The sequence below is a fragment of the Hyphomicrobium sp. genome (genome assembly GCF_041659645.1).
Taxonomy (GTDB): domain Bacteria; phylum Pseudomonadota; class Alphaproteobacteria; order Rhizobiales; family Hyphomicrobiaceae; genus Hyphomicrobium_B.
On sequence record NZ_JBAZXX010000003.1, the window covers coordinates 739,388 to 795,100 of the forward strand.

General features: G+C 59.8%; 57 protein-coding genes and 1 tRNA gene (1 of these 58 running past the window's edge). 22 read left to right on the plus strand and 36 right to left on the minus strand.

The features are described 5' to 3' along the window. Nucleotides 1–19: 19 nt before the first annotated feature. Both WC811_RS13510 and WC811_RS13515 read left to right on the plus strand, forming a co-directional pair. Nucleotides 20–247 carry a DUF1674 domain-containing protein gene (locus WC811_RS13510; RefSeq protein WP_372645387.1) on the plus strand — a complete coding sequence of 76 codons (228 nt, stop codon included), beginning with the start codon at nucleotides 20–22 and terminating at the stop codon, nucleotides 245–247. 132 nt (nucleotides 248–379) lie between these two features. After that, nucleotides 380–832, plus strand: coding sequence for a hypothetical protein (locus WC811_RS13515; RefSeq protein WP_372645389.1), 453 nt, complete (start codon nucleotides 380–382; stop codon nucleotides 830–832). 19 nt (nucleotides 833–851) lie between these two features. Here the strand turns inward: WC811_RS13515 and acs are convergent, their stop codons facing one another. The 5 genes from acs to WC811_RS13540 form a co-directional block, all read right to left on the minus strand. Then, entirely contained in the window at nucleotides 852–2,798 is a 1,947-nt protein-coding gene (gene acs / locus WC811_RS13520; RefSeq protein ID WP_372645391.1) for an acetate--CoA ligase, read from the minus strand. A gap of 149 nt (nucleotides 2,799–2,947) precedes the next feature. Beyond that, nucleotides 2,948–3,619 carry a methyltransferase gene (locus WC811_RS13525; RefSeq protein WP_372645394.1) on the minus strand — a complete coding sequence of 224 codons (672 nt, stop codon included), beginning with the start codon at nucleotides 3,617–3,619 and terminating at the stop codon, nucleotides 2,948–2,950. Continuing rightward, entirely contained in the window at nucleotides 3,616–4,053 is a 438-nt protein-coding gene (locus tag WC811_RS13530; RefSeq protein WP_372645396.1) for an EVE domain-containing protein, read from the minus strand. The genes WC811_RS13525 and WC811_RS13530 overlap by 4 nt, the downstream gene beginning before the upstream one ends. A gap of 173 nt (nucleotides 4,054–4,226) precedes the next feature. After that, nucleotides 4,227–4,733, minus strand: a complete 507-nt coding sequence (locus WC811_RS13535) for a GtrA family protein (protein ID WP_372645398.1) — start codon at nucleotides 4,731–4,733, stop codon at nucleotides 4,227–4,229. Between the two features lie 4 nt (nucleotides 4,734–4,737). Then, the gene (locus tag WC811_RS13540) at nucleotides 4,738–6,258 is read right to left on the minus strand and encodes an NAD(P)/FAD-dependent oxidoreductase (protein WP_372645400.1); all 1,521 of its coding nucleotides are present in this window, start codon (nucleotides 6,256–6,258) and stop codon (nucleotides 4,738–4,740) included. A gap of 244 nt (nucleotides 6,259–6,502) precedes the next feature. On the opposite strand from WC811_RS13540, the gene WC811_RS13545 reads away from it, so the two are divergent. Next, entirely contained in the window at nucleotides 6,503–8,356 is a 1,854-nt protein-coding gene (locus tag WC811_RS13545) for a hypothetical protein (protein WP_372645402.1), read from the plus strand. On the opposite strand, the gene WC811_RS13550 is transcribed toward WC811_RS13545, so the two are convergent. Beyond that, the gene (locus WC811_RS13550) at nucleotides 8,316–9,311 is read right to left on the minus strand and encodes an NAD(P)H-dependent glycerol-3-phosphate dehydrogenase (protein ID WP_372645404.1); all 996 of its coding nucleotides are present in this window, start codon (nucleotides 9,309–9,311) and stop codon (nucleotides 8,316–8,318) included. The genes WC811_RS13545 and WC811_RS13550 overlap by 41 nt on opposite strands. Nucleotides 9,312–9,370: 59 nt before the next feature. Beyond that, complete coding sequence (gene tsaD / locus WC811_RS13555) at nucleotides 9,371–10,474, minus strand: tRNA (adenosine(37)-N6)-threonylcarbamoyltransferase complex transferase subunit TsaD (protein ID WP_372645406.1); 1,104 nt, start codon at nucleotides 10,472–10,474, stop codon at nucleotides 9,371–9,373. A 141-nt stretch (nucleotides 10,475–10,615) separates the two neighbouring features. On the opposite strand from tsaD, the gene hemC reads away from it, so the two are divergent. The 5 genes from hemC (at nucleotide 10,616) to WC811_RS13580 (ending at nucleotide 16,143) form a co-directional block, all read left to right on the plus strand. Then, nucleotides 10,616–11,548 carry a hydroxymethylbilane synthase gene (gene hemC / locus WC811_RS13560; RefSeq protein WP_372645408.1) on the plus strand — a complete coding sequence of 311 codons (933 nt, stop codon included), beginning with the start codon at nucleotides 10,616–10,618 and terminating at the stop codon, nucleotides 11,546–11,548. Next, entirely contained in the window at nucleotides 11,548–12,285 is a 738-nt protein-coding gene (locus WC811_RS13565; protein WP_372645410.1) for a uroporphyrinogen-III synthase, read from the plus strand. The genes hemC and WC811_RS13565 overlap by 1 nt, the downstream gene beginning before the upstream one ends. A 136-nt stretch (nucleotides 12,286–12,421) precedes the next feature. After that, on the plus strand, nucleotides 12,422–14,137 hold the full coding sequence (locus WC811_RS13570) for a hypothetical protein (RefSeq protein ID WP_372645412.1): 1,716 nt from the start codon (nucleotides 12,422–12,424) through the stop codon (nucleotides 14,135–14,137). Nucleotides 14,138–14,156: 19 nt separating this feature from the next. Next, a complete protein-coding gene (locus tag WC811_RS13575) occupies nucleotides 14,157–15,926 on the plus strand; it encodes a heme biosynthesis protein HemY (RefSeq protein WP_372645414.1) in 1,770 nt (589 codons plus the stop codon). Between the two features lie 141 nt (nucleotides 15,927–16,067). Then, nucleotides 16,068–16,143: transfer RNA gene (locus tag WC811_RS13580), tRNA-Thr, on the plus strand. A gap of 34 nt (nucleotides 16,144–16,177) precedes the next feature. Here WC811_RS13580 and WC811_RS13585 read toward each other — a convergent pair. Both WC811_RS13585 and WC811_RS13590 read right to left on the minus strand, forming a co-directional pair. After that, a complete protein-coding gene (locus tag WC811_RS13585; RefSeq protein ID WP_372645416.1) occupies nucleotides 16,178–16,681 on the minus strand; it encodes a hypothetical protein in 504 nt (167 codons plus the stop codon). Further along, nucleotides 16,668–17,063, minus strand: coding sequence for a hypothetical protein (locus WC811_RS13590; protein ID WP_372645418.1), 396 nt, complete (start codon nucleotides 17,061–17,063; stop codon nucleotides 16,668–16,670). Before WC811_RS13590 ends, WC811_RS13585 begins: the two co-directional genes overlap by 14 nt. Before the next feature lie 230 nt (nucleotides 17,064–17,293). Here WC811_RS13590 and WC811_RS13595 point away from each other — a divergent pair, with 230 nt between their 5' ends. The 3 genes from WC811_RS13595 to WC811_RS13605 all read left to right on the plus strand — a co-directional run bounded on the left by WC811_RS13595 (nucleotide 17,294) and on the right by WC811_RS13605 (nucleotide 18,316). Next, nucleotides 17,294–17,548 carry a hypothetical protein gene (locus WC811_RS13595; RefSeq protein WP_372645420.1) on the plus strand — a complete coding sequence of 85 codons (255 nt, stop codon included), beginning with the start codon at nucleotides 17,294–17,296 and terminating at the stop codon, nucleotides 17,546–17,548. A gap of 237 nt (nucleotides 17,549–17,785) precedes the next feature. Continuing rightward, a complete protein-coding gene (locus WC811_RS13600) occupies nucleotides 17,786–18,034 on the plus strand; it encodes an EF-hand domain-containing protein (RefSeq protein ID WP_372645422.1) in 249 nt (82 codons plus the stop codon). 129 nt (nucleotides 18,035–18,163) lie between these two features. Continuing rightward, complete coding sequence (locus WC811_RS13605) at nucleotides 18,164–18,316, plus strand: hypothetical protein (RefSeq protein WP_372645424.1); 153 nt, start codon at nucleotides 18,164–18,166, stop codon at nucleotides 18,314–18,316. Between the two features lie 18 nt (nucleotides 18,317–18,334). On the opposite strand, the gene WC811_RS13610 is transcribed toward WC811_RS13605, so the two are convergent. Both WC811_RS13610 and WC811_RS13615 read right to left on the minus strand, forming a co-directional pair. Beyond that, complete coding sequence (locus tag WC811_RS13610; protein WP_372645426.1) at nucleotides 18,335–18,511, minus strand: hypothetical protein; 177 nt, start codon at nucleotides 18,509–18,511, stop codon at nucleotides 18,335–18,337. Between the two features lie 604 nt (nucleotides 18,512–19,115). Next, a complete protein-coding gene (locus WC811_RS13615; RefSeq protein ID WP_372645429.1) occupies nucleotides 19,116–19,616 on the minus strand; it encodes a hypothetical protein in 501 nt (166 codons plus the stop codon). 63 nt (nucleotides 19,617–19,679) lie between these two features. Between WC811_RS13615 and WC811_RS13620 the strand changes: the two genes are divergently transcribed. Together WC811_RS13620 and WC811_RS13625 are read left to right on the plus strand one after the other, a co-directional pair. Next, on the plus strand, nucleotides 19,680–20,189 hold the full coding sequence (locus WC811_RS13620; protein ID WP_372645431.1) for a hypothetical protein: 510 nt from the start codon (nucleotides 19,680–19,682) through the stop codon (nucleotides 20,187–20,189). 136 nt (nucleotides 20,190–20,325) lie between these two features. Next, the gene (locus WC811_RS13625) at nucleotides 20,326–20,682 is read left to right on the plus strand and encodes a hypothetical protein (RefSeq protein ID WP_372645433.1); all 357 of its coding nucleotides are present in this window, start codon (nucleotides 20,326–20,328) and stop codon (nucleotides 20,680–20,682) included. Between the two features lie 84 nt (nucleotides 20,683–20,766). Here the strand turns inward: WC811_RS13625 and WC811_RS13630 are convergent, their stop codons facing one another. Beyond that, nucleotides 20,767–21,036 (minus strand): hypothetical protein, encoded by a 270-nt coding sequence (locus WC811_RS13630; RefSeq protein WP_372645435.1) that lies wholly within the window; start codon nucleotides 21,034–21,036, stop codon nucleotides 20,767–20,769. A gap of 197 nt (nucleotides 21,037–21,233) precedes the next feature. Here WC811_RS13630 and WC811_RS13635 point away from each other — a divergent pair, with 197 nt between their 5' ends. Next, on the plus strand, nucleotides 21,234–21,950 hold the full coding sequence (locus WC811_RS13635; protein WP_372645438.1) for a YARHG domain-containing protein: 717 nt from the start codon (nucleotides 21,234–21,236) through the stop codon (nucleotides 21,948–21,950). A 36-nt stretch (nucleotides 21,951–21,986) separates the two neighbouring features. Here the strand turns inward: WC811_RS13635 and WC811_RS13640 are convergent, their stop codons facing one another. The 3 genes from WC811_RS13640 to WC811_RS13650 form a co-directional block, all read right to left on the minus strand. Further along, entirely contained in the window at nucleotides 21,987–22,313 is a 327-nt protein-coding gene (locus WC811_RS13640) for a hypothetical protein (protein ID WP_372645440.1), read from the minus strand. Between the two features lie 81 nt (nucleotides 22,314–22,394). Next, entirely contained in the window at nucleotides 22,395–23,609 is a 1,215-nt protein-coding gene (locus tag WC811_RS13645) for an efflux RND transporter periplasmic adaptor subunit (protein ID WP_372645442.1), read from the minus strand. Then, nucleotides 23,599–26,790 carry an efflux RND transporter permease subunit gene (locus tag WC811_RS13650; protein ID WP_372645445.1) on the minus strand — a complete coding sequence of 1,064 codons (3,192 nt, stop codon included), beginning with the start codon at nucleotides 26,788–26,790 and terminating at the stop codon, nucleotides 23,599–23,601. The genes WC811_RS13645 and WC811_RS13650 overlap by 11 nt, the downstream gene beginning before the upstream one ends. Before the next feature lie 286 nt (nucleotides 26,791–27,076). Between WC811_RS13650 and WC811_RS13655 the strand changes: the two genes are divergently transcribed. Continuing rightward, a complete protein-coding gene (locus tag WC811_RS13655) occupies nucleotides 27,077–28,000 on the plus strand; it encodes a LysR family transcriptional regulator (RefSeq protein ID WP_372645447.1) in 924 nt (307 codons plus the stop codon). Between the two features lie 3 nt (nucleotides 28,001–28,003). On the opposite strand, the gene WC811_RS13660 is transcribed toward WC811_RS13655, so the two are convergent. The 6 genes from WC811_RS13660 to WC811_RS13685 all read right to left on the minus strand — a co-directional run bounded on the left by WC811_RS13660 (nucleotide 28,004) and on the right by WC811_RS13685 (nucleotide 33,720). Then, entirely contained in the window at nucleotides 28,004–30,304 is a 2,301-nt protein-coding gene (locus WC811_RS13660; RefSeq protein ID WP_372645450.1) for an ABC transporter substrate-binding protein, read from the minus strand. A gap of 170 nt (nucleotides 30,305–30,474) precedes the next feature. After that, entirely contained in the window at nucleotides 30,475–31,317 is an 843-nt protein-coding gene (locus WC811_RS13665) for a putative DNA-binding domain-containing protein (protein ID WP_372645452.1), read from the minus strand. Nucleotides 31,318–31,325: 8 nt separating this feature from the next. Beyond that, on the minus strand, nucleotides 31,326–32,216 hold the full coding sequence (locus WC811_RS13670; protein ID WP_372645454.1) for a DUF692 domain-containing protein: 891 nt from the start codon (nucleotides 32,214–32,216) through the stop codon (nucleotides 31,326–31,328). Between the two features lie 15 nt (nucleotides 32,217–32,231). Then, the gene (locus WC811_RS13675) at nucleotides 32,232–32,951 is read right to left on the minus strand and encodes a cytochrome c biogenesis CcdA family protein (RefSeq protein ID WP_372645456.1); all 720 of its coding nucleotides are present in this window, start codon (nucleotides 32,949–32,951) and stop codon (nucleotides 32,232–32,234) included. A 12-nt stretch (nucleotides 32,952–32,963) separates the two neighbouring features. Continuing rightward, nucleotides 32,964–33,359 (minus strand): thioredoxin family protein, encoded by a 396-nt coding sequence (locus WC811_RS13680; RefSeq protein ID WP_372645459.1) that lies wholly within the window; start codon nucleotides 33,357–33,359, stop codon nucleotides 32,964–32,966. Between the two features lie 103 nt (nucleotides 33,360–33,462). Continuing rightward, nucleotides 33,463–33,720 (minus strand): hypothetical protein, encoded by a 258-nt coding sequence (locus WC811_RS13685; RefSeq protein ID WP_372645461.1) that lies wholly within the window; start codon nucleotides 33,718–33,720, stop codon nucleotides 33,463–33,465. A gap of 265 nt (nucleotides 33,721–33,985) precedes the next feature. Between WC811_RS13685 and WC811_RS13690 the strand changes: the two genes are divergently transcribed. Together WC811_RS13690 and WC811_RS13695 are read left to right on the plus strand one after the other, a co-directional pair. Beyond that, entirely contained in the window at nucleotides 33,986–34,474 is a 489-nt protein-coding gene (locus WC811_RS13690) for a DoxX family protein (protein ID WP_372645463.1), read from the plus strand. 108 nt (nucleotides 34,475–34,582) lie between these two features. After that, complete coding sequence (locus tag WC811_RS13695) at nucleotides 34,583–35,467, plus strand: SDR family NAD(P)-dependent oxidoreductase (RefSeq protein WP_372645465.1); 885 nt, start codon at nucleotides 34,583–34,585, stop codon at nucleotides 35,465–35,467. Nucleotides 35,468–35,717: 250 nt separating this feature from the next. Here WC811_RS13695 and WC811_RS13700 read toward each other — a convergent pair whose 3' ends face one another. Next, entirely contained in the window at nucleotides 35,718–36,623 is a 906-nt protein-coding gene (locus tag WC811_RS13700) for an alpha/beta hydrolase (RefSeq protein ID WP_372645467.1), read from the minus strand. Between the two features lie 336 nt (nucleotides 36,624–36,959). Here WC811_RS13700 and WC811_RS13705 point away from each other — a divergent pair, with 336 nt between their 5' ends. Continuing rightward, nucleotides 36,960–38,075 (plus strand): beta-ketoacyl-ACP synthase III, encoded by a 1,116-nt coding sequence (locus WC811_RS13705; RefSeq protein ID WP_372645469.1) that lies wholly within the window; start codon nucleotides 36,960–36,962, stop codon nucleotides 38,073–38,075. Nucleotides 38,076–38,107: 32 nt separating this feature from the next. On the opposite strand, the gene WC811_RS13710 is transcribed toward WC811_RS13705, so the two are convergent. Beyond that, nucleotides 38,108–38,728, minus strand: coding sequence for a DUF1345 domain-containing protein (locus WC811_RS13710; RefSeq protein WP_372645471.1), 621 nt, complete (start codon nucleotides 38,726–38,728; stop codon nucleotides 38,108–38,110). Between the two features lie 346 nt (nucleotides 38,729–39,074). Here WC811_RS13710 and WC811_RS13715 point away from each other — a divergent pair, with 346 nt between their 5' ends. Next, a complete protein-coding gene (locus WC811_RS13715; RefSeq protein ID WP_372645473.1) occupies nucleotides 39,075–39,503 on the plus strand; it encodes a response regulator in 429 nt (142 codons plus the stop codon). Nucleotides 39,504–39,534: 31 nt separating this feature from the next. On the opposite strand, the gene WC811_RS13720 is transcribed toward WC811_RS13715, so the two are convergent. From WC811_RS13720 to ahpC, 6 genes are all read right to left on the minus strand, one after another. Next, a complete protein-coding gene (locus WC811_RS13720; protein WP_372645475.1) occupies nucleotides 39,535–40,200 on the minus strand; it encodes a response regulator in 666 nt (221 codons plus the stop codon). 13 nt (nucleotides 40,201–40,213) lie between these two features. Next, entirely contained in the window at nucleotides 40,214–42,577 is a 2,364-nt protein-coding gene (locus WC811_RS13725) for an ATP-binding protein (protein WP_372645477.1), read from the minus strand. 612 nt (nucleotides 42,578–43,189) lie between these two features. Further along, complete coding sequence (locus WC811_RS13730; RefSeq protein ID WP_372645479.1) at nucleotides 43,190–43,402, minus strand: hypothetical protein; 213 nt, start codon at nucleotides 43,400–43,402, stop codon at nucleotides 43,190–43,192. Between the two features lie 142 nt (nucleotides 43,403–43,544). Beyond that, nucleotides 43,545–44,507, minus strand: coding sequence for a LysR substrate-binding domain-containing protein (locus WC811_RS13735; protein ID WP_372645481.1), 963 nt, complete (start codon nucleotides 44,505–44,507; stop codon nucleotides 43,545–43,547). Nucleotides 44,508–44,531: 24 nt separating this feature from the next. Then, a complete protein-coding gene (ahpF, locus tag WC811_RS13740; protein WP_372645483.1) occupies nucleotides 44,532–46,112 on the minus strand; it encodes an alkyl hydroperoxide reductase subunit F in 1,581 nt (526 codons plus the stop codon). A 135-nt stretch (nucleotides 46,113–46,247) separates the two neighbouring features. After that, nucleotides 46,248–46,811, minus strand: a complete 564-nt coding sequence (gene ahpC / locus WC811_RS13745) for an alkyl hydroperoxide reductase subunit C (protein ID WP_372645485.1) — start codon at nucleotides 46,809–46,811, stop codon at nucleotides 46,248–46,250. Nucleotides 46,812–47,096: 285 nt separating this feature from the next. On the opposite strand from ahpC, the gene WC811_RS13750 reads away from it, so the two are divergent. Both WC811_RS13750 and WC811_RS13755 read left to right on the plus strand, forming a co-directional pair. Further along, nucleotides 47,097–48,335 (plus strand): molybdopterin-dependent oxidoreductase, encoded by a 1,239-nt coding sequence (locus tag WC811_RS13750; RefSeq protein WP_372645487.1) that lies wholly within the window; start codon nucleotides 47,097–47,099, stop codon nucleotides 48,333–48,335. Nucleotides 48,336–48,345: 10 nt separating this feature from the next. Then, entirely contained in the window at nucleotides 48,346–48,678 is a 333-nt protein-coding gene (locus tag WC811_RS13755) for a cytochrome c (protein WP_372645490.1), read from the plus strand. A gap of 17 nt (nucleotides 48,679–48,695) precedes the next feature. On the opposite strand, the gene WC811_RS13760 is transcribed toward WC811_RS13755, so the two are convergent. Then, nucleotides 48,696–50,000 (minus strand): Zn-dependent hydrolase, encoded by a 1,305-nt coding sequence (locus WC811_RS13760; protein ID WP_372645492.1) that lies wholly within the window; start codon nucleotides 49,998–50,000, stop codon nucleotides 48,696–48,698. Nucleotides 50,001–50,152: 152 nt separating this feature from the next. Between WC811_RS13760 and WC811_RS13765 the strand changes: the two genes are divergently transcribed. Further along, complete coding sequence (locus WC811_RS13765) at nucleotides 50,153–50,644, plus strand: nucleoside deaminase (RefSeq protein WP_372645494.1); 492 nt, start codon at nucleotides 50,153–50,155, stop codon at nucleotides 50,642–50,644. Between the two features lie 110 nt (nucleotides 50,645–50,754). Here WC811_RS13765 and WC811_RS13770 read toward each other — a convergent pair whose 3' ends face one another. From WC811_RS13770 to WC811_RS13795, 6 genes are all read right to left on the minus strand, one after another. Beyond that, on the minus strand, nucleotides 50,755–52,263 hold the full coding sequence (locus tag WC811_RS13770; RefSeq protein ID WP_372645496.1) for an aldehyde dehydrogenase: 1,509 nt from the start codon (nucleotides 52,261–52,263) through the stop codon (nucleotides 50,755–50,757). 85 nt (nucleotides 52,264–52,348) lie between these two features. Further along, nucleotides 52,349–52,504, minus strand: a complete 156-nt coding sequence (locus WC811_RS13775) for a hypothetical protein (protein ID WP_372645498.1) — start codon at nucleotides 52,502–52,504, stop codon at nucleotides 52,349–52,351. 43 nt (nucleotides 52,505–52,547) lie between these two features. After that, complete coding sequence (locus WC811_RS13780) at nucleotides 52,548–52,847, minus strand: EthD family reductase (protein WP_372645500.1); 300 nt, start codon at nucleotides 52,845–52,847, stop codon at nucleotides 52,548–52,550. Further along, the gene (locus WC811_RS13785; RefSeq protein ID WP_372645504.1) at nucleotides 52,847–53,377 is read right to left on the minus strand and encodes a flavin reductase family protein; all 531 of its coding nucleotides are present in this window, start codon (nucleotides 53,375–53,377) and stop codon (nucleotides 52,847–52,849) included. Before WC811_RS13785 ends, WC811_RS13780 begins: the two co-directional genes overlap by 1 nt. Further along, the gene (locus tag WC811_RS13790; protein WP_372645506.1) at nucleotides 53,361–55,070 is read right to left on the minus strand and encodes an amidohydrolase; all 1,710 of its coding nucleotides are present in this window, start codon (nucleotides 55,068–55,070) and stop codon (nucleotides 53,361–53,363) included. Before WC811_RS13790 ends, WC811_RS13785 begins: the two co-directional genes overlap by 17 nt. Then, nucleotides 55,067–55,713 carry the 3' portion of an LLM class flavin-dependent oxidoreductase gene (locus WC811_RS13795; protein ID WP_372645508.1) on the minus strand. 430 nt of this gene lie beyond the right edge of the window, so only the last 647 of its 1,077 coding nucleotides appear in the window; the start codon falls outside the window, past its right edge — the gene reads right to left on this strand; the stop codon is at nucleotides 55,067–55,069. The genes WC811_RS13790 and WC811_RS13795 overlap by 4 nt, the downstream gene beginning before the upstream one ends.

A 55,713-nucleotide genomic window follows, 5' to 3' on the forward strand; every position in this document is an offset into this window, starting at 1 on the left:
ATGAGGAGCCGCGCTCGCCATGACAACCAAAGACGACCTCTCGTCCAGCCGCGAGGCCTCCGGCCATGACGTTTCGCCGCCTCGCGCGCTGACGCCTGAGGCGCGCAGGGCGCTGGAAGAGGCGGAAGCCAGACGGCGGCAGCAGGACGCTGCGCAGGCGCGGCCAGCGGAAGTCGGCGGCCGCGATGGTCCCGAACCGACGCGTTTCGGCGATTGGGAAAAGGGCGGCATCGCGTCGGACTTCTGATCGCTGTCCATAAAACGCCCCTCTTAAAAAAAATGCATTCGACGGATTGTCGGTGCTCTGAAAGCCGCACGTCCGGCATCCGAGTTGCATGGCCGCAGTCGTAAAGATGTGGGGTGTTTCAAGGAGGGACAGATGCTCAGGCGACGGACAGCTGGCGTTCTACCTTTCGAGCGCGGTGAACAACATTCAGTCTTTGTTGTTTTCCTAATGATGATCGTCGTCCTGCTGCTGGCGGCGGGCGCGGCGGTCGATTATGCGCGCGTTGCCAACATGCGCGAGGGGATCGAAACGGCCGTCAGGTCAGCGTCGGAAGCCGGCATGAAGGCCATGCGTGAGGGCGCTCGTTCCGATGCCGAGATCAGGGCGATCGCAGTGTCTCATTTCGACAAGGATGTGACGTTCGCTCGTCAAGTTGGGACAGTTGACACACCTTACGTTGGTATCGACCGTGCAGCTTCGTCTGTGGTGGTCGAAGCCAGAGGCACCGTCGAGATGACGGTTAGCCGCCTATGCGGGATTAACGAGATCGCGGTTCCTGCCGCGTCAACGACAAGCTGGGCGCCGCAAAGTGCGGACGCCCAGTAAGACTCGATAGCCTTAACGATCAGATCGCGCGGCGGTTCTGACGGTTGGTGATCAGATCGTCAACGACGGCGGGATCGGCGAGGGTCGACGTATCTCCCAAGGCGCCGAAGTCATCTTCCGCGATTTTGCGGAGGATGCGCCGCATGATCTTGCCCGAGCGCGTTTTCGGCAGTCCTGGAGAGAACTGGATGAGATCGGGCGATGCAATCGGGCCGATTTCCTTGCGCACATGCGCAACGAGATCCTTCTTCAGTGCGTCGTCGCCGTTCTCGCCGCTGTTGAGCGTGACATAGCAATAGATGCCTTGGCCTTTGAGATCGTGGGGGAAACCGACGACGGCCGCTTCGGCGACCTTCGGATGGGAGACGAGCGCGCTTTCGACTTCGGCTGTGCCCATGCGGTGGCCCGAAACATTGATGACGTCATCGACGCGTCCGGTAATCCAGTAATAGCCGTCGGCATCGCGACGGCAGCCGTCGCCAGTGAAATACGTTCCGGGGTAGGCCGAAAAGTACGTCTGCACGAAGCGATCGTGGTCACCGTAGATGGTGCGGGATTGGCCCGGCCAGCTATCGAGGATGACGAGGTTACCCTGGGTATCGCCTTCGAGAATTTTGCCCTTCTCGTCGACGAGAGCGGGCTGAACGCCGAAGAACGGCTTCGTCGCGGAGCCGGGCTTCAAAGCCGTGGCGCCCGGAAGCGGCGAGATCAGGATGCCGCCGGTTTCTGTCTGCCACCAGGTATCGACGATCGGGCAGCGGCCTTCGCCGACGACGTTGTGATACCACTCCCAGGCTTCGGGGTTGATGGGTTCGCCAACGGAGCCCAGCAGCCGCAGCGATGCGCGGCTTGATTTCTCGACGAGAGCGTTGCCTGCGCCCATGAGCGAGCGAATGGCGGTTGGCGCGGTGTAGAAGATCGAGACCTTCCACTTGTCCACGACGTCCCAGAACCGCGAGGCCGAAGGATAGGTCGGGATGCCCTCGAACATCAGCGTCGTCCCGCCGTTCGCGAGCGGACCGTAGACGATGTAGCTGTGTCCGGTGACCCAGCCGACGTCCGCCGTACACCAGTAGATGTCGTCGTCGCGGTAATCGAAGATGTATTGATGCGTCATCGAGGCGTAGACGAGATAGCCGCCTGTCGTATGCACGACGCCTTTCGGCTTCCCGGTCGAGCCTGACGTATAAAGGACGAACAGCGGATCCTCGGCGCGCATTTCTTCCGGCTCGCACTCAGCCGGGACCGTGACGAGTTCCTCGTGCAGCCAGAAATCGCGTCCCGGAGTCCATGATATGGGATTGCCGGTGCGGCGCACGACGAGAAGTTTCTCGTCGCCTTTGCATTTCAGGAGCGCGGCGTCGGCATTCTTCTTCAGGGCGACAGGCTTGCCGCCCCGGAGGCCTTCGTCGGCCGTGATGATGAGCTTGGAATCCGCGTCTTCAATGCGGTTCTGGAGGCTGTCGGGCGAGAAGCCGCCGAACACGATCGAATGGATGGCGCCGATACGCGTACACGCGAGCATGGCGTAAGCGGCTTCGGGAATCATCGGCAAGTAGATGGTGACGCGGTCGCCGCGTTTGACGCCGTGCTTCTTCAGGACGTTGGCGAAACGCTGCACGCGCTCATGGAGCTGACGGTAGGTGATCGACTCGCTTTCGTTGGGATTGTCGCCTTCCCAGATGATCGCGACTTTGTCGCCGCGTTGCTCGACGTGGCGGTCGATGCAGTTGGCGGACACGTTGAGTGTACCGTCTTCGAACCAGCGAATGTCGACATTGCCGGGTGCGAAGCTGGTATTCTTGGCCCGTGTGTAGGGCGTGATCCAGTGCAGGCGCTTGCCCGCCTCCGACCAGAAGCCCTCGGGGTCGCGAACCGACCGCTGATACATCGCGTCATAGGAGTCTGAATTGATATAAGCCCGCTCCGCCCATTGGGGGGGAACGGCGTAAATTTTGTCGGACATCGAGCGCACCTCCGTTTGGCCGTCTGAGTTGCGGCCATTTTCGCCTATTATGCTGCGACGAGCCCCGCTCTACAACATGCTCGATGGTGGAGCGCCGGGGGTCAGTTCAAAAATGATCAAGATCAATCCCGCACCGCCGCAAGGATTGCTCAGGCGCGCCAGACCGTCGTCCGCCTGATCTCGAAGTCCTCAAGCTCACGGGTTACTGGTACCTCGTATTCGGCGAGCCGCGTAAACTTTCCTTCCGGAAAGTAACTACGGCGGGGGTCTCCGATGTAGACGGAACATCCTTGGTCTTTCGCTCTGTCGATAAAACCCACTACCCGGCTGGCCAGCTCCCGTTCGTAAAAGAGGTCTCCGACGATCACGACCCCCGCCTTGGGAGGAGGCGCCGACAGCAAATCGCGATCTGTGGTTTCGAGCTTTACCGAGTTCGCCACGGCATTCAGGGCGCAGGCGGCGAGCGCCAGCCGGTCGATGTCGGCGGCGAGCACATGGGGGGCGCCGCACTTGGCGGCGGCAATCGCTGCGATCCCAGAGCCGCAGCCGAGGTCGAGGGTAGGCCGTCCCCGGCAAATCTCCGGATGATCGAGGAGGTACCGGCTGACGGCTTGTCCGCCGGCCCAGGCGAAGGCCCAGAAGGGTGGCGGCACGTTCAGCTCTCCAAGTTCGTCCTCGGTTTTTTGCCAAATGGGCAACGATTCTTCGGCAAGCCACAGCGTGATCTCCGGCACAAGTGGCGGAGCGATCGGTTTGGTATTTTCGAGGACGAAACGCTCAGCGTCGCGGGCGTCGGTTAGATCGAGCTTGCCGCCGCTCATGAGCCCTTGAGTTTCTTCAGGTCGACGCCGCCCATTTTGCAGACGACTTTCCACTCGTCGGCGCCGACCGGTTGGACCGACAAACGAGAATTGTTAACGAGGACCATGTCCGAGAGTTCCGGGTTCGCCTTGGCGTCGTCGAGGCTGACGGGGTGTGGAACCGGTATGACGGCTGCGACGTCGACGCACTCCCATTTGCCGGTTTCGTCCTTTGCTTCGGGGTGCGCGAGCGCGATGACGCGCACGATGCCAACGATCTCTTTGCCTTCGTTGGAATGGTAGAAAAATCCGAGATCGCCGACTTTCATGGCGCGCATATTGTTGCGGGCCTGGTAATTTCGGACACCGTCCCAAGCTTCGCCTTTCGGCCCGCGAGTGACGAGGTCGTTCCAGGAAAAAACGTCGGGTTCAGATTTGAAGAGCCAAGTGTGCATGAGATTGAGCGTTCCAGAAGACCAATGTGCCTAGCGTGGAACGGCGACGATCTCAAGCGTGCAAAAAAGCAGAACCTCCGCACCCGAGGATGCGGAGGTTCAGACGCGAGACAACTTTGAAATCTATTCGTCGAGCTGCCAGTCTTTGGGAGTACGACTTGCTAAATCCGACGTTAGTCGCAAGACCCTGCTTTTGAGTAAACGAGCCCAGCGTCCGAAATGTTTTTGCCGGAGATCGCTGCGAACACGATCGAGCGCCGAACCATAAACACGGCGAGGAAACTCACGGCCACGGCGGCGATCTTGGCTGCGACGGGCGATGCGGCGAAATGGTTCGTGAGGACCGTGATCACAAGGCCTGTAAGTATCAGGCCGAGCAATCCGGATGCGGCGAATTCCAGCGCGCGGCGCGCCGCAGGTTTCTGCGCGTGGGCGACGTCGAAGACAAACGTGGAGGACAATGCGTAGTGTACAATCATTCCGATCGTGTATCCGATGATACCTGCTACCGGAGCGTTAACGGCGAGCGCGCACAGAGCGCCATACACTGTGAAATCCGTCGCTAGGGCAACGACGCTCGCGACGGAATAGCGCGAAAACTGCGGAACGAGGGCGACCGCCTTATGCGAGACGTTGTCGTTCGCTGCGATCGCCAAATCTTTGGTGGCCGCGAGCCGCATTCGATCAGCTCGCCTTGCGAAGTTTGGTTGGAACCATGCGCACGCTCTTCAACGCTTCCTCCGCACCCGAACCGCCGGCCTCGTGGTATTCGGCGTCTTCGTTGACGTTCCAGATATCGTAGAGCATTTCGCCCGCGACGATGTTCTTGACCGTTAGCATAGAGGTCATCATCGCGTGGTCTTGATTGTTGTACTTGTGCATGCCGTTGCGGCCAACGAGATGCAGAGTCGGATACTTGTCGGCAAGTTCGGAGCGAATGGATTCGACGTTGCGCTTGTAGCCGTCGTCGTAGACCGGATAGGCTTTCTTCTGGCGCACGACGCAACCGTCGACGCATTCGTCTTCGGAGGCGAGGCCGATGATCGCGAGCTCCTTGCGGGCCAGCGCGAGAAGATCTTTATCGGAAGCAGACCACAGGCCATCGCCTTCGAAGCAGAAGTATTCAAGCCCGAGGCAAGCGTGATTGCTGTCCGGCACCATTTCAGGCGACCACGAGCGGAAATTCTGGATGCGGCCGACCTTCACGCTCGGTTCGTGGATGTAAATCCAATTGTCGGGGAAGAGGTCCGGCTTGTTGACGACGAGGGCGACGGTGATGAAGTCGCGATAGCGCAGCTTGTCGGCGGCGGTCAGGCATTCCGGCGCGTCGGACAGTGAATGCATGAGTTCGCGGATCGGCGCAGACGAAATGACGTGGCGTGCCGTGAAAGTCGCGAGATCGCCCGACGGCGTGCGTGCCTTGATGGTCCACAGCGCTTGCTTGGCATCGTAGCTGAGGCTTGAGAGCTCGGTGCCCATATGGATCTTGCCGCCTTGCGCGCGCGTTTTTTTAGCGGCGGCGTCCCACATCATGCCGGGACCTTTGCGCGGGTATTCGAAGCTTTCGATCAGCGTCTTGATGACTTCGCCATCGTTCGCGGCGGTTCCGTCTTTAACGCCTTTCGGCTTGATGGAATTGCGCAGGGCGTTGGCCATCGCCGACCAAAGATCGAGACCCTTAATGCGCTGAGCCGCCCAGTCGGCTGAGATTTCGTCGCAGCTCATGCCCCACACCTTTTCGGTGTAGGTTTTGAAGAAAATCGAGAACAGGCGCTCGCCGAATTGGTTGGAGACCCAGTCGTGAAACGTCTCGGGTTTCTCGTTCGGGAAGGCCTGCTTATACATGAATGAGAGCACGCACATTCCGCTTTCGATCAGGCCGAGGTTGCCGAGCGCCTCGAAGGCCTTGAGCGGATAAGAATAGTATTTGCCATCGTAATAGATGCGGCTCATGCGCGGACGGCTGATGAAATCCTGCGGCAGGATTTCCTTCCAAAGATCGACGACTTCTTTCGACTTCGAGAAGAAGCGATGGCCGCCAATGTCGAAAAGGAAGTCCTTGTAGTTCACCGTTCTGCTGATGCCGCCGACATAATGCGGGTCTGCCTCGATGACCGTTGTCGCGATCCCCTGTTTCGTCAAAAGATAGGATGCGGTGAGACCAGCGGGACCGGCACCAATGACGAACACTTCGCTATGCGACATGAAATACGCCTACGCCTACGAGCACTTGAGGAAATGGGGCATTCGCGACACGGCCACTATTTCGAGCAGCATGCGCCTTGGGCGGGAGCGTAAGTGGGGTGGGTAAATAAAGGCTGACATTTAGGAAGAATTCGACGAAAGACCCATGAAAAATTTAATGCGGCTTTTCGGACGCCGCCGACTGAAGTTTACGGTCCCCTAATGCGCTGCGGATAAGCTTTGGCATCTTTCCGGGGACCAGCTTATGTATTCCGAAACCTTAAGAGCTTCGGGCGAACGAGGGTTTGCTTCCCGCCTTCTGGACGTGCCAAATTGGGTCTGGTGGTTGCTCGTCCTGGTTTATATCGGCGTTCGCAGCTGGGGCGTCGCGGGCGTGGGCGTTTACGGCACCTATGGCGATCCGGACGATGCCACGCGACTTATTCAAGTGCGCGAACTCATGGCGTCGTGGAATTGGTTCGACACCACCACGATGAAACTCGGCGGCGATGCCGGGATGCTGTCACACTGGTCGCGATTGATCGATCTGCCGATCGCGATATTGATCGCGACTTTCAATCTTTTCATGCCCGTGGCGGATGCAGAGCGGCTGGTCCATACGGTGTGGCCGCTGTCGCTGCTCGCCGCTCTCTTGTGGATGCTCTTCAAGACGACGTCGCATGTGGGCGGGAAAGCCGCTGGACGTCTGGTGCTTCTGCTCGCAGCACTAACCCCGCTCGGGTGGTATCAATTCGCGGTCGGACGGATCGACCATCATAATGCGATGATGGCGACGATCATCGGCGCCACAACGTTGATGTGGGCCTATCCGCAGCGTGCGGATATTTGGCGCGTCGCCGGCGTACTCGCCGGGTTGGCGCTGGCCGTCGGCTACGAGGCGTTGGCCCCGGCGGTCGGGCTCGGAATATTCGCGACTGCGTGGGCCCTCTTCGATCGCCGGGTCGAGAAGAGCGCGGCTGCATTCGCGGTCGCGTTGGCGCTTGTGTTCGCGGCTGCATTCGTCGGAACCATTCCGCCGTCGCGCTGGATGGATATCCGGTGCGACGCCATCTCTCTTAACATGGTTGCGCTGGTGACTTGCGGCGTCGGGGGTCTGCTCGTCGCGGTCGGACCGGGGCGGGATTGGACGATCGGCAGGCGTATTGCTTCGATCGCTGCATTCGCGGCGGTCGGCATTGTGATTTTCGGGGCGCTCGAGCCTAAGTGTCTCGCGGGGCCGAAGGGGCAGTTGCCGGCGCTGGTGCTCGATATTTGGCTCAATAAAGTTGCAGAGAACGCCAGCTTCATCGAACAATTGTTCCAGCGTAAATTTGGGCAACCGCTCGTTCTACTGCTTCTCTATGGCATTGCGCTTTCGTCGCAAGTTTATCAGGTGAGAGCAAGCCGGAGTGCATCCGATCTTTTTCTACTGGCGATGCTCGGATCGCTCATCGGGCTCGCGTGCTGGCAGTATAAGTATACGGCTTACGCATGCTTTCTGAGCATCGTGCCGATGGCCGTCGTTTTCAGCCGTCTAGGAACGGTCGGGGAGATCGGCGCGACGACAGTGCGGCTCGGCGCGGTAATTTTGCTCAATCAGACGACGCTGACCACGCTATCGACGAGCATAAATGGGATGTTTGGCGCGCCGGAAATCTCGACGGAGGAAACAAGGACAGATGTGCTTGCCTGCTCCAAGCCCGGATCCATTCGCGATTTGGCGGCGCTGCCGGCGGGGCTTGTGGCGGCGCACATTAACGTCGGGCCGTTCATCGCGGCGAATACGCATCATCGGGCTTTGGCGGCGCCATATCACAGGATCGCGAACGCAATCATTGCCAATTACGAGATTTTCTCGGCACATGATCAAAAAAGCGCCGCCGCTGTTCTGAAGCAAGAGAACGTCGACTATGTTGCGATTTGCGATGGGCTCGATGCGCCGGACGCAAAGGATCCGAAGTGGACGGGTACGCTAAAAGCCGATCTGATCGACGGTAAAGCTCCGGGTTTTCTCGTGCCCCAGACGCTTCCCAATCCGCACTCGATCTATCACGTCTGGAAGGTCGATCGCGCGGCGCTCAATCTTCAGCTTTCAAAGGCCGCTGCATCAGGGTCGTAATCGCTTCGTCGACCAATAGCCGTCCTTCGATGATACCGTTGACGGCTTCCGCAATCGGCATGTCGACGCTGTGATCGTTGGCGAGGCGGACGAGCGCCTTGCAGGTATAGATTCCCTCGGTCACGGCAGCGCGCGCACCGAGTATCTCGGCGAGACTGCGGCCTTCGCCCAGGGCGCGGCCAAGCGACATGTTCCGCGATTGCGGGCTGCCGCACGTCAGGATGAGATCGCCAAGCCCGGAAAGTCCGAGAAGCGTTTCAGGGCGCGCGCCCATAGCTTCGCCGAAACGGCGCAACTCGGCAAATCCTCGTGTGACGACGGCGGCGTGGGCACTCGCGCCGAGGCCGCGTCCAGCCACGATGCCAGCGGCGATGGCGAGCACGTTTTTGACGGCGCCACCGAGTTCCGCGCCGAGCACGTCGTTCGACCAATAAAGGCGCATCTGGCGGGAGGAAAGTGCTGTCGTGAGAGCGCGGCCGACGGTTTCATTGCGGCAAGCGAGCGTCAGCGCCGACGGCAGCCCGCGCGCGACGTCGACCGCAAAGCTCGGTCCCGAAAGCACGACGCGCAAGACGTGGGGCGCGACTTCTTCGAGGACGTCTCCCAGGAATCGTCCAGTCGATTGCTCGATGCCTTTCGCGCAAATGATGACCGGCGTTTCCGGCGCGATTTGCTTCGAGAGCTTGATCATCACGTCGCGGACATGTTGGGCGGGAACAACCATGAGAATGGCGTCGGCGTGCGCGACGTCGGATAGGTCTTTGGTTGCACGTATTGAAGGATTGAGATCGACGCCCGGCAGGAACGTGCGATTGACGTGGCGCGCATTGATATCATCGACGATTTCGGGCTCGCGCGCCCAAAGCATGACGGAGGCACCGCCGTGAGATAGCGTCTGCGCGAGGGCTGTCCCCCACGCGCCGCCACCCACAACACTGACCGAACGTATTTGCAAATCAGCCCCCGAGACTGTCCTTCATTCCATTTAGCACGGCATTTTGACTTGCACGCAAACTAGGCTTTGACGCCCGCGCCGATTGCCTTTGGCGCTTCAGCATCGAGCGGCCATCGCGGCCTCGCCGGAGCGTCGAGCGGATCGGCAATTCCGCGTGCCAGACGTTCGGCTCCTGTCCAGGCAATCATGACACCGTTGTCACCGCATAGTTCGAACGGCGGAGCGTGAAACGAGAAGTCGTATTGGCTCGCGACATCTACAAGGGCGGCCCGCAGAGCTTTGTTGGCGGCGACGCCACCCGCAACGACGAATGGCCGATGGCCGGTGTTCGGGAAGCGCGGAAGGACGGTCCGCATGACCAAGCGGACGCGGTCGCTGACGCTGTCGCATACGGCGGCCTGAAACGACGCGCAAAGATCGGAGACGTCTTGGTCGGAAAGCGGGGCGTTCTGCATTGCCGCGTGCCTGACCGCTGTCTTCAATCCGGCGAATGAAAAGTGTGGATCTTCACGGCCTTTCATCGGGCGCGGCAGGTTGAAGCGGGTGCCGCTGCCGTGCAGCGCGGCCTTTTCGACAGACGGACCGCCGGGCATCGGCAAGCCGAGCAGCTTAGCGGTTTTGTCGAAGGCTTCGCCCAATGCGTCGTCGATCGTTGTTGCGAGGCGGCGGTAGCGGCCGACATCCTCGACCAGCAGTAATTGCGTATGCCCGCCGGATACGAGAAGCATCAGGTAGGGCGGCCGGATATTGTCGGTCAGGCCGACGGTCAGGGCGTGCGCCTCAAGATGGTTGACGGCGAGAAACGGCCGCCCAGTCGCGAGCGCCAGGGCCTTGGCGGTGGTTGCGCCGACGATAAGCCCACCGATGAGGCCGGGGCCGGTCGCAGCTGCAATTCCGGAAAGGTCATTCAATGTCGCGCCAGCCTTATCGAGGGCCGTCGTGACGAGATAGTCGAGGCTTTCGGCATGGGCGCGGGCGGCGATTTCCGGCACGACGCCGCCATAAATCGCATGCTTGTCGAATTGAGACAGGACGATATTCGACAAAATTCGACCTTTGCCGTCCGCGTCGCGGGCGACGACGGCAGCGGCGGTCTCGTCGCAGCTTGTCTCGATGCCGAGAACGAGTGCGGAAGGGGCCACAAAATCGGGAGGCTCAGCCATCTGTTCAGGAACTTACTTGGAAGTTAGGGGCGCGAGGTTGGAATCCGCGCCTCTTTGGAGCATACCTGTCGCCCGAATTACCGGCATTCATAGATCGGCATCCAGGCCCGAGCGCCCCGCCTAGCATCCGGAGAAACCTCTTTGCAAGCGACCCGCATCCGCATCGGGACCCGAGGCTCGCCTTTGGCCCTCGCCCAGGCGCATGAAGTGAAAGACAGGATCATTGCCGCCCACGGCCTCGCCGACGAGGCGGTAACCATCCATGTCATCAAAACCACGGGCGACCGTGTGCTCGACCGGCCGCTGTCTGAAATCGGCGGTAAGGGGCTGTTCACGAAGGAGATCGAAGAAGCGCTGCATGCGAACGAGATCGACGTCGCCGTGCATTCGATGAAGGACATGCAGACGGTTCTTCCGGATGGGCTGGTTATCGGCGCGTTGCTGCCGCGTGAAGATCCGCGCGACGCGTTCATTTCGCTTCGGCATGAGACGTTTGCAACGCTGCCGCCGAACGCGGTGGTCGGAACGTCGTCGCTGCGCCGGAAATCGCAGGTGTTGCATGCTCGTCCGGATCTGCGCGTCGTCGATTTTCGCGGCAACGTGCAGACGCGCTTGCGCAAACTCGAAGATGGCGTGGCGGAAGCAACCTTCCTTGCGGTCGCCGGGCTGAAACGGCTCGGACTTCAAGACCGCATCACGTCGCCGGTTTCGATCGAGCACATGCTGCCCGCCGTCGCGCAAGGCGTTATCGGGCTCGAAATTCGGGAGGGCGACGAAATCTCGGCGGCGATCGTTTCGGCCTTGAACGACATGACAACGGCATGGGCCGTTGCGGCCGAGCGGGCGTTTCTGGCGCGGCTCGAAGGGTCGTGCCGGACGCCGATCGCGGGATATGGCAGCATCAAAGACGGTGAATTGCATTTTCGCGGGCAATTGCTCTCGCCCGACGGCGTCACGTGCTACGACGTTTCCCGCAGCGGCAAGGTCGGAGATGCCCGCGACCTCGGGCTTTCGGCTGCCGACGAAATTCTAAGTATTGCCGATCCGGCTCTTCTCGTCCGCTCGAGTGTCTGATGCACGTCGTCGTAACGCGTCCCGTTCGAGATGCCGAGCCGTTCAAGTCGCGTCTTGAGGAGTTCGGGTGCCGGGTGATGCTGGCGCCGCTTTTCGAGGTCGTCGCAAGGGACATTGCGGCGGACGTGCTTGACGGTGCAGCGGCCCTAATCGTGACAAGCCGTAACGCCTTGTCGGCGCTCGCTGCTTCCCCGGCGCTGCCGTCGGCGGTCGACCTGCCGATTTATGTCGTCGGTCCGGGAACAGCGGCGGCCGCCCAGAAGATGGGGTTCAAACAGATTATCGAGGGAGCGGGGCGGGCCGAGGATCTCGTGCCGGTGCTGGCGGCGAACAGGCCCTTGGGCGGGCGTCTGATTTACCTCAGAGGGGACGTTCTCGCGTTCGACCTTGAGGCGGCGTTGGCCGAAAGTGGCGTTAACATCGAGGCAGTTCTCGCTTATCGGGCAGTTGCGGCAGAAACACTGCCGGCGGAGGTCATTAAAGCGCTTCAAACGGGCGGCATCGATGCCGTCACGCTGATGTCGCCGCGGACAGCGCGGATCTGGGCGCGGCTCGTCGCCGCTCTGTCGCCGCCGGTACAACTTTCTGGATTAGCATTTCTGTGTCTGTCCGAGCGCGTGGGGCAGGCCTTGGGCCAGTCGGTAAAAGCCGATAACATCTGGGTTGCTTCACACCCCAACGTCGAAGAAATGCTTGCGCTCGTAAAACGTCTCGCGGCAAGTTCGAAAGCGGAGTAACAAGGCGCGTAAAAGACTGGCTGGTCGCCCCCGGCAACAGAGCCTTCTCAATAGATAAAATTTCGCCTGAAACACCCCGGATTATTAACCGGGACCGGATGGCATACGCGAGTTTCGTAGGGAGGTTTAGGCTCCGATGGCAGATGAGAAATCGGGTGCAGGATCGAGTAGTGGCGCAGCCAAGCGGCCCTATGCGACGCTTGACCTGAAAGCAACCGAGGTCAACGTGGCGGCCAAGGGCAGCGCGGCAGCTTCGAGTTCGAGCGCCGCCGTAAGCGGCGATGTTCCGCGCCCGGCCGCGGCGCGATCCTATGCGGATGACGTTAGCCCGGAAAAGAGCGCGGCGTCAGCGCAATCGGGCCAGGGGTCGGATCGGGGATCGGGTCTGGGCAAGAACGACAAGGCAAGCGCGTCGTCGGGATACACGGCCAGCGCGGCAAAGAGCGAAGAACCGAAGATCGTCGTGCAGAGACGAGGTGGCATTTTCAGCCATCTCGCTGCGGGCATCGTCGGCGGAGCGCTGTCGTTTGGCGCCGTGCTGTGGGCGTTGCCTCAGCTTGAATTGCAGGGTACCTCGGACGACCAGATCGCCAATCTTTCGCAGCGACTTGCGAGCATCGAGAAGAACGACAGTGGTGCGCCACCTGCTCCAGACCTGAGCGGGATACAATCGCGCATCGACAATCTTGAAAACGCGACGCAGAAAATTCCGAGTCTGATCGAGAGCCAGGCCCGTCTCGTCGCTGAAACCAAAGCAGCGCTTGCGTCGGCCGCGTCGGATGCCGGGGCGCCGCAGCTCATCGAGCGCCTTGGCAAGGTCGAAGATCGGCTCAAGGCAATGGCCGATGCCGGTGTCAACGACCCCAATGCCACTCGCATCGAACAGCTTGCGGCGCTGACAGGCAAAGTCTCGGATCTTGAAACAAGCCTCGGGACGCAGCTTACCGCGCTTAGGACAAGCGTTGCGAAAGACGTCGAGGGCCGCGTTCAGTCGGCGACCGAAGCGAGCGAGGCAGCGCGTGCCGGTACGCAGCGGATCGACAAGGATGTCGCCGGACTGAAGACCGATGCCGTGCGCGTCGAGGAAGAAATCGCAGCGGCAAAAACGGCTAACGATCATGTCGCTGCCGATGTGAAGATCGCGCAAGATCAAATTCAGGGCCTCAAGACCGAATTCGACAGCCTGAAAATGGCGGCGGCGAAACCCGCCGATATCACCGCTGCGGTGCAGCCGCTCGAAGACCGGACGGCGGCGATCGAAAAGAGCGTTCAGGACGTTGTCCAGGGTGACACCGCGCGCAAGGAGAGCGCTCAACGTGTCGTTCTCGCGCTTGAGCTTCAAAATTTGCGGCGAGCGCTCGACAGCGGGCAGGATTTCTCGAGTCAGTTGGCGGATGTGAAGAAAGTCGCGGGTACGCAATTCGATGTGTCGCCGCTGGAAAAGCTGCAGGATACGGGCGTTCCAACCCTCGCGGAGCTGACGAAGGATTTTCGTTCCGCCGCCGATAAGGCCATCGACGCCGATGCCGAACCCAATGACGCTGGTATCGTCGATCGCCTGTGGGCAGGCGCCAAGTCTGTCGTTCGCGTCCGGCGCATCGATTTGAAGGCTGACGACAAGAGCGCGGAAGCTGTCGTCGGGCGCATGCAGGTCGCTTTGACCGAAGGGCGCCTCGTCGATGTTCTGGAAGCGGGGAAAGATCTTTCGCCCAAAGCCCAGGACGCCGCGCGGCCGTTCCTCGACAAGGTCGCGGCGCGGGTGAGCGTCGACGCGGCGCTCGCAAAGCTCGATACTCAATTGAAGACTTCCATTGCGGGCGTCTCCCAGCAATCGGCAAAGCCGTCGCCATAATCGATAAAGGGTCAGCGTCATGGTGCGCCTCGTCGTCTATCTGCTTACGATCGCCCTCGTCGCCGCCGGTCTTGCGTGGCTTGCGGACAGGCCTGGGACGCTGCAAGTCGTTTGGCAGGGCTATGACATCGAAACGTCGGTCTTCCGGGCCATCGTCATGCTCGCCGCCGCCATGGCGACGCTCGTGTTTCTGTGGTCGGTGTTCCGCGCGCTTTGGAACAGCCCTGCCGCGATCGGCAATCGCCTTATCCGGCAGCGCCAGCGGAAAGGGCTCGACGCTCTTTCGGGTGGCATGATTGCGGTCGGGGCAGGCGACAGCGCGCTCGCGACGCGCTTTGCACTGCAGGCGCGAAAGACGTTGCCGCACGAGCCTTTGACCCAGCTTTTGCGGGCGCAGACTGCTGAACTTTCCGGCGACCGTGCCGCCGCGCGGCGCATCTATGAAGCCATGCTGGCGTCGCCCGAAACAGAGCAGCTCGGCCTCAGGGGGCTTTTCCTCGAAGCACAGCGCGAGGGCGCGGGAGAAGCGGCGCGGCAATTCGCGGCGCGGGCGCTCAAGGCCAATCCGAAGCTCGGATGGTCGTCGAACGCGCTCTTCGAACAGCAGTGCAAGCAGAAGGATTGGACCGGCGCGATTTCGACGCTGGAGCAAGCGCGGAAAAGCGGGCATATGCCGAAGTCTGCCGCCGACCGTAAGCGCGCCGTGCTGTTGACCGCAAAAGCGGTCCACGCAGAAGACGATACGCCGGACAAGGCGCTCGCCTGGGCGCTTGAAGCGCATGCCTTGGCGCCGGATCTCGTGCCGGCTGCGGTGCTCGGGGGGCGCATCCTGGCGTCGCGCGGCAGCACTGCAAAAGCCGCGAAGATCATTCAAAAGACCTGGACGAAATCACCTCATCCCGATCTCGCGACCGTTTACGCGCACGCCCGCGTCGGGGACAGCACGCGGGATCGGCTCGATCGCGTCCGCCAGCTCGCGGCGCTCAATCCGCATTCCATTGAAAGTCCGATCGCGGTCGCCACGACAGCCACGGAGGCCCGCATGTACGATGAAGCGCGACGGGCGCTCGAACCTCTTTTGGCGGACCGTCTCACGCAGCGGATCGCGCTGTTGATGGCGCGTATCGAAGCGGGCGAGAACGGCGAGAAGGGGCGCGTTCGCGAATGGCTGGCGCGGGCGATGAACGCCGCTCGCGATCCGGCGTGGATGGCGGACGGCGTCATTTCAGATCACTGGGAGCCGATATCGCCGGTCGATGGCCGCCTCGACGCCTTCCAATGGCGCGTGCCGGTCGAGACCCCCGAAGGAGCAGGCCGTGAAATTCTGGCGGCCAAGATCGACGAGCTCATCGCTATTGCTCCGGTGTCGGTGGAAGCGAGAGTCGTCGAGCCTGCGGTCAAGGCTGATGACCGGGCTGACGAACAGGCCGCTCAGCCCAAGAGCAAACAGCCGGGGCCCGATGTCGTGACGGCAGAACCCGTCACCATCCCGGTCGTGCCGAAAGCCGCCGCTGGAGAGTCGAAGGGGTCGACCGCGGTTACGGGTGCCAGTGCCGGCGGCAATGGCTCGACGCGTCCGGCGGCAGCAAACGGAGCGGGGCCTTCGCCACGTCGTGCCGACGATGCCGTGACAGTCGTAAATACGCTTCCGCAGGAGCGCACGTCGGCGACAAAGACCGATCCTTCCGTTTTCGTCGCTCCGCGAGCACCCGATGATCCGGGCACCGAGCCCCCGGAACTGGAGTTGGAGCAGCCGGTGGCGCGGCGGACGTATCGGGCCGCCAACTAGGCACGATACACGCCGGGCGGAGAGGGTGTCGGGCGGTAACTGCGGCAGTCGAGCTTTCCGGGTCGGCGGCGCTTGCAATTTCCGGCCGCTCAGAGTATCCGTCGCGCCTTCCCGGGGCGGTTCTCCCCGGCCGGAACCAATGCCGCTTTAGCTCAGCCGGTAGAGCACGTCATTCGTAATGACGGGGTCGGGTGTTCGAGTCACCCAAGCGGCACCATCGATTTCAATTAATTACATTAACGGCGTCTGTTCTATCGGCCGTTTGGTACGCTCGGAAGCGGACGCGCGATTTGAGCCGGTGCCTGCCGATCTAACGACTGATCAGCGACTGTCGTCGGGGTTGAGGGGTGTCCCAATCCAATGACGGCACCCAAAATAACCAAGCCGAAGGCGGCACCCAATATCATCATAAAGCCTGGACCTATTCCGCTTCTCTCAAAAGCGTCGTCCACCCGCTGTTCCTGCATGCGCTTCTCGGTGTCGGAAAAGCGCGGGTCTGACCAAAGAGCCATGTTTTCCTCCATTGTGTGGTTGTGGAGGTCAACGATCACGGGACTGTAGGGTTCCGCAACCGACACGATGCCGGCGGCGGATTCTAGGCACTCCTTCGCGGACGCGTTTCTCGGCTTGAAGTTTTTATTTCGGAAGCGCTGCTCGCATAAAACTGCAGGAAATAGTACCTGACGGCGGAACGTGAAGATCATGTGCGCCGTGAACTTCTGAATCGTCAGCTTATCGGAATCAAGCGTTGGCAAGCCGACTTGCCATCAGACTATTCACGACCGTCGATACATCCTCGGGATTGAATGGCTTTCCGAGGATTGGTGTGTGCGGATACAGTGAACCGACATGGGCCTGGGGTGTTCCGGTGCAGAAGGCGAACGGGATGCCCTTATCATTGAGCTTGCGCGCAATCGGCTCAGCGTCGCCATCCTCGAGCATGTAGTCGACCACGGCCACATCGATATCTTCGCTCTCGATGGCGTCGAGGGCATCTTGAACGCGCACCCTCGGCCCGAGCACGTGACAACCGAAGTTTTTCAAAATCTCCTCAAGATCCATTGAGATCAGCGCGTTGTCTTCAATCAGAAGAACACGAGGTGTGGGACGCAATTGAACTTCAGCTTTTGCGGTCACCAAATTTACCGAGCCACAACGGTTCATAGGTCAGCTCCAAAAATCTGACCATCATCTCTTAATCGCTATTAATCAATGCGTTGACGCTGCAACTGCGTATCTATCATGATGTTGCTTATCAGGCGTGTGGAACGAAAATTATCTATTCGGCGTTTCATCCGCCTCTTGCAGAGTATGAGCCACTTACTCATTTTAGGCTTCCGAAGTTCATTTTCACGATGGAGGACGCGATGACTGCCGCAAACAGAGAAGAGCGCCTTCAGATCATGCTTGAGGCCGACGAGCTGCGCGCCGTCGATGATTTTAGGTACAAATATCGCCTTCCCAGCCGTGCAGCCGCTGTACGGGAGCTTTTGAAGCGCGGTCTAGCGGGTACGCCGACAGGTACTGCTGACGAGGGGTCGCGCTCGCAGGATTTCGGCGTGCTCGGAATTTCGAACGGTAGTCGGTTCAAAGATCCGGGTGGGCAGGGCTCGGCGGATTGATGGCGGCAAAGTGCAATCATTGCTGATCACGTAACGGTGTCAGGAAGAAATTCCTGTTTTAAAGGACGTCTTTCGACCTACCGAATAGCCACGCGGGAAAAGTGATAAGTCTTTGTCGGAATTGCGTAGGGGGTCGTTTCCCAATCGCATGATCATTTCTTCGCCGGAACTCCTCTCGCATATTGGACATGTAATATCATTGGATCGGTTGACCGCTTATCCGAGGAGGAGATTCTCATGCGTACTTGCCTCATTATATTATCGGCAGCTGCCGCCTTGCCCTTCGCTGCCTCTGCGCACGCGGAAACTGTCTTGAACGACGCCGATTGCGCCGTCGCGTGGAAAGAGGCTGGAGGAGCTGATCTCACGCCTGAAAAGGCAAAGCCCTTTATCGCGAGCTTCGAACAAGTAGACGTCGACCACAACGGGGCGATCGACTGGGAGGAGTTCAAGGCTGGATGCGGTAAAGGCCTAGTGAAGAAGTGACCAGCTGATCGTCCGAGTTGGTGCAGCGTACCAAGGGTCGCCTGAAGGCGATATCGAATCCGTCCTTCTTACAATTCCAGGGGCGGGTTATACCGCTTTGGCTGATATTCGTTCGGCGAGCCATCATCGGTGGTCGCCGCCAACTCTCATATGGAAAAGCGCGTCATGCACCGCCACGTCAAAATCTTCGCTGTCGCCTGCATTGTCGTCGCGATAGCCTTCGTCGCGGGGCGGTATGTGATGATCACCAATGTCGCGCATTACGACGGCGATCACCCGTAACAGTCGTCCGTTCGACGATCAGCGCGGAGTGCCGGCATCTTCCATCACGGTCGCGCGTGGCATGTTCGGCCGCTCGTGGTCGAACAGACACCAGCCCATGAAGATTATGGCGACGACAGACCCCAGCAGGCTGAGGGTTAGAAGGCCATCTTCCCGCGTGTGCATTTGATTGTCGGACTGGTGGGTAACGCTCATCACTCTTATTCCACTTTGCTCGCGCGGCAACAACTCTTCAGAGCAGCCCCGCGTGTGCAGCCGGGCGCTTCAGAAACTCAGTTGACGACGTGTCTATGGTTAGGAGAGAACCCCCGAGGTTCGCCCGATTTCTATGCCCCAATCCGACCATAGGAGTGCCGTGGTCGCAACACACATTTTATTTCAAAAATTCAGTCTTGACTGTGGTGCGATTTGAATGGCGGCGCAGACAGGCGATGGATCTGAATGCCGCTGGCGTTCGATACGGTCTCGACGGTCGCCGATATCCGGCGCGATGCCGATGAAATCAATCGGGAATTAAAAACAGGAAGGCCCCGCCATGTGACTGGCAGGGCCTACAGGATCGCGCCGCCCTCGCGCCGATCGGTTTCGGTCCCGCTTGTCCGACCTGATCGACAGCGACGCTATTCCCGCTGAGGCCAGAAGCGATACCTAATGCTGCTGTCATGAACAATTCACAATGCGTGTCAAAGTCCGCAATAAAATGGCCGGAACGGCGGCGGCTGTCGTAAGGCCGAAACGCCGGTGTTGCTTCCAATTTGCGCGGCGGGCTCAAATGTTCGAGAGCCGAGCGTCTCGCGGACTAGTAATCGTCATCCTCTTCGACGCGATAGCTATACGGATGGTGACTGCAATATTCGGCGGCAGCCTTTTGCGCGTCTTCCCACGATTCGAATGAACTACCGATCGTCTCGGTGCCGCCGCTGAAGCAGCCCTCGGTATCATTTCGGCAGTGATCGCACCAAACAACGACTTTGAATTTCGCCATGTTGGCTTCTCCCTTGAGAAAAGCCCTCGGCGTTGCTCCCCGTTCGTGCACGACGTCTCGATGTGCAATACGCGCGGAATGGCGGTCTGCTTGCGCCGCCCTGCTATTCTTGTGCGGTTTCCTCGCGGTACTCGCCCACAACAGATTCGGATTGAGGCTAGCATTGGGCAGGGAGACAAAACGTGACCGCAGCGTAACACTTTGGACAAAAAGCGTCGGGCAGCCGATCGTGCAATCGCGGAAACCGCAAATTTTCCAAGGCAAGACATCGCGCATAAAGTCACATTGGGGCATCGGGAACTCGGTCTGCCACATTCTCTCTGGTAGGCTCCGATGTTCGTGAAAGTGCATACACCTTATTCGGGGAAACCAAACGCCGTGAACGTGCGACTGATCTCTATTCTGGCCAGCGGCCTGTCTCTCATCGCATCGAATGCCGAAGCGATCTGCACGATGAATGAGATCGAAAAGCCAAACACCAGAATCGGCGTTTGCCGACAGCAGCCTGGCATCGCATCGGGTTTCGGCTGCACGTCGCTGCTGATGAAAGAGCAAGTCGCCGATCAGTTTCAGCAGATCGAATTGGCGCGGCGCTGCGGTTTCAACGCCGAAGCCGATAAGCTCGAAAAATTTTACAACGAGACGACGCCGTATGTCGCGAGCCTATATGAGTGCATTGATACTTCGGTGGACCTTGGCGACGTCGAGAAGAAGGCCAAAGAAGAGGTCGCGAAAAAGTTGATCAGTCTTGCTCCCGGGTGTCCGGCCGATCTAAAAGACAAGATGGCGAAGCGATTGCCGAAGCTGATCGAGATCGACGAGAAATCTTTGGCCGAAATGAAAGACCTTGCGGTCAAAATTAATCTCACCCCCATGCCCAAGAAGTAGGGAGGCGGTGCCGGATGGAAGGCGAATAAAACAAGGTTTTGTTCACCCTAACTTCGCATGGCATTCTTGAATTTAAGACATGTCTCCTAATGTTGTTCGGCCCGCAGGGGCTGTGAATGCGTTTGGGAGACGTCCCATGTCTGGTTACAGGTTCGTTATTGGCGCTCTGGCCGCAGCGTTGAGCGTCGGTGTTTTCTCGTCCGCTGCCGATGCAACGCATCGCCGGTGCGGATTCGATCCGTACGGATATCATGCTCCGGATTTCCGAGGCTGCCCCAGGGAGGTCAGGCGCGCTTACCGCCGGCAATACCGTGAAGGTTGGGGATTTTATCCGGCGTACGGCTTCTACCCAGCCGACAGCTACTATGCGCTGCCGCGCTACCCGGTTTATGCCGTGCCGGCGCCAGTTTATCCGGCTTACCCGACGGCCTATTGCTACTACGACAACGGCTACGATTATCGCGTTCGCAGCGTCTGCGTGCCTGCCTGGTGAAGACCGGCTTGGTGGCGACGGGTGTCTTAGGCTAGACGAGACGCCGGACGTTCCGGCGTCATCGCGCGTGCCCTAATACCGCCCTTAACGAATCCAGCCTAACGGCGCAGGTCCCCGGCAAAAGTCTTGGTGGTGCAGGTAGTAGCAGCGCCGGCCATCGTAGTAGTCGTCGCGGGCGAAGGGGTCGCCCGCATACGTCGCGAAACCGAAACGGTAGCCGTGGGGCGGCCCGGCGCGGTGGTAGCCGAGCCGGAAGTCCTTCTCGTGGCGGTGATGTCGGTGATGGGCTTCGGCGGAGGTTGCCAGGGCCGTGAGCCCCAAGACGACGCTAGCGACGCATACAGATTTCAACATTCGTTGCCTCTCGGGATTGCTGCCTTTCTGTTTCAGTCTCCCGTTCGGCGTTCGGACGCAACGGGGAACTCAAGCTTTGGCAAACAGGATATCGGCGGGCGCGAGCGTTTTTAATCAAAACGTCAAATTCCTTTGGCAAATCGATCGAGGTGGGCTTCTGTCGTTTTTGCGCGATTGAGGCAAACGAAAGCATCCCGATGCATCGGCTTTTGACAACAAAGAGAGCGTCAGGCGTTTTTCTAATTGTCGGCATCATGACGGGCGTTGGCATGTCCGGCGCCCACGCGGCTGACGTATGCGAAGCGCTCTGGCGGGCGCGCAATGGCATCTTCGCGAACAGCGGCTATTGTTTTGCGAGCGCCGAAGCGCTGGCGGTGTTCGGGAAGGGCTGCTTTGCGCCGTATGGCAAGCTTTCGCCTGCGGATGAAGCAGATGTCCAGCGCATCAAAGATATTGAGACGCATCAAAACTGCCCGGCAGTCCCGGCGGGCGTTGCTGGACCCACCGCGCCTCCGCGGCAAGAGGGCGGTCGCGTCGTTCCGAAATACGTCGTCCAACTGACGTTGTCTCGCGCGGCGGCGAACAAGCTTTCGGCGTCGGGCGAAACCGTTCGCGTTGCCGCATCTTATTATGGCAGCGCGGCTTCAGGTGTCGCCGCCGGCGATGATGGAGAGATCGGATTGGCGAACGAGACGATCGATTTGCCGAACGGCACAACGGCGGTCAACATGGGCGGGATTTCCATCGCCGAGCGCGACATCCGCAAAACGGCTGAGGGTAAGCCCATGCTGCTGATCAACGTCTATACGAGCCGCAAAGTTTTCCAGGACAACCTGCTCGACTGCGGCATCTATCAGGGCGATGCGGCGTTGGCCGGGCAAGTCGAGATCAATTGCAAACTGATCGGCGAATAAACGTCCGCCGCGCTTTCCGAATCGCGCGTTCGAGAATTACTGCAGGCCCGGCGACGACGGATTATGCGGCGGCGACGTGCCTTCGGGACCAGTGCCCTTTTCGCCCGAGCTGCTGCCTGAACTGGAATTTGCGGGCAAACTGATTTCCGGCGGCGGCTGCTTGTCGATTGGTATGGATGGCGACGTCGGCGAGATCTGCGAGTTTTTCTCGCTTCCCGGGCCGACTTTGCCCGGCTCGATGCTTTGGCCGCCGCCCGGAGCATGGGCGGGAATATCGTTGGCAGACGACTCTGCCAGCAACGGCAGCGAACTCGTGAAGGCGACCGCCGTCATCGCGGCAGCGACCAGAAGTTTTGTCTTCATGGCGAACCATCCTTGCGCTGTTTCATGCGGGTCCAACGCATGGCGCAACGTCCATGTTCCCCAATCGCGTCTCGGCGAAGATCAGCTTTTGTTTGCCGGCAGCGGCCCGTTCGACGTCGAGGGTGCGTTGGCGGGGCTGGGTTTTTCCTTCACGCTTACGCGATCGCCATCGACCGCACCGTCGGGCGGGTTTTCGATCACATGATCTTCCGGGGAAAGCCCGGATGCGATTTCGATGGTGGCGCCGCGGTCGCGGCCAATCGTGATGGTCTTCAGCGCTATTTTTCCATCCGTGTCGACGGTCGCGACGCGAATGCCGGCTTTATCGAATATGATGGCGCTCGATGGCACGACGAGAACGTTGTGCTTATTGCCGACGGTCAAATGGACGTTGGCGTAGGCGCCGGGCATTAACTCGCCGGCGGCATTGTCGACGATGAGCTGCATGCGCGTCGTGCCGGAAGCGACGTCGACGGCGCCGGAGGATGCCTCGACCTTCGCATCGTACTTTTTGCCGGGCCGTTCGGGAACGGTCAGGGCACCGATCGTGCCTGTCGGGATCGTCGGAACGTAGGCCTGGGGTACATTGACGTAGAGCCGCAGCTTGTGAACGTCCGAGACCACGAACATTTCCGAGCCGGTTGAACTGCCGGTGTTGATCAAGTTGCCGACGTCGGTGTTGCGAACCGTTATGATGCCGGCAAAGGGCGCGACAATGCGCTTATATTCGGAGAGCGCCTTCAACCGGTCGACGTTCGCCTGCTCGGATTTGACGAGGGCGTTCTTGGCATCGAGGTCGGACTTTTTTTCATCAGCCGCCTGGTGAGTAACGTAGTTGCTCGGCAGCAGGGCTTGATAGCGCTGGTTCGTGACGTCCGCGAGGGCGGCATTGGCCTCGGCGTTGGTCAAGTCCGATTGCGCCTGCGACAGTTGCTGATCGAGATCGGGGGCGTCGATGGTCGCGAGGAGGTCGCCGGCCTTCACCTTGGAGCCGATGTCGACGTTGCGGCTCGCGACGTAACCGTTGACGCGCGCGAATAGCGCGGCCTGGTAGAAGGCGTCGAGACGGCCGGGAAGATCGAGAACGCCGATGCTCTGCTCGACGGTTGGCGTGGAGGTCGCAACCGTCGGCACGGCGCGCTCGGCCGCTTTGGATTTTAGCTGGGCAACGCTTTGCCCGCGACTCTCTATTCCGGTGAAGGCGAGAAACGCAGCGCCACCGACGAAAATGATCGTCGCCAAAGGCATTTTCCAGCGCGAGCGCCGGGGCGGCTCGGCAGGCGTTTCAGGCAGCATGAAATTCTCCAGGAGTTGCACCTTGCGGTGACGAAGAGCGTGAGGTTCGGCGTCTGTGCATCAGGCTGAAGACGATCGGCACAATGAAGAGCGTCGCAGTTGTCGCGAAGATAAGGCCGCCGATAACGGCGCGGCCGAGAGGCGCGTTCTGCTCGCCGCCTTCGCCAAGACCGAGCGCCATCGGCGCCATGCCGATGACCATTGCGAGCGCGGTCATCAAGACGGGACGGATACGGACGAAGCCGGATTCCAGCGCCGCCTGGATTGGGTCGCCGTGTTCGGCCAATCGCTCACGGGCAAAGCTCACCACAAGAACGGCATTCGCGGTCGCAACGCCCATACACATGATGGCGCCGGTCAGAGCGGGAACCGATAGCGTCGTTCCGGTCAGGAAGAGCATCCAGACGATGCCGGCCAGGGCCGCGGGAAGCGCCATGATGATCACCAGTGGGTCGCCCCACGATTGGAAATTGACGACGATCAGCAGGTATATAAGCACGATGGCGCCGAGGAGACCGAACAACATTCCGGCATAGGCGCTATTCATTGTCTTGACTTGGCCGAGGAGGACGGCGGTCGCCCCCTTGGGAAGCTCACTCTTCGTGGCGTCGACGACCTTTTGAATGTCGGCAGCGACGGCGCCAAGATCGCGTCCCTCGGTCGTCGTCAGAATCTGCACCATCGACTGGATGTCGTATTGCGATACGACGGCGTTCGTCGTGGCCCGGTCGAAATTCGCGACGGCGCCGAGTATTTGGGAGGGACGGCTTGTGTCCGTTGCCGTAATCGGGAGGTTTTGCAGCTCGTTAAGCGTGTCTAACCGGTACTGTGGCGTCTGAATGACGATCGGGTACGACACTCCGTTCTTGGGGTTTAGCCAGTAGGTCGGGCTGACCTGGCTACTTCCGGCAAGACTCGTGCTGAGGCTATTCGTGACGTCCTTTTCGGTGACGCCGACGTACTGAGCGCGCGAGCGGTCAACGACCACCTTGAAGCCTGGATTGTTGCGCGATTGTTGGATGCGCGCGTCCGCGACGCCTGGAATGAGCTTGATTTTACGCAAAATATTCTGGGCGTAGTCGTATCCCGCCGCGAGGTTCGGGCCTCGGATTTGCAGGTCGATTGGTGTCGGGGCGCCGAAGTTCAGAATTTGACTGACAATATCGGCGGGAAGGAACGAGAAGGTCGCGCCCGGGAATTGCTTCGGCAACTGGTCGCGGAGTTCCCTGACATATTCGGGCGTGGGGCGGTGGTCTTGATTGAGGGCAATTTGGATATCGCCATCCTGCGGCCCGATCACGCCCGTGTTGTTATAGGTCATGTTGATGCCGCTGACCGGAATGCCGATGTTGTCGACGATCGCGGACAGATCCTCGGGCGCGATGATCTCGCGAATGGCGTCTTGAATGCGCGCAAATTCGTGCGCGCTTTCTTCGACGCGCGTTCCGATGGAAAGGCGGACGTGCATCAGGATCTGGCCTGAGTCGACCGACGGAAAAAAGTTTTGGCCGAGGTATGGGGCCAGCAGGAACGAAGATCCGATGAATCCGAAGGAGGCGATGACAACGATTATCCGATGACGGAGCGCGCCTTCGAGCATCCCGTGGTAGCCGGCGCGGAACGTCTCGAAGCTGTGCTCGAAACCACGCTGGAAGTGCACGAACGGATTGCGTGTCTGCCTCTGATGGGCATGGGGATCGTGCGGCTTCAGCAGGTACATCGCCATCGTCGGCACGAGCGTTCGCGATAGTATGAAAGAGGCGACCATCGCGAACATCACCGCTTCGGCCATCGGCACGAAGAGGAAACGCGCGACCCCCGTCAAGAAGAACATCGGGACGAACACGATGCAAATGCAAAGCATCGAGACAAATGCCGGCGTCGCGATCTGATCGGCGCCGTCAAGGATAGCGGTTTCGACGTCCTTGCCCTGCTCCAAATGGTAGTTGATGTTTTCGATCGTGACTGTTGCTTCGTCGACGAGGATGCCGACCGCAAGCGCCAAGCCACCGAGCGTCATGATGTTGAGCGTTTCTCCGAGCGCCGACAGCATCGCGACCGATGAAAGGACTGCGAGGGGAATAGACGTAGCGATAATGATGGTCGAACGCATGCTGCCGAGAAAGAGCAAGATCATCACGCTGGTGAGGGCAGCCGCCAGGACACCTTCGTGAATGACGTTGTTGACGGCGCCCCGGACGAAAACCGACTGGTCGCCAAGCAGCGCAATCGTTAGGGCGTCCGGCAGACTCGGCTTGATTTCGGTGATCTTGTCTTTGATGCCCTGAATGATATCGAGCGTCGATGTGGCACCGTTTTTCAACACCGACAGGAGCACGGATCGATTGCCGTTGACGTGGACGATGTTCTGTTGCGGTGGGTTGCCGTCTCGGACATGGGCGACGTCGCGAATGTAGACCATCGCGCCGTTGATGGCCTTGATCGGCAAATCGCCAAGAGAGTCGATGTCCGACGGCGCGTTGTTAAGCTGCATCGTGTATTCGGTGGCACCGATTTTTTGGGTGCCGACCGGATTGATCAGGTTCTGAGCAGAGAAGGCGCTCTGGACGTCTTGTGCGGACAGGCCCTTCGCGCGCAGGGCTGCATTATCAAGGTCGATCTGAATCTGACGTGTCTTGCCGCCGTAGGGATAAGGCACGGCTGCGCCAGGAACCGTCACTAATCTCGTGCGGATCATGTTCAGGCCGAGGTCCGACAGGTTTTGCTCTGTCAATCCGTCGCCGCCGAGCGCCAGCTGCAGGATCGGCACGGTCGAGGCGTTGTAGTTCAGGATCAGGGGTGGAGTCGCGCCGGGCGGCATCTGCTTCAAGATCGTTTGCGAAACAGCAGTCACCTGCGCGTTCGCGACGCTGATATCGACGCCCGGCTGGAAAAAGATTTTGACGATGCCAATGCCGGTATAGGAGTTGGCCTCGATGTGTTCGATGTCGTTGACGGTCGTTGTCAGCACGCGCTCGAACGGGGTCGTGATGCGGCCGGACAATTCATCGGGCGGGAGGCCCGTGTATTGCCAAACAGCGGCGATGACCGGAATTCGGATATTCGGAAAGATGTCGACCGGCGTGCGCACAGCCGCCAAGCCGCCGGTGAGAAGGATGAGCAGTGCCAGCACAACGAATGTGTACGGCAACCGCAGGGCGATTCGCACAAGTGCAGCCATAGTTCCGAAATCTCCACACCGCCGGTTCGAAATGGAAGCCGGTCACCGCCTTCGCGACTAACTCAGGGCCCGGCGGACATCCGTCTCTCAAACCGCTAAAATCGACAGCGACGAAACCGCGCGCTCGTTTGCGGAGGTCGCCTACTCTGCATTTCCCCCGGGATTTCAGGAGATCGGATCGAAGGACATTCGTCGAGAATTGGTGTGAACGTGGTCCATCTGTCCAATAGTATGTTAGGATGACATTATTCTTATATAGCGATTAATCTCAGATGGCGCTCAAGCTGTGGACCTCAAGCAACTCGAACATTTCGTAGCCGCCGCGGAAGAACAGCATTTTACGCGCGCCGCACGGAAAATGAACATCGTTCAGTCTGGCTTGTCTGCGTCCATACGCGCGCTGGAGCAGGAGATGGGGGCGCCGCTTTTCGTCAGAACGACCCGGCGAGTCGAGCTGACCGTCGCGGGGCGCGTTCTCTACGAAAAAGCGCAGGGCATCATTGATGGGGTCAAGGATGCGCGGCGCGCGGTTGCGGCGATCAACGGGTTGGAACGCGGCTCGCTCAGCATCGGCATCTGCGGAAGCCTCCACGCCTTTTTTGACCTTCCGCTTCTCCTTGGCGAGTTTCACGCCCTCTATCCGGCGGTTGAAATTCGGCTCTGCCACAGCACTGGCGCGACCCTTATGGAGAAGGTCAAGGACGGCAGCGTCGATCTCGCGTTCTTTCCGCTCTATGAGAAAAGCCGCGAGATCGTCTCGATACCGATCGCATCGGATACGCTGGTTATTGCCCATCCGTTGGGACATCCGCTTGAAGGGCAGCAGAACTTGTCGCTTGAAAGTCTAAGCGACGAGACCTTCGTCGACTTTCAGCCAGACAAAGGCACTCGCAGAATTGTCGATCAGGCGTTCGGTGCCGTCAACGTCTCGCGCAGGACTGTGCTTGAAGTCGGCGACGTGCAGGTGCTTCTCGATCTCGTCGCGAGGGGCTTCGGCATCGCGCTGGTTCCGAAGACATTTGCGCTCGCGCGCGCCTCTCTCGCGAAGACTCCCAAGATCGGGATAGCGACGCTGAAGAAGCCCGCTCTTGGTTGGCACCTTGTCGCGGCATTCAACGGCCGGGCTGGCGCCGCACAGTCACGCAATCCGGCCGTAGCCGCTTTCACCAAGCTGCTCGACAAGATCCGCTCGGACGCCGCCGCGGCCTGAGAGTCAGGCCATGCTCGCCTGATAGACGTAATAGGCCATGCCTGCGGCCATCAGGGGAACGAGCGTAATATGCAGGAAGGCGAGCGATTTCTTGAGCCAACCGATCGGTTCGACGCGCCTGTTCACACGGGCGATTGTGATCGCGATGATCACACTCAGCACCAGATACGTAAACAGGAATAGTCTGTCCGAGAGCGTCTCGATGTTGGCGTCGAGCTTCGGCAGGGCCAAATAGAGCGCGACGGCCGAGAGTAGCGCCGTCACCTGGATCGTCACAATGGCTTCGAAGTGATGCGTCGAAATGAAGATCGATAGATAAGCAATGAACAGGATGAAGCCCAACGGCACGACGACACGAAGAAAGTAATCGGTTGTCTGTCGTTTCATGAGCCAGACGAAGCTTGCCTTATAGAAAGGGACGACACTCGGCTGGAGGGTTTGCGCATCGATGGTGCGCACGAAATCCTCGTCGTAGCCGACGTACTGGCTCTTGGGGTCCCAGCCATCGACGGTGATCGATTTGTCGCGCAGCTCCTGCGGTGGCGGCTGGACGATGAATGCGCCGCTGCCATGTTTTGGCTGGATGTCGATCGAAAACTTCTGCGTGTCGAACGGATAGTTTCGAAGGTTCGGCTGATAGAGGAATTTGCCTGTTACCTGATAGATTTTCATGTTGTCCGGGTAGGCGTCGCTTTTGCCGCCATCGTGAATTGGCCGGATTGTAATCTGGCGGTCATTCGAGCCCGGTTCGAGGTAGGCGTTGGAGAATTCGATCTGATCAATCGATGCGCCGTTTTTGTCATTCATCGAGATGTAAAAATCGGCGAGAAATGTCTGGTCATTGTCGTCGATGCGGTCGGCGCGAATGAGATCAATATCGGCGTAAAGGGTGTCGATACGCCTTGTGGTGTTGTTCCGCAGATTCAGGAACTGCATCGGGGCAAGCTGGGCGTGTCCGAGCCCGCGCGGCAGCATCACGATCAAGGGCGCACGCGCGGCGGCGCGCGATGACGGACGGAACGACCAATTTCCGAAGCGGCCTTTGAACATGCCTTTGCCGGCGGCGTACGTCGTATTCAGGTCGTTCACGACGAAGTCGCGAAGAGCGGGGACGTTGGCGGTTGCTGGAGCAGACCGCGCGGATTCCGCAATGAGCCGGATCATATCCGCGTAGCGCATGCTGATTTGCAGAGCGCGAATGTTTTCGTCGTCGAGCACATCAGGCGGGACGTCATCGTCGCGCAGCTTGCAGGTGCCGTCTTTCCAGCCGGGCGCGGCATCGTTTTTTGCGCCTTCGAAGATCCAGTATTCGGGATTGGTGCTGGTCAGCAACAAGTCGCGCAAACGATCGCTGTAGACGTCGGGAAATCCCTCCCAGGCGAGCTGGTAAAGATTGTTGGGGTAGATGCTGCTGCTTTTTGAAACCAACGTTTCAAGGCGGCCAGTCACGAATATTGGCGGGGTGTATCCGGCGGTTTTGAATTGGGTCAGGACATCCTTGAGCCGCTTGCTGCCGATCGCGAGGAAGACCAATTCCGGCGTCTTGGTCTTGAGATCCTCGATGGTCGCGGCGATATCGGACGGGTCCAACTTGTCGTCGGCAAGGGCGAGGCGGTGATCTGCGACGATGGCATCGGCGCCAAGAAGCTGCTTCAGGGAATCTCCGAGATTGCCGCTGGCGACGTTGTCCTTAATTCCGACGAACGCCACCTTGGTGAATTTCATTTCCTTGATGAATGAACTGATGACCGGCATCCGCTCTTCGTCTTCCGAGGGTCTTGTCGTAAAGATGGAGGGATAATTGGCGATGAGGTTGGTGACCGAAATGTCCGATAGGAAGGGAACATTGCTCGCATTCAGATCCTTTCCGACGGCATCGAGGGCGGCTTTGGCGCGCGTGGAGTTCGTAAGTCCGACCATGCCGAGAGTCTGCGGATCCGCGATTGCTTGGGCAAGATTGGTAATGGCGCGCCGATTATCGTCTTTGTCGTCGTAGAGATTGACGATCAACTGACGGCCGCCGATGCCGCCGGTCCGGTTGATGTAGTTCTGCGCCAGCGTCGCAACGCGCTTGATGGCGGTGACGATGCCGCTGTCGTAGCAATCGTCGGTTTTCGAGGTGAAGAAGATTGGGATGACAACCGGCGGCCGCTGCGCCGCGTCCGCGTCTTCGACCACCTGTACGGCGGCGGGCACGCTGGGTCCGATGAACATCACCGATAGCGTCGCGACGACCGCCGCCAGACGCCGCGCCGTCCGCCAACTCAACGCGCGCGTGTAAAACTCAATCCCCGCCAATTTCACGTCCCCCACCCGATCTTTATAGGAATGACGCACCCGGAATCCCGCCGGCGCCCCAATTTCCTTACCTCGAACGACTCGTGCCCGTTCGATCTTTATAATCCGGGGCCAGAGAGCGGAAGAATTTGGTTTGGGTTTGGCGGCATCGCGGTTCCGTGCCGCAATTGCACGAATTATTCTTCGGTCTGAGCTTTTGCCAGGAGGCCGGAGATAATCCAGCCCTGGAGATGCTGGGCGGCGCGCAGCGGGGCCGAGTCGGGGTCGTCATAAATGGCGACAAGTTCGCAAAGACTGCCGAAGGGAACGCCATTCACCGTCTCATTCCACATCATGGCTTCTTCACCCGACATGCGGCGGAGCTTGGGTGTCGTCTCGTGGCGCCAGACAATGATATTTTCCGGTGCTGGATGCGTTTCAACCTGAGGTGGCGTCTCCTCCTTCTTGAGCGAAAGCCAAAGCGCGTGCGCATTGGTCGTGAAGACAAGGCGCTGTGCGGACGAATGCGGCTCGAAAATGAGATCGGCCCAGAGTTCGGGGGGGACCGCGGCGAGATCAGAGAGCGCCAACGGTTCGGCATCGGGCGCGTCGAAAGCATCGTTCAGTGCGCGTTCCAATGTGGCAAGCTCCGCAAGGTGCGGCTCGTTGGGGTGTGTCTCCGCGATGAAATCCGGCAGGCGATGCGAAAACCAGCGTGCGTTCTGGTTCCGCGACGGGCAGGCCTCTATGTAGGCCCGCGCAATTTCGTTGAACACGTCGTCGCCCAGGTAGCTCGAAAGAAAGGGATGATCGTTGCGAATGACCTCGACGAGGCGGGCGGCGTAGGCGTGACGGTAGACGCCAAACAGGACATTCCTATCGGTGCGCGAATTGTCCAGGATCTCATTCAGCACAGCGTCGTCACCGGAAATTACGGCGCGTTGAAAGGCTTCCTGCATTTCGCTCAGCGTCGGCGCGGCGTTTTCAGCTTTCGCTGAACTTTGGGCTTTCCCGGACGATACGGCGACGGGTGGCGACATACGAAATCCTAGGGCTTTTTCGATCCGGAGAACACCTCGTCGGCGAGCACGCGTGCTTTGCCGAGTTCATCGAGCATTGCAGCCAACGGCGGGATGTCGTCGTCGCGTTCGATGATCGTTGAGACCGGCCCGAAGCGATCGAGCGCCGCCTTGTAAAGTGTCCAGACTTCATCGCAGACGAGGGCATCGTGGGTGTCGATGATGTGCGTCATGTTGTGCTCATGGCCCGCCAGATGAAACTGGACGACACGGTCGGCTGGGATGCCTGCGATGAATTCGTGGGGATCGTAGTCGTGATTGAAGGCGCTGACGTAGACGTTATTGACGTCGAACACCAGCCAGCAGCCCGTTCGCTTCGCCATTTCGGCGATAAATTCCCACTCCGGCATTTCGGAATTGCGGAACTGGACGTAGGTCGAGACGTTCTCGAGCGCCACGGGCCGCTTGAGATAATCCTGAACGTACTGAATGCGGGAAACGACGTGGTCGAGTGCCTCGCGCGTGTATGGGAATGGCAGCAGATCGTGGAGGTTGACGCCATGGACACCCGTCCAGCAAAGATGGTCAGAAACGAACACGGGCTCCGTTCGGTCCGCGAGCGCTTTAAGCTGCTTCAAGTAATCGGGGTCGAAGGGGGCGGTGGAGGCGATCGAGAGCGAAACGCCGTGCATGACGATCGGATAGCGGGCGCGGATCTGGTCAAGGATGCGCAGCGGCTGACCGCCGGGCACCATATAATTTTCCGAGATGACCTCGAACCAATCGATATCCGGGTCGCCATCGAGAATGTCGGCGTAGTGCTGCGAGCGGAGCCCCAATCCGAAGCCGAGATAACGGGGCTTGTCCTCGGTCGCGGGCTGACGGTGCGCCACAGCATTCGCCTTCGCTTGAACGAGCATCGTACTCTCCTCGTATCAGAACTGTGTGGTCAACTGGGTCAACCAAGCCGGAGACGCTGCAACAATATGCGTTTCGAGCGTTTTGTCGAAGCCGGTCAAGATGGCGAGACCGGTCAGGATCAAGACGCCACCAAGGACATATTTGCCACTCGATCCCGCAGATGACAGGGTATCGCGCCACCGATTGAGAATTTCGCGCGAAAGGGCGCCGAGGATGATCAGCGGCACCACAGCTCCGAAGCCGAAAGCGAGCAGCGTCACCGCCACTTGCCCGAGGTCCGTGCCTTGGGCTGCGAGCAGCGAAGCCGCGCCAAGTGTCGGGCCGACGCAGGGGCTCCAGACCGCACCCAGGACTAGGCCAACGCCAAATTGGCCGAGAATTCCGGGGCCAGCGTAGCTTCCGAGAGCGTGATCCGCCCAGTTCGAAATAGGCCCCGCAGCAACCGCGAAACGCTCTTGCAGCACCGGAATGACCAGCACGGCGCCGATCACGATCAGAAGCGAAGCCGCAATGAAGCGGAAAAAGGTGCCGTCGAGGCCGATCGAGAAGCCAATCGTCGCCACAAAGAGACTGATCGCGACGAACGAAATTGCAACGCCTGCGGACAACGCCAGGGGACCGTAGCGGTGTGCAGATGCCGCCGTCCCCATGACGATCGGGACGAGCGGAAGCACACAGGGCGACAAAACGGAGAGAATGCCCGCGACGAAGGCCAATGCAAAGGATGCAAGCATGATCTCGGACCCCTAGAGTGCCTTGCGCATCAGGCCGTCGATGGCCTCTTCGCTGGTGCTGCCGACGGAGCGGCCCGTTTCCTTGTCGCCCTTGAAGACGATCAGTGTGCTTTGCACTTGGGCGCGGAATTTCCTCAAGACGTCTTTCCGGGTGTCGAAGTCGACCTCGAAGATCGTCAGGTCTTTGTATTGCGGCTCGGCGGAGAGCTTTTGGATGATCGGCTTCTGAGCTTGGCAGGTCGGGCACCACGGCGCAGAGATATCAATTAGGATGGGTTTTCCCTGGGCTTGGACCGCGGCGAAAGCCGTCTCGTCGAATGTCTTTTGTTCGGCGGCAGAAGCCCCGACTGTTGTCAAAGCGACGATCGCCAATGCTAGGCTCGCCTTCGCAAAATGTCTCAATGTCATGGATCTGCCTCGAACCTTGTATTTCTATTCGCCGGGCTGGGAAGATTGTCCCGGGATAAAGAAAAACGCCGCTGTTCGAGCGGCGCTTTTCACTTCGGTCTGCTTATTTCGCCGGTTCGAACTTGCCGGTCGTGCAGCCTTCTTTGGTCGTCTCAGAGAAGCCCTGGCCCTTGCAGGCGTTCTGGCCCTTGCAGGCATTCGTAGCGCTCTTGCATGCGCTCTGGCCCTTGCAGGCATTGGCGCCGATGCAATGACCCATTGCTTCATCGGCAAATGCCACGCTCGACATAACGGCGTTCGCAAGCATGAGGGATGCTGCAGCGGCTGCGATAGCCGAACCGGACTTTACACTGATCTTCATGGTATGTTCCCTTTTGGAAGGTTTTGTATTTCCACGCTGTCATTGTGTCCCGATTACCTGGGACACGGTTGGGTTACGGATGGCAGCGGGCGGACGTTTCGAAATTCTGAAAAGAAAGTTTAGATAATTTTACATCGCGGACGGTGGGCAAGCGCGTGCACACAATTATTCCGGTCGAGATGTAACCCGCGGCCGAGGCCGCTCGTAACACCCCATCAGTTGCGGCGGGCTGATCCGCCTCTTTTTCCAGCTGAGGGCAAGTGCCATGAATTTCCTGACACACTGGTTGATCGACGTACCGGAACGTCTCTCGCGCTATTTCATGTGGCTCGGGCCGCTTTTTGCGCGCATCGTCGTCGGCTGGGTTTTCATGTGGAGCGGCTGGGAAAAGCTTAATGCGCTGCCGCAGATCACGGCGAATTTCGCATCCTGGGGTATCCCCTTTCCCCAGATCACGACGCCGTTCGTTTCGGGGGTCGAATTCTTCGGGGGCCTGTTCCTGCTGCTCGGATTATTCACGCGAATTGCAGGCGTGCCGCTCGTTATCGTCATGATCGTCGCGATTATCAGCGCGAAATGGGAGCAAGTCGATTCGCTCGAGACGCTCCTTGGCTTTGAAGAAGTGTCATACATGGCGCTGTTCGGATGGTTGGCCATCGCCGGACCGGGGCCGATCTCGCTCGACTATCTTCTGCAAAAATTTCAGACGAAATCGAATGGCGAGGTGCTTTCACCTTCGGCTCGAACGACCTGAAATCGAAGCAGGTTCCTCAATCGTGCCTCGGGCTGTCTTGCGGGCGGCCTCGGCTTTACTTACGTTCGGCTGACGTCGGGAGAACAGTCAGCAGGCCGTCCTTAGAACATGCAGAACACGCCGGCTCCCTGGTACACACGGCTCATGCCGTGGCGGCTCTCAAGCGAGAATGACAAAATACGCCAATCGCGGGAAGACGTAGCGGGCCTCGAGCCCGCCGTCGTCGTGACAGGCGGGTCGCGCGGTATCGGGCTGGCAATGGCCCGGCGATTTCTCGAAGCTGGACGCAAAACCGCAATCGTCGCGCGCAGCGCGGAAGGCCTCGAAAAGGCTGCTGCCGATCTTAAGGCATTGACGGGCTTCGATGTCACGACGATCGTATGCGACATCAGCGAGCGCAATGCGTTGGACGTCATGACGGCGACGCTCAATCGCTCCGGACTTTATCTCGATATTTTGGTGAATAATGCGGGGATCGGACTTGCGGGCCCCTTTGAGAGCCACGCCGAAGAAGATTTATCTCGGCTGATCTCGCTCAATATCGAGAGCGTGACACGGCTGACGCGAGGAGCGCTGCCGCCGATGCTCGCGCGACGGCGCGGCGGCATACTGAATGTTGCGTCTCTGGGTGCTATCGTCCCAGGTCCGAACCAGGCGGCCTATTATGCGAGCAAAGCTTACGTCGTCTCGTTGACGGAAGCCATCGCCAGCGAGACCTCGGGACAGAGCGTTCGGGTGTCCGCCCTATTGCCGGGGCCCGTCAATACGTCATTTCACGAAGATATGGGCGCGGAGACATCGCTCTATCGATTTATCTTGCCATCGATGTCAGCGGATCGCGTTGCAGCCAGCGCCTATCGCGGCTTCATGTTCGGCAATCGCGTTATCGTTCCCGGGATTTCAAACCTGTTTTTCTATGTGGCGCTGAGATTTCTACCTCATGCGTTGACCGTGCCGATGGTCTATTGGCTCTTGCGGCGTCCGAAAACTTAAGCAGGCCTTAAGATCGGAATATCGTTTCAAGATAATTTGGAACGTTTGCATTCTAGCAACCATTTTCCGGCTAAATTCGCTCGGGCTCCGGAATAAGGTTTTGCGTATCCGGAGTTCCCGACGCGGCTGCGCCCAGCGGGCTCCACGGGCTCTTTTCGAGCTCGGTAAATCCGGTGCGTGGCCGCGCTGTATCAGCCGTGACGTCAGCGTAGCGATCATTTCGCTTTTTGCTATCGTAACGCCTTCCTTTCTAAGCTGCTTCGACGGGCCAAGCTGTTTCCGCAGCGATGGTCGTAACCGCGTTTGCGCTCATGGCGACGCGCTCCACGAACGAACGGGTCTTTTCGACAACCAAGTGACGCTGCTTATCGAGCGTGACCATATGATAGCTGTCGTCCAGCACGACGAGGTCGACAGCGGTCGGCAGTTTCGCCCGGAGGTAGGTCGCGTTGTTGAGGTCGGCGTAATCGTCCTGGCGCGAATGCACAATCAGCGCAGGCTGACGGACTTTGCCGAGTAATTTCTTCGCGGCAGCGACGAGGCGACGGTGTTCGAGGACCATGGCGCCCGGCACGCCAGCCGTTCCGAGATCCGACCCATCTGACGCTGCAAGAGCGGCGCGGACGAATTCGCGAACGCGCGGGCATTTGATGCCAAGCGACTCGGCGTCCGGAAATTGCATTAAGTTCGCGATCCAGCGGTTGCGGACCAGTGCGAACAGCTTGCTGTACCAGGGCATCGCCCAACCGTTGATCCAGAGGGTCGGGGAAAAAAGGGCGACGCCCTGAACTTTCTCGGGATTGTTGGCTGCGAGATGCAATCCGATGATGCTGCCGAGGCAAAGTCCGCCGACGATCACGGTGTCGCATTCTTGCCGGAGTTCGTCGAGTGCGGCTTCGGCGCTGCGATACCAATCTTGCCATGTCGTCGCGACAATTTCCTTGCGAGTGCCGCCGTGCCCGGCGAGCGTCGGGCAGTGAACGGTATATCCGGCGCGGGCGAGGCCGATAGCGACGTAGCGCATCTCAGCCGGAGTGCCGCAGAGACCGTGGATCAGCAGGATGCCGGTTCGTCCGCCTGCGATGCGAAATGTCGTGCCGTTCGCGCTTTCCTGGCTGGCCGGGGTCGTCGTTAGCGTCGAAATTTGAGCGGACATGGCATCGTCTCCTCATGAACTTGAGACGAGGATTAACTTCGAGCGGGAGGTGCAGCTGTTCCGTCTGCAACAGGCGCATGGCTGCGACGCGCTGATTTTGTTCGCGGAGTTCCCTTTGGAACACCAGTAGGCGTCGACGGCGCCGACTGGGTGGTCGCTGCGGCGATTGGAGTTCGCCGGAAGCTGCGCTATGGGAGGCGACGAGAGATCGTCAGCCGTCAAACGGGCCACGGGTTTCGGCAATTTTTTTGCTGCCGGGCGCGGCCAGGGGACGCTCTCTTGACGGCTAACAACAGGCGGGCGGATCAACGCCCCGCAACGCAATTGGAAACGCTCGTGCCGCAGCCAGTCATCGCCGCGACGGGGATTTATATCCCGCCAGAGAGCATCTCTAATGGAGAACTCGTCTCGGCCTTCAATGCCTACGTCAGCGCGTTCAACGCGGAAAATGCCGCCGCGATCGAGGCGGGAGAGATTGCGCCGTTGCAGCCGTCGTCGGCGGAGTTCATCGAGAAGGCTTCGGGGATCAAATCCCGCTATGTCGTCGATAAGACCGGCATCCTCGATCCCGCCGTGATGCGTCCGAACATCCCTGAGCGACGCGACCACGAGCTTTCTGTTCTCGCGGAGATCGCTGTCCGTGCCGCACGGGATGCGCTGGCAATTTGGGGCGGCGACGTTCGCGAGATCGGCGCGGTCATTTGCGCGGCCTCGAACATGCAGAGGCCGTATCCGGCGATTGCGATTGAAGTCCAGAACGCGCTCGGGATTACGGGGTTTGCTTTTGATATGAACGTCGCTTGTTCGTCAGCGACATTCGGCATTAAGACGGCGTCGGACTTTATTGCCGGTGGATCGGTGAAGGCCGTTCTCGTCGTTAACCCGGAGATTTGCTCGGGCCATCTCAATTTTCGCGATCGCGACAGTCATTTCATCTTCGGCGATGTGGCGACGGCAATCATCGTGACGGACGAGGCGCTGACGAGCGGCGGATGGAACATTCTCGGCACTCGGCTGAAGACGCAATTTTCAAACAACATCCGCAACAATTTCGGCTTTCTCAATCGCTGCGCGCCGGAAGGGATCGGAGCGGTGGACAAGCTTTTCGTGCAAGAAGGCCGTAAGGTCTTTCGCGAAGTCGTGCCGATGGTGATCGAAATGATCGTCGAGCACGCGAACGATATGGGCGTCAATCCGAAGGGACTGAAGCGCCTCTGGCTGCACCAGGCCAACATCAACATGAATGATATGATCGGCCGAAAGGTCTTGGATCGTACACCGACGCCGGAGGAAAACGTCATCATCCTCGACGCGTTCGCGAACACCAGTTCGGCGGGATCAATCATTGCCTTTCATACGGCGAGCAGCGATTTCAATTCCGGCGAGACCGGGCTGATCTGCTCGTTCGGCGCCGGATATTCGGCCGGCACCGTCTTCGTGCAGAAGCGCTGAACGGCGTCGGATCAACGCGCTTGCGCTGAGGATTATGATGCCAAGCTTGCGGCAAGATTGATCGTCAGCGCCAGCACCATCGTGTTGAAGAAGAACGAGACGATGGCGTGGAGTGTCGTCAGACGGCGCATCATTTTATTATTGATGATGACATCGGATGTCTGCGATGCCGCGCCGAACGACGTCGCGAAATAGAAGAAGTCCCAGTAATCCGGTGCCGGATCGCCGGGGAACGTCAATGCCATTGGGGCGTCGGGCGTTGTCTGGTGCGATGGATCGGGCGCGTAGTATTTGTGGGCGTAATGAAGTGTGAATGCGACCTGCGTCACGAACCATGAAATGACGATGGTCGCGGCGGCGAGGCCGACGAAGAACAGTTTGCCCTCATTCGATGCCGCCTTGGCGGCGCCAAGCAACCCGAAGATCGCGGCAAAGCTCGAAAACATAGCGGCTAGCACAAGCACGAGAATGACAAGGGCGCTATCGTCCTGGCGCGCGGCTCGGGTTCGGATCTTATCGGAATGGCACCCAAGCATGATGTCGAATGACGTGATGAGATAGACGCTGCCGCCCGCGCACCAAGCGAGCGCTTCACGGACCGAGCCGTGAAAGGAGGCCGGAAGGAGATAGAGCGCAGCAAAGGTGGTGATCACTGCGACGACCACTCTTGGCCTGAGGGCGAGCGAGCGGCCGATCGATCGCGGGCTATACCAACGTGATCGTTTTCGTGCTGTCGTCGGCGCATTCACTTTCGCGGTATTCGCCATGATACGTGCCCGGGTTGAAACGCGGATGATTTCCGAAAAGACGCGAGCGTAGCATACGAGAGTCCGGTGTCCTTTCGGTATCGAATGTCGCGTTATCCCTCCGTATTTGCAGAGCAAAATACTCTGCCGTCACCCCTAGGCCGAGCAGCCTATAGCCTCCCGCTGAATGGCGACGGCGGCGCGAAAAGCCGCAAACTCCAGCACTAGGATTGGGAAACGAGGAGGCTCATCGATGACCACCCCCATGCTGGCGATGGCGGTCGATCGCGCGCCGCTGGCGTCGAAAACTTCTGGCCGCCCGTTGATCGTCGTAATCGAGGACGACTACCGGTCGTCCATGGCGCTTACGATGTTGATCGACGACTGGGGATATTCGTGCGTCGCGGCGCGTTCCTCGCGCGAAGCTGTCCGGACGCTCGGACATCGGCTCGGCAACGTGGCGGCGATCATTACGGATATCGAAATCGACGGTCAGATGCGCGGCATCAGGGATGCCCTCGCCATCGCGGCGACGATCGGCCATGCCGTTCCAACGATCATAACGACGGGGCACTCGGACTACGCGGCCGTCGCATCGCCGTTTCCTGTGGTGAGGAAGCCATTCGATCCAGACATCCTGCATCAGTGGCTCGTCCATCGGCTCGGCGCGGCTATTTCCTGACAGCCTATCCGCGTTAATTTTTGCGGAGCGATCAGCTCCGGGTTGCAAGTTCGGTGCGGTTACGCGCGCCAAAGTGTGAAAAGAGAGCCGCCAGATGGATCTTGACCGTCCCCTCGGCGATGTCCAGTTCGCGGGCGATCTCTTTGTTCGAAAGGCCCCGGCGGACACAGTCCAGGACATCGCGCTGGCGCGGTGAAATGGCTTTGTAGGTGGCTCCGCCGCCGGGGTCCCCTTTTCCGGCCCGCTCCGTTTGCGACGGGTTGTCAGATTGAGCCGCCGCGGCGCCGGACGTCATAAACCGCGGCACGAACACGCGTCCATCGAGAATGTCTTGCAGCGCGCCGACGATTTCGTCGTCGCCGAGCGATTTCGGCACGTAGCCGTTCAATCCCATCGCCACAGCTTTCACGACGTCTTTGCGTTCCTCGGAACCGGAGACGATAGCGACGCGGATGCCGGGATAGGTTTCCTTGACGATGCTCAGCCCCTCCGGGCCGGTGATGCCGGGCATGGCGAGGTCGAAGAGGGCGAGCTCGACGTTTGGCGTCTCGGCCAAGCGATCCAATGCGGCGTCGAATGTCGCCGCTTCGATAACGGAGCGAAAGCCCATGCGATCTCGCAACAGGAAGCCGAATCCCGAGCGATAAAGTCCGTGATCATCCGCGACGAGAACGGTGGTGCGCTGATTATTTGCCATCTGTTTCTCTAAATTAGCCGGCATTCAAATCTGCTCCCAATTCCGCGCTAAGGCAATTTTGTGAAGTTCTATGAGATTTGAGGATTGCGCTCAGCGTCGCGGCGATGAGTTCGGGATCGGCAGGCTTTGTTAGCCAGGGACGCCCCGATTTAGCAAGCACCGCCAAAGTCGCAGAATCGGTGCCGCCCGATAACAGCACGCTTGGAATATCGTCGCCGGTCTTTGCCGCCATTCGCTTAACGAATTCGAGGCCCGTTTCCGGTCCTCTCAGATCGAAATCGAGAACGGCTGCATCGATCACGAGGCCGTTATCGATCGCGGCTTCCGCGTCGATATTGGTCTGGTAGCCGAAGGCAACGTTGCCGCGATCCTCTAAGTCTCTCGTCAGCGCCGCGACGATGAGTGGGTCGTCGTCCAGTATGAGGATGCGCACGCCATAGACGCTTGTATCCAGCGCTTGCGGCAGTGCGGACGGCCGTACCTGCGCCACGATCGCGTTTTCCGGTAGGACGATCGTGAAGCGAGAGCCAAATCCTGGGCGCGAGGCGACTAGGATTTTCATGCCGAGAAGCTCGGCGTAACGCCGGGCGATCGAAAGTCCGAGGCCCAGGCCGTCGTTGACACCGTAAGCGCGTTGGTCGGTGCGGGAGAATTCTTCGAAGATCTTCTCGCGGCGATCGCCGGATAGCCCCGGGCCGGTATCGCAAACATCAATGACGCGCTCGCCGTTGCGGTAGCGCGCGGCGAGGACGACGCCGCCGTGTTTCGTAAACTTCAAGGCATTCGATATGAGATTGCGAATGATGGTTTCGAGCAGGGCCGCGTCCGTTTCAATAACCCAGTCGCGTGTGCGGCTTAGGAATTTCAGGCCGTTCTGCTCCGCTTCGACGCGCGACCCGACCGATATGCGCTCGATGACCTCGGCGATGGATGTCGGCGTTCTCGCCGGCTCGATCAATTTCGCATCGAGGCGAGAGACGTTGAGGAGGGCGTCGAACATGCCCTTCAGGCCGCGCAGACCTTCTTCCATTTGCGCAACGAGCGTCGTCGCTTCGCCACCGCTGACGCGTCGCGATAGGGCGCGTGCAAACAATGTCAGAGCGTGCAATGGCTGGCGCAGGTCATGGCTGGCGGCGGCGAGAAAACGCGACTTCGCTTCGGTGGCGCTTTCAGCGGCTGCCTTCGCGCGTTCGAGGCCGACATTTTGCTCGGCGAGCCGTTGCGTTCGCTCACGCACTTGGCTTTCGAGCGATTGATTGGCATCCGCAAGGGAAGCTTGTTGAGCGTCGAGTTCTTTTACGAGCGATCGTAACGACTGCGAAAGTACGCGAGCTTCCTGATAGCCGCCGACCTGCGGAAATTCGAGTTTCTGGCCGCGTCGCAGCCGCTCGGCGACGTCTGCGAGTTGGAGGAGCGGCTGGGACAGTTTGCTTGCGAGCACCCACGAGAGGAGGGCCGCCATCGCCGCGAAAATGCCGCCTGATACCAGAATGGTTCTTTGGAGACTGCGGACGGAAGCGAACGCTTGTCGCTGGTTCTCGCGCACCAACACGATCCAGTTCAAGCCGGAGTAGGAGCGATAGCCGTCGCTCTTGGAAAAGCCGGTTACGTAGGATTTTTTGTCGGGCCAGCGTTCGAGGGCATAGCCGGCGTTGCCGGGGCGGGCCGCGCGAATGCTCGGGAGATCGAGCACTTTACCGGCTATGTCGTCGGGGCCAAACAGCACCTGTCGCGCTTCGTTGAGAACGATGACATCGGCGGGGATGGCATCTTTCATGCTGCCGAGCAGGGTGTCGCGCACTTCCTCGGCCCAATCCGCGCTCAGAGTCGCGCCGAGTACGCCGATTGTCGATTTGGAGTCCGAGACGGGAACGGCGAGGTCGATGAAATCCGATGCGCCACGGCCTTCGTGCGGAATGCGGGGAGCGTTTCCGACATTCGGCAATTTGACATCGCCGACATAAGCGTCCTTCAGGCCTTCCTTGAACCAGATCTGGTCGCTGACGTTGCGACCAGTGTATTCGCCACCGGTCGCGCTCAGGACGCGGCCATCGGCGTCCGCGAACCCGATCCAGGAATAATCCGGATAGGCCGTCTGAAATCTTTCGAGCGATGTGCGTAGGGATTCCGGCGAATCCGTTTTCTGAAGGATTCGGCCGAGCGCTGCCATGTTGTCGAGAGATTGAAGGCGCTCGAACATCGTGCGGTCGAGCTTGTCCTGCATCTCATCGGCGAGGAGCGCCAGGGATTGACCGATTTCTTGTTCAAGGCGGCTCACGGCGTCGTGGCCGATGACATAGGAAACGGCAATCGTAAGCAGGAGCGAAACGAGCGATATCGCCGCTGCGATCAAAACTTTCAGTGAAACGCGGCGCATCGGCTTCGTTCTTTCCGTGCCATTAGCAAACCAGCCTCGGATCTAATCACGGCGGATATCAAGCACGATCTCAAATAGGGTCGACAGGGACGCCATAGCGCATCTCCGGGCGGGCGGCGCGTACGCATCGTCATAGGCCATCCGGCCTAAGGCCGGGAAATTGATATAGTGCACCGGGCTGAATGGTCTGAGCAATTCAAGTGGCGCACACATCATTTGCCAAGCGGATCCATGGTCCTATCGGCATGGTCTCTCACGTTAGGCTGGTCCGCTTTGGCACGGAGCGTGCGCCGTCCCTCACACCCATAAGCGCCGCTTCAGCGTCGGGGCCCGGCTTACCCCCCAAGCCGGGCCCCCCTCACTATAAAGCCACGAAACTGCTGGGATTAAGCTAGCGCAAGCCGATTCATAAGGCGACCGTGCGCTCAAGCTCCGTTCGAAATCTGCGCAAGCACCCTTTGGGACGCCGCGCATTTCTACTGTGATCGGCATCTGCGTTCGCTTCGGGCGCGGTCGATGCTGCGCCGATTGATCCGAAGCAAACATTTATCGAGTTCTCAGACCCAAAGAAGCCGTTCTGGCGGCTAGTCAAGGCGCCCCGGAAATGGCGCGTTAACCGTTCGCGACAGCGAGCTTCTGAACAGGAATGTCGTGGTCGCTCATCAGCGCCCGCCAGTCCGCGACATGCTTTTCGAGTGTTGCGATGACGGCTTCGGTGATTTCGTCTTCGGAAGCAGGGCCGTTGAAGACGCGAGCAACGCCACCCTTCCAGAATGCCAATTGACCCTCGAGGGTCGATAGTTCGCGATTGGCCCATTCGATCATCGGCATGTCTCCCCGGATTGAGTTGCCGAGAGTGAGATTAGGACAAGTCATTCGATGCCGGAATCGTCCGTATGGCGCGGATCCGCTAAAGCTGTGCGGGTGTGGCAGGAAGGACAAGCCGTAGTGTCGGCCTCGGCAGAGGTTAGGATGCGAGCTTGCGCCGGGCGGCCGTCCGGGATTGACCTTGGCCCGGGGATCGTGCCGGTCCGTGCAGGACTTGGCTGACGCAGTTTCGAAAAAGTTCGGCGAGGCTCAGAAAGAACGGTTCGCGCGCCGAGCTCTTGCGCCAGCACATCGCAATCTGCCGGTTCGGATTGGAGTCGCTGAAGCTTAGCAGGTGGACTCCGCTCGATAGCGGCCCTTGGTTGAGGGTCGCGAGTTCGGGCAACAGCGTTATTCCGACGTCCGCGCTCACCATCTGGCGAAGCGTTTCGAGGCTCGTCGCGCGGAAGGACGATCGCTCGCTGGCGCCGGAAAACCCGCAAACCTCAAGAGCCTGATCGCGCAGGCAGTGGCCGTCTTCGAGCAGCATCAAATCATGATCGACGAGTTCACCAATGCCGATGGATGTCCGGCGCGCGAACGGATGGCTGGTTGGAACCGCGAGAAAGAAACGCTCCTCAAACAAGAATTCCGTGCGCAGCTGACTATCGTTGACTGGCAGCGCCAGGATGGCGGCATCGATCTCGCCTTCGCGCAGCCGCGAGAGCAGGCTGCTGCTTTTTTCTTCGATCAGCAGCAGTTCGAGGTCGGGGAAGCGCTTTCGCGCGGGCGAGACAACATGGGGAAGCAGATACGGCCCGAGCGTTGGGAAGATTCCGAGGCGGATGGTTCCTGCTTCGGGGTTTTGGTTCTGCTGGACGCTTTCTTTGAGCTGCTGGATTTCGAGCAAAATCCTCCGGGCTCGGGCGGCGGTCTCGTGGCCGTAGGACGTCAGGATGACGCCGCGCGAGTCTCTTTCGACGAGCGCGACGCCGAGTTCGTCTTCGAGCTTTTTGATTTGCGCCGAGAGTGTCGGCTGGCTGACCTGACAAGCGTCAGCCGCACGCCCGAAATGGCGATACTTCGCGAGCGCAACCAAATATTCGAGCTCGCGAAGTGTCATAAGATGCTCAGGGCCTCGATCAGGTTAAGCGGCTTTGACCTCTTTTTCATCCGGCGCGGAGATGCGGATAAGGTGGTCAAAGGCCGCAAGCGAGGCCTTCGCGCCTTCGCCGAGGGCGATGACGATCTGCTTGTATGGCGTCGTCGTGCAGTCGCCCGCCGCGAAAACGCCGGGCATCGACGTTCGGCCATGGGAGTCGACGACGATTTCACCGTGCGGCGTCAGTTCGAGCGTGCCCTTCAGCCAGTCGGTGTTCGGCAGTAAGCCGATTTGCACGAAGATGCCGTCAACCGGGAGAACGCGCTTATCGGACGTCGCACGGCTTTCGTAGGCGAGGCCAACGACCTTTTGGCCGTCGCCTTGAACCTCGGCGGTCTTGGCGCCGGTGACGACGTCGACATTCGACAGGCTGCGGAGTTTGCGCTGCAGCACTTCGTCGGCGCGCAGTTTGAAATCGAGCTCGAACAGGGTGACGTGCGCCGCGATGCCGGCGAGGTCGATCGCGGCTTCGACGCCGGAGTTGCCGCCGCCCATCACGGCGACACGCTTGCCTTTGAACAGAGGGCCGTCGCAGTGCGGGCAATAGGTGACGCCCCTGTTGCGATACTCCTGCTCGCCGGGGACGCCGAGTTGCCGCCAGCGCGCGCCCGTCGAGAGGATGACCGACTTCGCTTTCAGTGCGGCGCCGCCAGCCAATTCGACTTCGAGGTATTCGCCCTTTCGGACGAGCTTCTCGGCGCGCTGAAGGTTCATCACCTCGACGTCGTATTCCTTGACGTGCTCTTCGAGCGCAGCGGCGAGGTGGGGGCCTTCGGTGTGGCGGATGGAGATGAAGTTTTCGATTGCCGCCGTATCGAGGACCTGGCCACCGAAGCGTTCAGTCGCGATGCCGGTCCGGATGCCTTTGCGGGCGGCGTAGATGGCGGCCGCCGCGCCTGCCGGGCCGCCGCCGACGACGAGCACCTCAAACGGCTTTTGAGATTTGATCTTATCGGCATTGCGCGCCGCTGCACCGGTGTCGATCTTGGCGAGGATCTGTTCGGTGTCCATCCGGCCCTGGCCGAAGACTTCGCCATCAAGATAGATCGTCGGCACCGACATGATCTGCCGCGCTTCGACTTCCTTCGGGAAAACGCCGCCGTCGATCGCGACGTGCTTGATGCGTGGATTGAGAACGGCCATCAGGTTCAGCGCCTGGATGACATCCGGGCAGTTCTGGCAGGTGAGCGAGAAGTAGGTCTCGAAGCTGAAGTCGCCGTCGAGGTCGCGGATCTGATCGATGATCGCCTGTTCGATGCGTGGCGGGTGGCCGCCGACCTGGAGAAGGGCGAGGACAAGGGACGTAAATTCGTGCCCGAGCGGAATGCCCGCGAAGCGGAGCGTGATGTCGCGGCCAGGGCTCGTCAATGCGAACGATGGTGTTCGTTCGGCGCTGCCCTGCTCCTCGATCAGCGTGATCTTGTCGGAGAGGTTGGCAATTTCAGTCAACAAGCTCGCCATTTCCACAGACTTCGCGCTTGCGTCGACGGCCGCGTGAATCTCGATCGGACGTACGACCTTTTCGAGATAGGCTTTGAGCTGGGATTTGAGTGCGTCATCGAGCATGGCGGTGTCCTATTCGAAGTCCGGGACTGCATTCGTTCAAGTTGCGACTGGTATGCGTTGGGGGCACGCAAAGCCCAGCCAACCGAAAGCGCGCCGATGGCCTTCCCAGGATGAGGAAGGCCATGAGGCGTGGTCTTAGATCTTGCCGACGAGTTGTAGCGAAGGCGCGAGCGTCTTCTGACCTTCTTCCCAATTAGCGGGGCAAACCTCGCCCGGATGCGCAGCGACGTACTGAGCGGCCTTAACCTTGCGGAGGAGGTCGGCGGCGTTACGGCCGATGCCCTCTGCGGTCACTTCCATTGCCTGGATGACGCCGCCCGGATCGACGACGAAGGTGCCACGGTCGGCAAGGCCTTCGCCTTCGCGCATGACCTCGAAGTTGCGGGTGATCGTGCCTGTCGGGTCGCCGATCATCGCGTACTCGATCTTGCCGATCGTTTCAGAGCTGTCGTGCCAAGCCTTGTGCGTGAAGTGCGTGTCGGTCGAAACCGAGAAGACCTCGACGCCAAGCTTTTTCAGCTCAGCATGGTGATCGGCGAGGTCGCCAAGTTCGGTCGGGCACACGAAGGTGAAGTCGGCCGGGTAGAAGAAGAAGATGGCCCATTTGCCTTTGATGTCGGCTTCTGAGACTTCGACGAACTTGCCCTGTTTGAACGCTTGAGCTTTGAACGGCTTGATGGCGGTATTGATAAGAGACATCGGTGTTCCTGGTCGGTTGCAGCAAAAGAAGACGCTTTCGCGCTGCAATATATCCGAAACGCTGCGATAGGAAATTTGGATAAATGTCGCAACTTCAATAGGTTCAGCCTATCGTGACGATAGAGCTGACCGGGCGCAGACTTGCCCTGAAGTTTGAGGCTCCTGGCGGCCCGTTCGAACAGTGAAAGCGATCGAAACGATCAAAGAGATCTGTTGGACGGATGCGATGGTTCTCCGCCTTGATGACATCGCGATTTTCCCCATCGGATTTTTCGGAGATTGGCGATGAACCCATTTTCATTCGAGGCGCGCACACTGACGCGCAGGGCGTTCCTGGGGCGTGCTGCTCTCGGCGGCGCGGCCTTGATGTCGGCTCCCGCGTGGGCCCATGGCATCGACTTTCCATTCCCGGGCGGGTTTGGTGAGCGTGAGATGACGACGTCCTTTCCTCAGAAGGGTTCGATGATCTTACAGCGGACGCGGCCACCGCTTCTGGAAACGCCTTGGGAAACCTTCGACAGGGGCGTCTTTACGACGAACGATCAGTTCTACGTGCGATGGCATTGGGCGGGCATCCCAGACAATGTTGACGTCAATACGTTCCGTCTCAAAGTGCACGGGAACGTCGATCATGAAATGTCGCTCGCGCTACCGGACCTTATCCGCACGTTGCCGCGCGTCGAGCTTGCCGCCGTCAATCAGTGTTCAGGAAATTCACGCGGCTTTTTTTCGCCACGCGTGCCGGGCGCACAGTGGGCGAACGGGGCGATGGGAAACGCGATGTGGGCGGGCTTTCGCCTCAAGGATCTGCTCGACAGCGCCGGCGTGAAGGCCGGAAGCACGCAAGTGCGCTTCAGCGGCCTTGAGGAACCGGTGATCGAGGGCGGTCCCCACTTCAAGAAGTCGCTTACCATCGATCATGCGCGCGACGGCGAGGTCATGGTCGCTTACGCCATGAATGGAGAAGCGCTGCCGTTTCTCAATGGATTTCCGCTCAGACTTATCGTGCCCGGATGGTACGCGACCTATTGGATGAAAATGCTGGCGGACATCGAAGTTCTGAACGTGCCTGACGATAACTTCTGGACCAAGAAGGCGTATCTCATTCCGGATACCCCGCGCGCGAATATCATTCCCGGCGAAACCGGTGTGAAGATGGTTCCTATCAATCGCATGGTGCCGCGTTCGTTCGTCACAAACCTCAGCTCCGGAGCGAGTATCAAGGCGTCGGCGCCGAACGAGGTTCGCGGCATTGCGTTCGGAGGAGACTGCGGCGTGGCGAAGGTCGATATGTCGGTCGACGGCGGCGCCAACTGGCAGGCGACTGAACTCGGCCCCGATGAAGGCAAATATGGATTCCGGCGATGGAGCGCGAAGATCGCGCCGCCCAATGCGGGCAGCCGAGTGAGTGTCGCTGTTCGTTGCACGAATACGAACGGCGACGCGCAGCCCGATATCCCGAACTGGAATCCGTCGGGCTTCATGCGCAATGTCATCGAGACCGTCGATCTCGTCGCCGCTTAGGAGGCTGCCAATGCAATGCATCGCTGGAACTTTGGGAATTTTATGTGCGGTGATGTTCTTGGCCGGAGCAGCCGAGGCGAAAGATGCCTTAATCTTGAAGTCGACAAGCATCGATCTACCGACTGGCGACCGGCAGTTTACCGGCGCTGGGGCGGATGTCGTCAATGACAACTGCCTGACCTGCCATTCGGCGGGAATGATACTCGTGCAACCGCCGCTTCCGAAGGCGACCTGGGACGGGATCGTCAAGAAGATGATCAACGTCTACAAGGCGCCGGTGCGCGATCAGGACGTTGCGGCCATCGTTGAGTATCTGAGCAACCATCCAGCTGGCAGTAAATAGGACGAGAGACGTCCTCGTTATCGCGGTGCGTCGCCGCGGAGCGTTTGATCGTAGGCGAGGACGGCATCGAGCAGGACCTGCGCGCCCGCCGCGCATTCTTCGTGGCTGGTCGATTCCGCTTCGTTGTGGCTGAGGCCGCCTTCGCACGGTACGAAAATCATCGTTGTCGGCGCGACGCGCGCGACATAGGCGGCGTCGTGGCCGGCGCCTGACACCATATCTCGCGAGTCAAAGCCCGATTTCGTCGTGGCGGCGCGGACGCATTCGATAAGTTCGGGGGCAAATTTAACGGCGGAAGACGACCAAATTTTCTTTTCGTCGTAGGTCAGCGTGAGTGCGGGAATTGTCTGTGCCAGGGCCGAGCGCAGTTCCGTTTCCATTTCGTCCAGGGCGTTTTCGTCTGGATGCCGCAGATCGACGGTCAAGAAGACTTCGCCAGGGACGACGTTGCGGCTGTTGGGTTTGTTCTCGATCAAGCCGACCGTCGCGACACCGGGCTGATGCCTCAGGCCGATGGCATCGACGGCATCGATAATGCGCGCGGCACCGACGAGCGCGTTCTTGCGCAGATGCATCGGCGTCGCGCCGGTATGGGCGTCTTGGCCTTTGATCGTGATTTCGTACCAGCGCATGCCTTGGACGCCGGTGACGACGCCGATCATTTTCTTTTCGTCTTCGAGGATGGGTCCTTGCTCGATGTGAAGCTCGAACATGGCCGAGAGCTTATGATCCCCGGCGCGGATGGGTCCGCGATAGCCGATGCGCTCAAGCTCTTGTAGAAACGTAATGCCCTCTCTGTCGGCGCGTTCGTAAGCATATTGCGGCGGAAAGACGCCAGCGAAGACGCCGGAAGCGAGCATGGCCGGCGGGAAGCGAGAGCCTTCCTCATTCGTCCAGTTGACGATTTCGATCGGGGCATTCGTCTCGTAGTCCTGCTCGTGAAGCGTGCGCATGACTTCCAGCGCTGCGAGAACGCCGAGCACGCCGTCGAACTTGCCGCCGGTTGGCTGGGTATCGAGGTGCGAGCCCATCGCGATTGGAGGAAGGGTGTTGTCCCGGCCGGGGCGGGTGGCGAACATGTTGCCGACTTCGTCAGCGGCCACCGTGCAGCCCAAGGCCTCGCACTGGGCCTTGAACCAGTCGCGGACCTGCTTGTCCTCGTCGGAAAGAGCAAGGCGCTTGATGCCGCCTTTTTCGGTGCCGCCGAACTTGGCGGTATCGATCAGGCTGTCCCATAGTCGTTGTGAATTGATTTGGAGATTTGCCAGCATCGTTGACCAAGGAAGTGCGTTGCGCGCTATCGGATCTTGAGCTTGGGGCATACCGGGAACGGCCGCTGAAGCCAAAGCTATTTTGAGATCGCGCTTCCATATGTCCGGCGGGTAGCGGTTGCGGGCGGAATGATGGATATTCCAGCTTCAGAGGCAAGCTGGAGCGGGGGCCTATGCATCGGCGGACACTTCTCAGAGGCGGAATGACGCTCGTTGCGTCGACGGTTGCATTATCGGGTGATGCCGGGGCGCGTTTGGCTCCGGTGCTTCCCGAGGATGAGGCTTTCATGAAGCTCGCAATCGAGGAAGCCGCCGAGGCGGCTTTTCCGTTCGGCGCCGTTATCGTCAAGAACGGCGATGTGCTGGCGCGGGGGCATAACCGAACCGGCGTCGACCATGACCCAACGGCGCACGGGGAGATGGTGGCCATTCGGGCGTTTCTGGCGGCGCACGGGCCGGAGGCGCTCAAGGGCACGACGCTCTACACCTCAGGAGAGCCGTGCTGCATGTGCATGGGCGCCATTATCTGGTGCGGGATCGGGCGGCTCGTTTACGCGGCATCCGTAAAGCAGCTCTCGACCAAGCTCGATCAGATCGCGCTCTCGGCGGAGGATGTCGCGGAGAAGGCTCCGTTTGCGCCCATCGATATTGTGGGCGGCGTGCTCGCCAACGAGGCGATGCGGCTTTTTAAGTAAGATCGCCTCGCGGACATCCCGCTCGTCAATCGAAAAAGAGATGCCTTGCGGCGCCTCTTTCTCTGATGGCAGGTCCTTGGAGGCCAGAGCTACCGATCAATTGGTTGCCGTCAGCCAGCGTAGTTGACCCATACGGTCTTGGTCTGGAGGTATTTGTCGATCCCTTCGCGGCCATTGTCCTTGCCGTAGCCCGACTGTTTGAAACCGCCCCAGCCGACGGCGGCGTCGAACTGGTTATAGGTGTTGATCCACACCGTGCCCGCTTGGATCGCCGCCGCTGCTGCATGGGCCTTGGCGATATCGCGTGTCCAGATTCCGGCGGCGAGGCCGAAGTTGGTCGCGTTCGCGCGAGGCATCAAGTCTTCCACGGTGTCGAACTTTTGAATCGTCAGGACAGGGCCGAAGACCTCGTCTTTAACGACGCGGTCGTCATCCTTGGCGCCGGTGAGCACGGTCGGTTCGTAGAAAGAGCCCGAGGCGAGATTTCCCGCGCCGCGTTGACCGCCAGCGACGACTTCAATGCCGTTTTGTTGCGATTCTTCGACGAAGCCGTTGACGCGCGTGAGTTGATCTTCGGAGATCAGCGGCCCGAGCGTTGTTTCGGCGCTGAGGCCGTGTCCCATCTTCAGCTTCTTCGCTTCGGAAACGACGCGATCGACGACACGGTCGAACACTTTGGCGTCGACCATGAGGCGGGACCCGGCAGAGCATACTTGGCCGGTATAAAAGAAGATGGCGCCCGCTGCCGTCGCGGCGGCGGCATCGACATCGTCGCAATCGGAAAAGATGATGTTGGGATTTTTACCCCCGAGTTCCAGCGAGACATGCTTGAGCGTGCTCGATGCGGTGCGCGCAATGTGCTTGCCGACTTCTTCCGATCCGGTGAAGGAGATTTTGGCGATGCCCGGATGCTCGACCAGGGCCTGACCGGTCGTCGCGCCTTCGCCCGTCACGACGTTGAGAACGCCGGGCGGAATGCCGGCCTCAAGCGCGAGACGTCCGAGAATGAGGGCGGAGAGCGGCGTCTGTTCGGCGGGTTTTAAAATTACGGTGCAGCCCGCAGCGAGCGCCGGGGCGATCTTGAAGCAGGCTTGGCAGAGCGGGAAGTTCCACGGCACGATTGCCGCGACGACGCCGACCGGCTCGCGCTTCGTATAGACGAGCATGTCCGGCGCGGTGACGGGGATCGTCTCGCCTGCGAGCTTCGTGCACCAGCCCGCATTGTAGCGAAGAGCGCCGACGGCCAAGGGAATATCGACGGCTGCGATGTGGGCTTTGGGCTTACCGGAATCGAGGCTCTCGACTTCCGAAATCCAGGGCGCGTCGCGTTCGATCAAGTCGGCAAAGCGCATCAGGAGTTGCGCGCGGTCGCTGGGCGCCATTTTCTGCCAGACGAGGAGGGCCGATTGCGCGGAGGCCACGGCGGCATCAACATCGGACTTTCCGGCGTGGGGAACGGACGCCAAAACCTTGCCGATTGCGGGATCGAAAGTTTGAAACATCTCTCCCGATGCGCTGGGACGCTCTGTTCCGCCGATTACAAGTTTGTGCTGTCCTGACAGAAATTCGGCGGTTTTTTCAGACGCGGACTGCCACTCGTCGATCTGCGGTATGAACATGTGCGGTTTCACCTCGGCTGGTTGACTACAGGAAATCGGAAGCTGGTTTTCGGAGTGTGGCCCACTCGGCTGAGCTTGCGCCGTGTCACCACGGCCATCCCCAAAGCAGGAGCGAGATTGGAAATACGATTCCGAGGGCGACGAGCAGGATCCAATCCCAACGCGTGAACCCGACATTGTCGTCTGATGACGCTTCGAAGGTCCGAATGCGTCTTTCGAGTTCGGGATCGAAACCTGTCATTGCAACCGTCCTTTCACTACGTGCACCCTTGCGGGTGACAGGATCAAATTTCGGTCGTCGGGATTGTCACTCCGCCACTGGCGAAGTTCGCGACGTCCGCAACCGCGGCCTTGCCTTCTTCGGAATCCAGCGAAGCGTTCAAATCCGCCTGACTGTCGTAATCTAAGTAAGCAACGAGATGCACGGGCTTCGCGGCATCGCTGCTGATCACAGGTCCATGGCTGTAAGCGAAGAGCCGGAGATGGGGCATCTTGTCGACAAGCTTGGAATGGACATTTGCATAGTGAGTGTCGAAAGCCGCCGCGTCGGCCGGAGGGCCATAGATGACAGTCAGCCGGATCATCAGCGTGCTCCCTCTCGGTCGAACGGCAGCATCTTGCGGCGCGCGTAGACGATCGGATTGAGGGTGCTTTTGCGTTCGATCTCGATTACGCGGCCAATGACGATCTTGTGGTCGCCGGCCTCGATGACATCATGCAGTTCACATGCCACGACGATGACGCAACCGTCGATTTGCGGAAGCCCGAGGGCTCCGATCTCCCATTCGATATCCTTGAATTTTTCGGCGGACTTTCCCGAGAATTCCATCGCGACATGCTGTTGGCCGTGCGCGAGAACGTGAACAAGAAATTTGCCTTGGGATTCGATCGCGCCCAGCGTGTTCGAGGCATGATCGAAACATGCCAACATGAGCGGTGGGTCGAGAGACAGGGAGACGACAGCGGAAAGTGTTGCGCCGGATGGCATGCCGTTGGGTGTCCATGACGTGATGATGGTCACCGCGCCGGGCATGTCGCCCATGGCCGAGCGGAATTCGCTCGGCTCGACGGACCGGCTGAGCGCCTCGGCCAGAGCTTCAATGGGCTGAGCCATGCGAGTCCTGCTCTTGATGATGGTTTCGGGTCCAGACTTCCGCGCCGTTCTTGAAGACGCGATCGACGTTGATTTTCAGCAGGTCGTCGACGGGAACAGCGTGCGGGTCACGATCCAGGATGATGACGTCGGCGAATTTGCCGGGCGCAAGGCTGCCGCGGACATCGTCTTCGCCGAGCACGGAAGCCGCGTCGACCGTATGGAAACGTAACGCTTGATCGAGCGAGATGGCTTCGTCGGCGTCCAGGATCGCGCCGGAATAGGCTTGCCGCTTGAGGCAGCACCAGACACCGAAGAAGGGGTTCGTGGCGCCGGTTTCGGAGCCGACCCAGACATCCGAGCTTCCGGACAACTTCCAACCCTGCTTGATGAGGGTCGAGAATGAGAAGCGGCCGAGCTTGCCGTAGTCGCCGAGATAGTCGGGGAAGTACTCGCCGAACGTATAGAGAAACACGGGCTGGGGAACGGGAATGATGCCGGCGGCCGCCCATTTGTCGGCGGTCACTTCGGATGGCATCAGATTGCCGGCGTGCTCGATGCGGGTGCGAATGCGGCCGGTCGGCGCGCCGCCCAATTCGAGGAGCGTATCGCAAACCCACTCCTGCGCGCGATCACCGTTGGCGTGAACAGCAAGCTGCAGACCAGCATTTTGCGTCAGTTCGATCGCACGGCGGGCGTAATTTTTCTCAAGGGCGACATCGCCCCGGAAGGTATGGCCGCCTTTGCACCCGCATGTCAGATAGGGCGATTTGACGGCCGCGCTTTTGGCTGAGAACCCGCCGTCGGCAAAGAGCTTCACGCCTTGAATGCGGAAGAGATCGTCGGGCGCCGTGACGGATATGCTTTTCTTCCAGTTGCACGCGGCTTCAAGCGACAGCGTTCCCGGCGCCCAGATATAGGGCCGCACCGAGATGGGCAGCTCATTGCTCGCGGCCAAGTCATTCATGATCTGGAGACCGTCGACGGTCTCGGAGATTTCGCCGATGGTCGTCACGCCGTATTGGGTGAAAAGCTTCGGGATGCCGGTGATCAGCGCGGCGGCAAGCTCGTCGCGGTTCATCGCGGAGAACGGCAGAAGGTTATCCATTTCCTTGACGATGCCGGTGGGTTCGCCCGAGGCGTCGCGCTCGACGGTCGGAAGCCCGGTGATGGAATAGGGCGGCGGCGCGTAATTGCGGTCGATCAGGCAAACCGCGAGGGCTTTCGAGTTCAGGATCGTCAGATGCCCCCCGGCCCGTAGAGCGACGGGATGCGACGTGCTTACGCGGTCCAACTCTCGACGGGTCGGAAAGCGCTTTTCCTTGAGCTTGCGGTCGAAGAAGAGGTTGGCTTGGCCGACGACCCATTCGCCTGCCGGTGTTGCAACGGCCTTGGCCGAGAGTGCCGCGACGACGTCTTCGATGGTCTGACAGCCCGGCGCCCGGCAATCGACGACGCCGAAAGATGAGCGGCAGGCAACTTCAATGTGGGCGTGAGGATCGACGAACCCCGGCATCACCGGCCGATCACCGACGTCAACGATGCGCGTGTTGTCGTTGACGACCGTGGCGATCTCGTCTCGTCGAAGCAACCGGAGGATACGCTTGCCGCGAATCGCGACGGCGACGATCTCGGGATCGGTGTCGCGCTCCATGGTGATGACGCGGCTGCTGACGATAACAAGATCGGCGGGTTCCGGGATACTGTCCGTCATTCCGCCGCGACCTGATAATCGCGATCGACAACGGGAATGACTTCCGTTCCGATCAACCGGATGGATTTCATGATCTCTTCGTGCGGCACGCCGTCGATGCGCAGCAAGACCTCGTCGACGCCCATGGCTTCGAGCTTGCGGAGCCGCTCGATGAAATCCGCCGGCGAGCCGATCAGCACGGACGGCGTTTCGGTCATGAGGAAATCGAGATTACCGGCATTGGCTTCGAGGAGCTGAATCTGTTCGAGGTACTCGTAGGAGCCCTTCTTGGAGAGCGGCACATAAAGATCCAGAATGAACTGGAAATAGCCGAGGGCGACATCGCGGGCGACACGAGCGGCTTCTTCTCGCGTCGGGGCGCAGAACGAGGTCGCCACGTAAAGACCCATGTAATCGTTCGGTCTCGGCATTTGATGCGTGCCGGCCGAATAGGCCCTGTGATAGGCATCGATACATTCTTGCAGGTAGTTGAAGCCGAAGTAGTTCTCGAAGCACATCACGCCGATCTGGGATTCGCCCGCGGACGTGTGCGTTTTAATGCTTGAAGCAGCGACGGAGACTGGCGGGTGCGTCGCCTTGTCGAAGGAAGGGACGATGGTCCGCTCTGGGATCTTCCAGACCGGCCCGTCATGCTCAAGCCTGT

Bases quoted from the DNA above. Each gene is read 5' to 3' on its own strand.
- WC811_RS13510 (WP_372645387.1), top strand. From the start codon at position 20: ATGACAACCAAAGACGACCTCTCGTCCAGCCGCGAGGCCTCCGGCCAT.
- WC811_RS13515 (WP_372645389.1), top strand. From the start codon at position 380: ATGCTCAGGCGACGGACAGCTGGCGTTCTACCTTTCGAGCGCGGTGAA.
- acs (WP_372645391.1), bottom strand. From the start codon at position 2,798: ATGTCCGACAAAATTTACGCCGTTCCCCCCCAATGGGCGGAGCGGGCT.
- WC811_RS13525 (WP_372645394.1), bottom strand. From the start codon at position 3,619: ATGAGCGGCGGCAAGCTCGATCTAACCGACGCCCGCGACGCTGAGCGT.
- WC811_RS13530 (WP_372645396.1), bottom strand. From the start codon at position 4,053: ATGCACACTTGGCTCTTCAAATCTGAACCCGACGTTTTTTCCTGGAAC.
- WC811_RS13535 (WP_372645398.1), bottom strand. From the start codon at position 4,733: ATGCGGCTCGCGGCCACCAAAGATTTGGCGATCGCAGCGAACGACAAC.
- WC811_RS13540 (WP_372645400.1), bottom strand. From the start codon at position 6,258: ATGTCGCATAGCGAAGTGTTCGTCATTGGTGCCGGTCCCGCTGGTCTC.
- WC811_RS13545 (WP_372645402.1), top strand. From the start codon at position 6,503: ATGTATTCCGAAACCTTAAGAGCTTCGGGCGAACGAGGGTTTGCTTCC.
- tsaD (WP_372645406.1), bottom strand. From the start codon at position 10,474: ATGGCTGAGCCTCCCGATTTTGTGGCCCCTTCCGCACTCGTTCTCGGC.
- WC811_RS13565 (WP_372645410.1), top strand. From the start codon at position 11,548: ATGCACGTCGTCGTAACGCGTCCCGTTCGAGATGCCGAGCCGTTCAAG.
- WC811_RS13570 (WP_372645412.1), top strand. From the start codon at position 12,422: ATGGCAGATGAGAAATCGGGTGCAGGATCGAGTAGTGGCGCAGCCAAG.
- WC811_RS13575 (WP_372645414.1), top strand. From the start codon at position 14,157: ATGGTGCGCCTCGTCGTCTATCTGCTTACGATCGCCCTCGTCGCCGCC.
- WC811_RS13595 (WP_372645420.1), top strand. From the start codon at position 17,294: ATGACTGCCGCAAACAGAGAAGAGCGCCTTCAGATCATGCTTGAGGCC.
- WC811_RS13600 (WP_372645422.1), top strand. From the start codon at position 17,786: ATGCGTACTTGCCTCATTATATTATCGGCAGCTGCCGCCTTGCCCTTC.
- WC811_RS13610 (WP_372645426.1), bottom strand. From the start codon at position 18,511: ATGAGCGTTACCCACCAGTCCGACAATCAAATGCACACGCGGGAAGAT.
- WC811_RS13615 (WP_372645429.1), bottom strand. From the start codon at position 19,616: ATGTGGCAGACCGAGTTCCCGATGCCCCAATGTGACTTTATGCGCGAT.
- WC811_RS13625 (WP_372645433.1), top strand. From the start codon at position 20,326: ATGTCTGGTTACAGGTTCGTTATTGGCGCTCTGGCCGCAGCGTTGAGC.
- WC811_RS13630 (WP_372645435.1), bottom strand. From the start codon at position 21,036: ATGTTGAAATCTGTATGCGTCGCTAGCGTCGTCTTGGGGCTCACGGCC.
- WC811_RS13635 (WP_372645438.1), top strand. From the start codon at position 21,234: ATGCATCGGCTTTTGACAACAAAGAGAGCGTCAGGCGTTTTTCTAATT.
- WC811_RS13640 (WP_372645440.1), bottom strand. From the start codon at position 22,313: ATGAAGACAAAACTTCTGGTCGCTGCCGCGATGACGGCGGTCGCCTTC.
- WC811_RS13645 (WP_372645442.1), bottom strand. From the start codon at position 23,609: ATGCTGCCTGAAACGCCTGCCGAGCCGCCCCGGCGCTCGCGCTGGAAA.
- WC811_RS13650 (WP_372645445.1), bottom strand. From the start codon at position 26,790: ATGGCTGCACTTGTGCGAATCGCCCTGCGGTTGCCGTACACATTCGTT.
- WC811_RS13665 (WP_372645452.1), bottom strand. From the start codon at position 31,317: ATGTCGCCACCCGTCGCCGTATCGTCCGGGAAAGCCCAAAGTTCAGCG.
- WC811_RS13670 (WP_372645454.1), bottom strand. From the start codon at position 32,216: ATGCTCGTTCAAGCGAAGGCGAATGCTGTGGCGCACCGTCAGCCCGCG.
- WC811_RS13675 (WP_372645456.1), bottom strand. From the start codon at position 32,951: ATGCTTGCATCCTTTGCATTGGCCTTCGTCGCGGGCATTCTCTCCGTT.
- WC811_RS13680 (WP_372645459.1), bottom strand. From the start codon at position 33,359: ATGACATTGAGACATTTTGCGAAGGCGAGCCTAGCATTGGCGATCGTC.
- WC811_RS13685 (WP_372645461.1), bottom strand. From the start codon at position 33,720: ATGAAGATCAGTGTAAAGTCCGGTTCGGCTATCGCAGCCGCTGCAGCA.
- WC811_RS13690 (WP_372645463.1), top strand. From the start codon at position 33,986: ATGAATTTCCTGACACACTGGTTGATCGACGTACCGGAACGTCTCTCG.
- WC811_RS13695 (WP_372645465.1), top strand. From the start codon at position 34,583: ATGCAGAACACGCCGGCTCCCTGGTACACACGGCTCATGCCGTGGCGG.
- WC811_RS13700 (WP_372645467.1), bottom strand. From the start codon at position 36,623: ATGTCCGCTCAAATTTCGACGCTAACGACGACCCCGGCCAGCCAGGAA.
- WC811_RS13715 (WP_372645473.1), top strand. From the start codon at position 39,075: ATGACCACCCCCATGCTGGCGATGGCGGTCGATCGCGCGCCGCTGGCG.
- WC811_RS13720 (WP_372645475.1), bottom strand. From the start codon at position 40,200: ATGGCAAATAATCAGCGCACCACCGTTCTCGTCGCGGATGATCACGGA.
- WC811_RS13725 (WP_372645477.1), bottom strand. From the start codon at position 42,577: ATGCGCCGCGTTTCACTGAAAGTTTTGATCGCAGCGGCGATATCGCTC.
- WC811_RS13730 (WP_372645479.1), bottom strand. From the start codon at position 43,402: ATGATCGAATGGGCCAATCGCGAACTATCGACCCTCGAGGGTCAATTG.
- WC811_RS13735 (WP_372645481.1), bottom strand. From the start codon at position 44,507: ATGACACTTCGCGAGCTCGAATATTTGGTTGCGCTCGCGAAGTATCGC.
- ahpF (WP_372645483.1), bottom strand. From the start codon at position 46,112: ATGCTCGATGACGCACTCAAATCCCAGCTCAAAGCCTATCTCGAAAAG.
- ahpC (WP_372645485.1), bottom strand. From the start codon at position 46,811: ATGTCTCTTATCAATACCGCCATCAAGCCGTTCAAAGCTCAAGCGTTC.
- WC811_RS13750 (WP_372645487.1), top strand. From the start codon at position 47,097: ATGAACCCATTTTCATTCGAGGCGCGCACACTGACGCGCAGGGCGTTC.
- WC811_RS13755 (WP_372645490.1), top strand. From the start codon at position 48,346: ATGCAATGCATCGCTGGAACTTTGGGAATTTTATGTGCGGTGATGTTC.
- WC811_RS13760 (WP_372645492.1), bottom strand. From the start codon at position 50,000: ATGCCCCAAGCTCAAGATCCGATAGCGCGCAACGCACTTCCTTGGTCA.
- WC811_RS13765 (WP_372645494.1), top strand. From the start codon at position 50,153: ATGACGCTCGTTGCGTCGACGGTTGCATTATCGGGTGATGCCGGGGCG.
- WC811_RS13770 (WP_372645496.1), bottom strand. From the start codon at position 52,263: ATGTTCATACCGCAGATCGACGAGTGGCAGTCCGCGTCTGAAAAAACC.
- WC811_RS13775 (WP_372645498.1), bottom strand. From the start codon at position 52,504: ATGACAGGTTTCGATCCCGAACTCGAAAGACGCATTCGGACCTTCGAA.
- WC811_RS13780 (WP_372645500.1), bottom strand. From the start codon at position 52,847: ATGATCCGGCTGACTGTCATCTATGGCCCTCCGGCCGACGCGGCGGCT.
- WC811_RS13785 (WP_372645504.1), bottom strand. From the start codon at position 53,377: ATGGCTCAGCCCATTGAAGCTCTGGCCGAGGCGCTCAGCCGGTCCGTC.
- WC811_RS13790 (WP_372645506.1), bottom strand. From the start codon at position 55,070: ATGACGGACAGTATCCCGGAACCCGCCGATCTTGTTATCGTCAGCAGC.